Annotated in this window: 33 protein-coding genes and 3 pseudogenes (1 of these 36 cut by a window edge); 27 read left to right on the top strand and 9 right to left on the bottom strand. The window is 71.2% G+C overall.

Annotated elements, in window-relative coordinates; genetic code table 11:
* Positions 1-1,573 (top strand): sensor histidine kinase (locus A6A29_RS40910; protein WP_143197160.1); only part of this gene is annotated, 1,573 nt, incomplete at its 5' end.
* 179 nt (positions 1,574-1,752) lie between these two features.
* Here the strand turns inward: A6A29_RS40910 and A6A29_RS40905 are convergent.
* Positions 1,753-2,313 (bottom strand): hypothetical protein, encoded by a 561-nt coding sequence (locus A6A29_RS40905; RefSeq protein WP_073728859.1) that lies wholly within the window; start codon positions 2,311-2,313, stop codon positions 1,753-1,755.
* A gap of 245 nt (positions 2,314-2,558) precedes the next feature.
* Here A6A29_RS40905 and A6A29_RS40900 point away from each other — a divergent pair, with 245 nt between their 5' ends.
* Positions 2,559-4,556, top strand: coding sequence for an APC family permease (locus A6A29_RS40900; protein ID WP_107468418.1), 1,998 nt, complete (start codon positions 2,559-2,561; stop codon positions 4,554-4,556).
* 59 nt (positions 4,557-4,615) lie between these two features.
* Here A6A29_RS40900 and A6A29_RS40895 read toward each other — a convergent pair whose 3' ends face one another.
* Positions 4,616-5,263: a class I SAM-dependent methyltransferase gene (locus tag A6A29_RS40895; RefSeq protein ID WP_073728855.1), complete on the bottom strand. Its 648-nt coding sequence runs from the start codon at positions 5,261-5,263 to the stop codon at positions 4,616-4,618.
* 161 nt (positions 5,264-5,424) lie between these two features.
* Positions 5,425-6,048 (bottom strand): annotated as a pseudogene (locus A6A29_RS47410) (hypothetical protein); the annotation flags it as partial.
* Here A6A29_RS47410 and A6A29_RS40885 point away from each other — a divergent pair.
* Positions 6,047-6,727 (top strand): HNH endonuclease, encoded by a 681-nt coding sequence (locus tag A6A29_RS40885; protein ID WP_073728851.1) that lies wholly within the window; start codon positions 6,047-6,049, stop codon positions 6,725-6,727. The pseudogene A6A29_RS47410 and the gene A6A29_RS40885 sit on opposite strands and share 2 nt — an antisense overlap.
* 117 nt (positions 6,728-6,844) lie before the next feature.
* Positions 6,845-7,096 (top strand): hypothetical protein, encoded by a 252-nt coding sequence (locus A6A29_RS40880; RefSeq protein ID WP_073728849.1) that lies wholly within the window; start codon positions 6,845-6,847, stop codon positions 7,094-7,096.
* 48 nt (positions 7,097-7,144) lie between these two features.
* Here A6A29_RS40880 and A6A29_RS40875 read toward each other — a convergent pair whose 3' ends face one another.
* A complete protein-coding gene (locus tag A6A29_RS40875; protein WP_073728847.1) occupies positions 7,145-8,782 on the bottom strand; it encodes a fatty acid--CoA ligase in 1,638 nt (545 codons plus the stop codon).
* Positions 8,783-8,831: 49 nt separating this feature from the next.
* The gene (locus A6A29_RS40870; protein ID WP_073728845.1) at positions 8,832-9,800 is read right to left on the bottom strand and encodes an esterase/lipase family protein; all 969 of its coding nucleotides are present in this window, start codon (positions 9,798-9,800) and stop codon (positions 8,832-8,834) included.
* A gap of 207 nt (positions 9,801-10,007) precedes the next feature.
* Here A6A29_RS40870 and A6A29_RS40865 point away from each other — a divergent pair, with 207 nt between their 5' ends.
* Entirely contained in the window at positions 10,008-11,231 is a 1,224-nt protein-coding gene (locus A6A29_RS40865; RefSeq protein WP_143197159.1) for a PucR family transcriptional regulator, read from the top strand.
* Between the two features lie 154 nt (positions 11,232-11,385).
* Entirely contained in the window at positions 11,386-12,297 is a 912-nt protein-coding gene (locus A6A29_RS40860; RefSeq protein ID WP_073728843.1) for an FkbM family methyltransferase, read from the top strand.
* A 73-nt stretch (positions 12,298-12,370) separates the two neighbouring features.
* Here the strand turns inward: A6A29_RS40860 and A6A29_RS40855 are convergent.
* Positions 12,371-14,259: pseudogene (locus tag A6A29_RS40855) on the bottom strand (ABC transporter ATP-binding protein).
* 459 nt (positions 14,260-14,718) lie between these two features.
* On the opposite strand from A6A29_RS40855, the gene A6A29_RS40850 reads away from it, so the two are divergent.
* Both A6A29_RS40850 and A6A29_RS40845 read left to right on the top strand, forming a co-directional pair.
* Positions 14,719-15,348, top strand: coding sequence for a DUF6629 family protein (locus A6A29_RS40850; RefSeq protein WP_073728841.1), 630 nt, complete (start codon positions 14,719-14,721; stop codon positions 15,346-15,348).
* A gap of 73 nt (positions 15,349-15,421) precedes the next feature.
* Positions 15,422-16,129 (top strand): ribonuclease H family protein, encoded by a 708-nt coding sequence (locus A6A29_RS40845; RefSeq protein ID WP_073728914.1) that lies wholly within the window; start codon positions 15,422-15,424, stop codon positions 16,127-16,129.
* A gap of 193 nt (positions 16,130-16,322) precedes the next feature.
* On the opposite strand, the gene A6A29_RS40840 is transcribed toward A6A29_RS40845, so the two are convergent.
* Positions 16,323-16,724, bottom strand: a complete 402-nt coding sequence (locus tag A6A29_RS40840; protein WP_241838838.1) for an ATP-binding protein — start codon at positions 16,722-16,724, stop codon at positions 16,323-16,325.
* A gap of 213 nt (positions 16,725-16,937) precedes the next feature.
* Between A6A29_RS40840 and A6A29_RS40835 the strand changes: the two genes are divergently transcribed.
* The 5 genes and pseudogenes from A6A29_RS40835 to A6A29_RS40815 all read left to right on the top strand — a co-directional run.
* On the top strand, positions 16,938-17,774 hold the full coding sequence (locus tag A6A29_RS40835) for a Scr1 family TA system antitoxin-like transcriptional regulator (protein ID WP_073728837.1): 837 nt from the start codon (positions 16,938-16,940) through the stop codon (positions 17,772-17,774).
* Between the two features lie 64 nt (positions 17,775-17,838).
* The gene (locus tag A6A29_RS40830; RefSeq protein WP_073728835.1) at positions 17,839-18,930 is read left to right on the top strand and encodes a PP2C family protein-serine/threonine phosphatase; all 1,092 of its coding nucleotides are present in this window, start codon (positions 17,839-17,841) and stop codon (positions 18,928-18,930) included.
* 223 nt (positions 18,931-19,153) lie between these two features.
* A complete protein-coding gene (locus A6A29_RS40825) occupies positions 19,154-19,408 on the top strand; it encodes a WhiB family transcriptional regulator (RefSeq protein WP_073728833.1) in 255 nt (84 codons plus the stop codon).
* Between the two features lie 68 nt (positions 19,409-19,476).
* A complete protein-coding gene (locus A6A29_RS40820) occupies positions 19,477-19,803 on the top strand; it encodes a YkvA family protein (protein ID WP_073728831.1) in 327 nt (108 codons plus the stop codon).
* 163 nt (positions 19,804-19,966) lie between these two features.
* Positions 19,967-20,930, top strand: a pseudogene (locus tag A6A29_RS40815) (rhamnogalacturonan lyase family protein); the annotation flags it as partial.
* Between the two features lie 235 nt (positions 20,931-21,165).
* On the opposite strand, the gene A6A29_RS40810 reads toward A6A29_RS40815, so the two are convergent.
* Positions 21,166-21,564, bottom strand: coding sequence for an ATP-binding protein (locus A6A29_RS40810; protein ID WP_073728829.1), 399 nt, complete (start codon positions 21,562-21,564; stop codon positions 21,166-21,168).
* Between the two features lie 483 nt (positions 21,565-22,047).
* Between A6A29_RS40810 and A6A29_RS44640 the strand changes: the two genes are divergently transcribed.
* The 9 genes from A6A29_RS44640 (at position 22,048) to A6A29_RS40765 (ending at position 36,032) form a co-directional block, all read left to right on the top strand.
* Complete coding sequence (locus tag A6A29_RS44640) at positions 22,048-22,488, top strand: hypothetical protein (protein WP_073728827.1); 441 nt, start codon at positions 22,048-22,050, stop codon at positions 22,486-22,488.
* Between the two features lie 298 nt (positions 22,489-22,786).
* Positions 22,787-26,140: a LamG-like jellyroll fold domain-containing protein gene (locus A6A29_RS40800; protein ID WP_073728825.1), complete on the top strand. Its 3,354-nt coding sequence runs from the start codon at positions 22,787-22,789 to the stop codon at positions 26,138-26,140.
* A 541-nt stretch (positions 26,141-26,681) separates the two neighbouring features.
* Positions 26,682-27,767, top strand: coding sequence for an ABC transporter substrate-binding protein (locus A6A29_RS40795; RefSeq protein ID WP_073728823.1), 1,086 nt, complete (start codon positions 26,682-26,684; stop codon positions 27,765-27,767).
* Positions 27,768-27,861: 94 nt separating this feature from the next.
* Complete coding sequence (locus A6A29_RS40790) at positions 27,862-29,568, top strand: sugar ABC transporter ATP-binding protein (RefSeq protein ID WP_241838837.1); 1,707 nt, start codon at positions 27,862-27,864, stop codon at positions 29,566-29,568.
* Entirely contained in the window at positions 29,565-30,548 is a 984-nt protein-coding gene (locus A6A29_RS40785) for an ABC transporter permease (RefSeq protein WP_073728819.1), read from the top strand. Before A6A29_RS40790 ends, A6A29_RS40785 begins: the two co-directional genes overlap by 4 nt.
* A complete protein-coding gene (locus tag A6A29_RS40780) occupies positions 30,545-31,606 on the top strand; it encodes an ABC transporter permease (RefSeq protein WP_073728817.1) in 1,062 nt (353 codons plus the stop codon). Before A6A29_RS40785 ends, A6A29_RS40780 begins: the two co-directional genes overlap by 4 nt.
* A gap of 44 nt (positions 31,607-31,650) precedes the next feature.
* Positions 31,651-32,685: a LacI family DNA-binding transcriptional regulator gene (locus A6A29_RS40775; RefSeq protein ID WP_073728815.1), complete on the top strand. Its 1,035-nt coding sequence runs from the start codon at positions 31,651-31,653 to the stop codon at positions 32,683-32,685.
* Positions 32,686-32,722: 37 nt separating this feature from the next.
* On the top strand, positions 32,723-33,883 hold the full coding sequence (locus A6A29_RS40770; RefSeq protein WP_073728813.1) for an aldose epimerase family protein: 1,161 nt from the start codon (positions 32,723-32,725) through the stop codon (positions 33,881-33,883).
* 130 nt (positions 33,884-34,013) lie between these two features.
* A complete protein-coding gene (locus A6A29_RS40765) occupies positions 34,014-36,032 on the top strand; it encodes an elongation factor G (protein WP_073728811.1) in 2,019 nt (672 codons plus the stop codon).
* A 101-nt stretch (positions 36,033-36,133) separates the two neighbouring features.
* On the opposite strand, the gene A6A29_RS40760 is transcribed toward A6A29_RS40765, so the two are convergent.
* Positions 36,134-39,337: an alpha-L-rhamnosidase gene (locus A6A29_RS40760; protein ID WP_073728809.1), complete on the bottom strand. Its 3,204-nt coding sequence runs from the start codon at positions 39,335-39,337 to the stop codon at positions 36,134-36,136.
* Positions 39,338-39,671: 334 nt separating this feature from the next.
* Here A6A29_RS40760 and A6A29_RS40755 point away from each other — a divergent pair, with 334 nt between their 5' ends.
* The 5 genes from A6A29_RS40755 to A6A29_RS40735 all read left to right on the top strand — a co-directional run.
* On the top strand, positions 39,672-40,892 hold the full coding sequence (locus tag A6A29_RS40755; protein WP_073728807.1) for a cytochrome P450: 1,221 nt from the start codon (positions 39,672-39,674) through the stop codon (positions 40,890-40,892).
* On the top strand, positions 40,864-42,045 hold the full coding sequence (locus tag A6A29_RS40750) for a type III polyketide synthase (protein ID WP_274535861.1): 1,182 nt from the start codon (positions 40,864-40,866) through the stop codon (positions 42,043-42,045). Before A6A29_RS40755 ends, A6A29_RS40750 begins: the two co-directional genes overlap by 29 nt.
* Positions 42,046-42,145: 100 nt before the next feature.
* Entirely contained in the window at positions 42,146-43,345 is a 1,200-nt protein-coding gene (locus A6A29_RS40745; RefSeq protein ID WP_073728805.1) for a S8 family peptidase, read from the top strand.
* Positions 43,346-43,454: 109 nt separating this feature from the next.
* Positions 43,455-43,772 carry a cupin gene (locus A6A29_RS40740; RefSeq protein ID WP_073728803.1) on the top strand — a complete coding sequence of 106 codons (318 nt, stop codon included), beginning with the start codon at positions 43,455-43,457 and terminating at the stop codon, positions 43,770-43,772.
* 233 nt (positions 43,773-44,005) lie between these two features.
* On the top strand, positions 44,006-44,668 hold the 5' portion of the coding sequence (locus tag A6A29_RS40735; protein ID WP_073728801.1) for a YihY/virulence factor BrkB family protein. The gene runs 246 nt beyond the window's last position; 663 of the gene's 909 nt are visible here — the first part of the coding sequence; the start codon lies at positions 44,006-44,008; its stop codon lies beyond the right edge, outside the window.

Below are 44,668 nucleotides of genomic sequence, written 5' to 3'. Positions count from 1 at the left end.
CCGGCGCAAGACCTGGCAGTACATCTACGGTCCCGGTGTCGGCTCGACCGTCGCGCGTGATTCCGGGCCCGACCTCGACGTCCACATCGTCACGCACGAGGAAGTCGCCAAGGGCCGCGGCCTGCCCATCGCCCGCGGCGCCCGCCTGGGCCGCGCCCGCATCATCTGGGGCTGGCTCGTCGGCGTCGCGGGACCCGCCCTCCTGACCACCCTGCTCACAAGCTTTCAGCCGGGCCCGGGTCTCGCCAACGATGTGCTGCTGTTCCTGTCGCTCACGGTGGCCGCGGCGCTCCTCGGCGGTGTGCGGCCCGCCCTCGCCTCCGCGGCGGTGGGCTCACTGCTGCTGAACTACTACTTCACTCCGCCCATCCATACGCTGACCGTCTCCGACCCGGAGAACATCGTCGCGATCGTGATCTTCTTCGCGGTCGCGGTGGCGGTCGCCTCCGTGGTGGATCTGGCGGCCCGCCGCACCCATCAGGCGGCCCGGCTGCGCGCCGAGTCGGAGATCCTCTCCTTCCTCGCGGGCAGCGTCCTGCGCGGCGAGACCAGTCTGGAGGCGTTGCTGGAACGAGTCCGGGAGACCTTCGCCATGGATTCCGCGGTGCTGCTGGAGCGGGGCAGCGACGTCGAACCGTGGACCTGTGCGGGCAGCGTGGGAAACGCCCACCGGGTCGAACAGCCCGAGGACGCCGACGTGGACGTACCGGTCGGTGACCACATGGCGCTCGCCCTGTCCGGCCGCGTCCTGCCCGCCGAGGACCGCAGGGTACTGGCCGCGTTCGCCGCGCAGGCCGTCGTCGTCCTGGACCGCCGGCGCCTGGTCGGCGAGGCCGAGGCAGCCCGCACCCTCGCCGAGAGCAACCGCATACGCACCGCGCTCCTCGCCGCCGTCAGCCATGATCTGCGCACCCCGCTGGCCGCCATCAAGGCCGCCGTGAGCTCGCTGCGCTCCGACGACGTCGCCTGGTCGGAGGAGGACGAGGCCGAACTCCTCGAAGGCATCGAGGACGGCGCCGACCGCCTCGACCATCTGATCGGCAACCTCCTGGACATGTCCCGCCTCCAGACCGGCACCGTCACCCCGCTGATCCGCGAGACGGACCTCGACGAAGTCATCCCGATGGCACTGGCCGGGGTGCCGGACGACAGTGTCGAACTGGACATCCCGGAGTCGCTGCCGATGGTCGCCGTCGATCGCGGCCTGCTGGAGCGGGCCGCGGCCAACGTCGTGGAGAACGCCGTCAAGTACAGCCCCGACGGAGAAGCGGTCCTGGTGTCGGCCAGTGCGCTCGGCACCCGGGTCGAGCTACGGGTCGTGGACCGGGGCCGGGGGGTTGCGGACGAGGGCAAGGAACGGATCTTCGAGCCCTTCCAGCGGTACGGCGACGCCCCGCGCGGCGCCGGAGTGGGCCTCGGCCTCGCCGTCGCCCGCGGCTTCGTGGAGGCCATGGGCGGCACACTCGACGCCGAGGACACCCCCGGCGGCGGCCTGACCATGGTGCTCACCCTCCGGGTCGCGGACGGGCGCCCACCCACGCGGCCCGACCTCCCTGCCCAGGTCACCTCGTGACGAACGGCTGATCACGGGACGCCGCGCGGCCCACCGTTCGGAGCGGGCCGCCCTCCTCGGCGAGCGGCGCCGAACCCGGCGGGTACGACGGGACAACCCACCGGGCGAGCCGCCCGCCGACCACCGGGGACGACGGGACAGCCGGGGACGACGGACCACCGGGGACGACAGAACGACCCCTACTCGTCGAAACGCGAGATCTTGAAGATCGTCAGGGCGGTCGCCCCGTCGATCTGCCGTGACAACTCCAGCAGCGCCGACTCCCCGTACCGCAGCCGCCCGCGCGCCTGCGAGACACGGGCCGCCGCGTCCACCTGCTGCCACAGCGCGGGATTGGAGGCCAGCACCCGCGGATCCAGCTCGGCCCGGCCCCCGTCCTCGTCGCAGATGACGAGCCGCCGCACCACCCCGCCGGACCATCGCGCCGAGACCAGCCGGTCGGTCCGTACCCGCTGCCCGCGCAGCGGTCCGCGCGACTCCAGCCAGTTCTCGCCCGCGGCCACCCGTGGGGGCAGCAGGATCACGAACAGCAGCAGCGCCAGCCCGGACCACAGAACCGCGCGGGGTGTCGTCAGTGTGCCGTCGCCCGCGTCGACGGTGACCAGCAGCCCGAGGAACAGCACCGCGCAACCGCACGCCGCGCGGAATTCCCCTGGCCAGTAACTGTCGTGGACCGTGCCGGGTGTCGCGGGATCTCCGGCGGGCGGCCGGGTACGCCCCGGTGTGATGCGTCGATGCATGAGGCGACATTAGGAACGCCACCCCTCGATCCGGAACGGTCTGACGTGACTTTGACGCGGTGGCCGCCCGTCTTGACGGAGGTCTGACACGGCGGGCTCCCAACGGTGCGGAAACACGCGCGCCCGGGAGTGCGCGCACTACGCCGAATGCTCCACCGCTTCCGGGGTCCCCACGCGCGGCGACTTACGCTCGCCCTGTGTTCAACGTGCCGGAACTCCTCAAACGCCTGGTGATCGGCCGGGCCATGCGCAGCGAGGAGCTGGGCGAGACGCTGCTCACCAAGCGGCTGGCCCTGCCGATCTTCGCCTCCGACCCGCTGTCCTCGGTGGCCTACGCCACCCAGGAGATCCTGCTCGTGCTCACGCTCGGGGGCCTGGCGTATCTCCACTTCACCCCGTGGATCGCGGCCTCCGTCGTGGCGCTGATGACGGTGGTGGTGCTCTCCTACCGTCAGGTCGTGCACGCCTACCCGAGCGGAGGTGGTTCGTACGAGGTGGCCTCGACGAACCTGGGACCGTCGGCCGGACTGGTGGTCGCCGCCTCGCTGATGGTCGACTACGTCATGACCGTGGCCGTGTCCGTGGCGTCCGGGGTGGACAACATCATCTCGGCGCTGCCCGCGCTGGTCGACTACCGGGTGCTGATGGCGCTGGTCTTCGTCGCGCTGCTGACCGCGATGAACCTGCGCGGTGTGCGCGAGTCGGGCCACATGTTCGCCGCTCCCACATATCTGTTCATCGGCGGCGTGCTGATCATGGTTGCCACCGGCCTGCTCCGCTATGTGCTCGGCGACGCGCCGGTGTCGGAGAGCGCGGCGTACGGCATCAGGCCGGAGGCCGGGGAATCCCACCTCATGGGTCTGGCCCTCGTGATGCTGGTCCTGCGCGCGTTCTCCAGCGGCTGTACGGCCCTGACGGGTGTGGAGGCGATCTCCAACGGCGTCCCCGCCTTTCGCCGCCCCAAGTCGAAGAACGCCGCGACCACCCTGGCCGCGATGGGCCTCATCGCGATCACCATGTTCGTCGGCGTCACCACACTCGCGCTGATCGCCAAGGTGCACATCACCGACAACGCCTGCCGGCTGACGGGCCTCGGCGGCGACTGCGAGGGCTACACCCAGCGCACCGTCATCGCTCAGGTCGCCGCCGCCGTCTTCGGCGGCGACAGCGTCGGTTTCTACTTCATCCAGGCGGCCACCGCCCTGGTCCTGATCCTGGCCGCGAACACCGCGTACAACGGCTTTCCGCTGCTCACCTCGATCCTCGCCCAGCACCGATACCTGCCGCACCAGTTGCACAACCGGGGCGACCGGCTGGCCTTCTCCAACGGCATCCTGGCGCTGGCCGTGGTCGCCGGGCTGCTGCTGTGGGGCTTCAAAGCGAATGTGACGAGCCTGATCCACCTCTACATCCTCGGTGTGTTCACCTCCTTCACGCTCTCCCAGTCCGGGATGGTCCGGCACTGGAACCGTGAACTGCGCACCGAGACCGACCTCGTCGTACGACGCCGGCACCACCTGGCCCGCACCATCAACGCCACCGGAGCGGTCGTCACGGGGCTGGTCCTGGTCATCGTGCTGGCCACCAAGTTCGCCCAGGGCGCCTGGCTCGCTGTGCTGGCCGCCGGGGTGCTGTGGCTGCTGATGCGGGCCGTCCGCCGCCACTACGACAGTGTCGCCGCCGAGCTGGAAGTCACCGACCCGCACAGCGAACTAGCCCCTCCTTCACGGGTGTTCGCGATCGTGCTGGTCTCCACGCCGCACAAGCCGACCCTGCGTGCCCTGGCCTACGCCCGCGCCTTCCGGCCGTACCAGCTGGAGGCCCTGACCGTCGCGGTCGACCCCGAGGCACTGGCGGACCTCCAGCACAAGTGGCAGGAGTACGACATCCAGGTGCCGCTGAAGGTCATCAGTTCCCCGTACCGCGAGATCACCAGGCCGGTCGTGTTGTACGTCCGCTCGATCCGGCGCGCCGGGCCGCGCGATGTCGTGGCGGTGTTCATCCCCGAGTACGTCGTCGGCCACTGGTGGGAGAACGCGCTGCACAACCAGTCGGCGCTGTGGCTGAAGAGCCGTCTGCTCTTCACACCGGGCGTGATGGTGATCAGCGTGCCGTGGCAGCTGCATTCCTCCCGCCACGCCAACCACCCGGCAGTACGTGCGCCGGGCGCCGTACGCCGCGGCGAACCCGCGCCGCCCGGCCAGTCGGCGGGGAAGCCGGTGGGCCACGACCGGCCGACGTGACCCCGCCCTGCCCCGCCTCCGGGAGGGAGGCGGGGCCGTGACCGGCCGGTGCCGGTATGTCAGAGGCGACGGCAGTGCAGGAACAGCTGCGGCTCGGGCTCTCCCGCCGGGTGGGCGGGGGTGAAGAGGCTGTCCTGCTGCCACTGGACCGAGAACCCGGCCCGCACCACCAGCGCGGTGAACTCCTCCGCGCCGAAACTGGTCACCCGCACGGGCCGGCCCATGAAGACGACGCCGACATCCTCCACGTCCAGCGGCACCGTCGCCACGACCAGCCGACCTCCCGGCCTCAGCGACCCGCCGAGCTTGCGCAGCAGCCGGGACTGGTCCTCGCGGGACATCTGCAGCAGTGAGAAGTACGCGCAGACGGCATCGAAACCCTCTTCCTCCGCGTCCGTCCCGGGCAGCGGCATCGTACGGATGTCGGCGCACCGGAAGGCCGCGCCGGGCACCTGCCGGGCCGCGATCTCCGTCATGACGGGCGACACATCGACACCGAGCACCTCATGGCCCGCGTCCGCGAGGGTCTGCGCGGTCGGCCGCCCCGTACCGCAGCCCACGTCCAGGACCCGGCTGCCGGGCGCGAGGTCCTCCAGCAGCCGGTGGAGCGAGGCATGGTGGGCGGCCGAGTGGGCGAAGGCCCGTTCGTAGTCGGCCCCCAGCGAGTCGAACGCCGCTGCGGCCGAGAGGTGGCGGTCCTCATCCATGGAGTCGGTCCTTCCCTTGCCCGGCGGTTCCCCGGGATCGTCGCATCATTCCCGGCGGCCATCAACGTCCACGGCCTCGGTCGCTCCCGCCCGGCTTCCGGCGTGAGCGCGGATCCGCCCATCTCCACGGTGAGTCCGCCGTCGCGGCCCGTCTCCGCGGCGTCCGTGAGCGCGTCCTTCGTGGCGTCCGTCAGCTCGCTGACCTTCGCCCTGTAGGTGACGGTGGCGTACGCCGTCGTACGGTCCTCGCTGATCGCCCGGGTTTCGAAGGGGCTGAGCGCACCGGCGACCTGCGAGCCGCCGCCCACCTCGTCGACGACCTTGTCGACGGCCGCCCTGTTCGCGCTCGCGGTGATCTTCTGGCCGTCCGGTGCGACGAAACCCCGTCGTCGGCGACCGCGGCGAAGACGGCGGCGGCGAGCAGCGCCACCCAGATCAGGGCGACGAGTCGCCGTTTGCGGAAGGACAGACGGCCTAGCCGATAGAGGAAGGTAGCCACGAAGGAGGCGCTCCGGACTGGATCGTGCGACGGGACGGTGCGGTGCTGCGTCCTCCGGGCCGGAGCCCGCGACGAGGCGGGGCGGATCCGGGACCGGGGGAGTACCGCAATCCTTCGTGACGGGGGGCGTCACGTCGTCGTGCACGTGCAGGCCGTTGTCCGTACTGCCCCTGCCGTACACGGGCGCGGGTGCATGACCCTCCGCGGTGAACTTCCGCCCCCGCGCCGGTGAGTCAGCGGATTCGGGACCCGTCCACGGTCCGGCACCCGCTATCCAGAGGGACATGATCACGAACTGGTGCCGCGGTGTCGGCGCCCTCACCCTCGTCGGCGCCCTGGCTCTCGCCCTCCCCGCCTTCGGCCCGCCCTCGCCCGCCCGTGCCGCGGAGGTCACCACGCTGGCGGACGCCGTGGGCAAGGTCCCCGTCGTCCCGGAACACAGCGGCGGCTTCACACCCGGTGCGTTCCCTCACTGGAACGCGGGCCAGGACCCCGAGGACGGCTGCGACACCCGGGGCGAGGTGCTGCTGGAGGAGGCGATCGAGGAGCCGAGGACCGGCGCCGGATGCGTGCTGTCGGGCGGCAGATGGCGGTCGAACTACGACGGCCAGGAGACCACCGAGCCCGGTGCCCTGGAAGTCGTCCACACCGTGCGGCTCGCCGAGGCATGGGAATCGGGGGCGTCGAAGTGGACCGCGGCCCGGCGTGAGGCGTACGCCAACGACCAGGGCGCGAGCACCTCGTTGACCGCGATCACAGCCCGTACCGCCAAGCAGCGCGGCGACCGCGACCCGGTCGACTGGCTGCCGCCGGTACCGGCGGAGCACTGCCGCTACATCGCCGAGTGGGTGGCGACCAAGCTGCGGTGGCGGCTCGACGCCGACACCGACGAGCACGAAGCGCTCAAGGTCTTCGCCGAGGGCCCCTGCGAGGACACCATCGTTCAGCACGTGACGGCGCCGTAGCGGTTGCGACGGGCAGCCGGCTTCCGGCTGCCCCGTTCGAGATCTGAGTAGGTGACAGCGTGGCGGCTGAGTATCTTCTCCGATTCGTCGCGGGCCGTCGGCTGGTGGGATGAGGGCATGAACAACGACTCCGAAGCGCCGCGGCACTCGCGCATCCAGCACGTCACCACCGCCGGAACCGCCCTGGCCGTGACGCTGCTCCCGCTCGTGGTCGGAGTCCTGCTGGCCAGGACGATGGCGGCGGACCCCATGACGTCGGTGAACGCGCTGGTCACCAACGGCGGCCATCGGGTCCGTGTGCCGCCGAACGAGTGGCGCCGCTGCGGCAGGCACGCGCTGCGGCGGTGGAGGACCGCCGAGCGCGTCTGACCGAACACCCGTCGCGGGCTGCGGACCCCGGCCGTGCGCGAGGCCCGGCTACACCGCCGCCGACGGCGACAGCCGCTCGACGGGAAGCTCGTCCTGTGCGTACCGGCGGCGCAGTTCCTTCTTGTCGAACTTGCCGACGCTGGTCCTGGGGATCTCCGGCAGGGCCGACCAGCGCTCCGGGAGCTGCCAGCGGGCGACCCGGTCACCGAGGTGGGTACGGAGCCCGGCGTAGTCGCCCGCCTCCCCGGCCCAGACCACCACGGCGAGCGGGCGCTCGTCCCACCGGTCGTCCGGGACGCCGATCACCGCCGCCTCCCGGACCTCGGGGTGGGCCATCAGATGGTTCTCCAGCTCGACCGACGAGATCCACTCACCGCCCGACTTGATGACGTCCTTCGCCCGGTCCGTCAGGCGCAGATAGCTGTCGGAGGTGAGGGTGCCGAGGTCGCCGGTACGCAGCCAGCCATCGTTGAACTTGTCGGACGGCGCCCCGGCGAGGTGGTACGAGCCGGTCACCCACGGGCCCCGGACCTCGACCTCTCCCACCGTCGCACCGTCGTTCGCGAGAACCGTGCCGTCCTCACCGGTGAGCCGGAGTTCGACCCCCGCCGGGGGCCGGCCGGCCGTGGAGCGGTAGAGCATGGCCCCTTCCGGGGAGCGGACATGATGCGGCGCCCTGGCGACCGTACCGAGCGGTGAGGTCTCGGTCATGCCCCAGGCGGCGACGACCCGTACGCCGTGCCGCTCCTCGAAGCCGGTCATCAGCGACGGCGGGCAGGCCGCGCCGCCGACCAGGACCTCACGCAGCGAGGACACGTCGCCGCCGTGCGTGTCGAGGTGGGCCAGCAGCGCCGCCCAGACGGTGGGCACGGCGGCGGCCGTGTGCGGCTTCTCGGCGGCGATGAACCCGGCCAGCGGTTCGGCCTGGAGATGGGGGCCGGGGAGGAGGAGGGAGGTGCCGGCCATGAAGGCGGCGTAGGGCAACCCCCAGGCCATGGCGTGGAACATCGGCACGACGGCGAGGGCGCGCTTCGTGTCGTCCAGGCAGAGGGCTTCCGGCATGCACACCTGCATGGAGTGCAGATAGATCGAACGGTGGGAGTAGACAACTCCCTTGGGATCGCCGGTGGTTCCGGAGGTGTAGCACATCGCGGCAGCCGCGTCCTCGTCGATCTCCGGCCAGTCGAAGTCCCTCGGCGCGCAGGCGAGCAGTTCCTCGTAGCGGTGCACCCGTACTCCGGGAAGGTGCGGCAGCGGTCCCTCGCCCACGACGACGAGGTGCTCGACAGCGGGCAGTCCGGGCAGCAGCGGGGCGATCAGCGGCACCAGGCTCGCGTCCGCCAGGACGACGCGGTCCTCGGCATGACGGGCGATGTGCCGCAACTGATCGGCGGGCAGCCGCAGATTGAGCGTGTGGAGCACGGCGCCCATGGAGGGGATGGCGAGATACGCCTCCAGGTGTTCCTGGTTGTTCCACATCAGGGTGGCCACCCGCTGGTCGCCGGTGACGCCGAGGCCGCGCAGTGCGGCCGCCAGCCTGGTCGCCCTGAGAGCGACTTCCGCGTAGGTGGCGCGCCGGGCCGCCCCGCCCGTCCAGGTGACCGCCTCGCTGCGGCCGTGCACGGTGGCGCCGTGACGCAGCAGGGTGGTCACGGTCAGGGGATGACGCTGCATGGTGCTGAGCACAGGGGTCTCCTGGTGAACGGGAGGGGCGGCTACGGGCGTAGGGACGGTGCTACGGGAGGATGCGGCAGCCCGTCCTGGTGGCGTTGGCCGGATCGAGGACGTTCATCACCTCGTGCAGCACCTCGGAGTCGACCTGCATCGTGGCGTGCTGGGCCAGGTCGTACCAGCACATGTCCTGGGTGTAGAGGTTGCGGACGTTCGGCCCCTGGAGGAACTGCGAAGCGACCGGTGTCACGATGTAGTCGAGCTTCGTGGAGATCACGGTGTACTCGACACCGGGCGCGGTGTCCCCGCCCGCGTTGACCTTCTGCAGGAACGCCGAACCAGGGGTCTGGTCCAGGCAGCCGGGGCACCAGCTCTCCAGCAGCGCCTCCGGTGCGCCCTTGATGCTCTGCAACAGGGTGGCGAGGCCGGACAGGGTGGTGCCGTGGCTGGTCGGAGCGAGCGCGATGTACCTTTCGGTCTTCTCCGCCCCGCCCAGGAACTTCTGGTAGTAGCGCGGCAGCAGCCCGCCCTGGGAGTGCCCGACCATGTCGATCTTCGAAGCGCCGGTCGCGGCGAGCACACCGTCGACGAAGGTCTTCAGCTCGGCGGCCGACCGCTCCATCGGGGCGATCGCGGCCAGCACCGGGATGTTGGGCATCCGGCCGTACGTCGGCGCGAACACGCAATAGCCCCTGGCCTTGAGCAGCGGGGCCAGTTCGATCCAGTTCAGGGTGCCGGTCACGAAGGTGCCGTGCACCAGGACGACCGGGCGCGGGTGTGCGGCGCTCGGCTTGCAGTTCCAGTCGTTCGCGCCGGGCAGCGCGACCGCCTGCAGCGCCTTGGCCGCGTCGATCGCACCTCCGGCGTCGGCGGTGGATGCGGTAGCGGTGGGGGTGGGGGTCGTGGGGGTGGGGGAAGCGGTGGGGGTGGCTGCCGCGGCGTGGGTGGCGCCGAGGCCGGCGGTGATGAGGATCCCGGCCGCGCACAGAGCTGCGGCGCGTCCCGTGCGCCGAAGCCGGATGCGGATGGACATGATGCCCTCCCGGATGTCGTCGACCCGGCGGCTCCGGGTCGGCGCACATGGCAACACCACCGGGTCCCGGACCGCGAGCCCGGAGGCGGGATTGGTTGCCGGGTGCCAAACCCGACGGTGCCGCGTTGTGCGCCGTGCACAGGGGCGGCAAGGAATTCCGGTCAGGGGTCTCCCGTTTCCGGCCGGGGCGTGCCACCCTCACCGGCCATGGAGCCGACGACGCTGTCACCCCGCACAGACGGTGCGCCGCCCGTCAGCGTGCCCCTGCTCATCGGGGAGGTACGGGACGAGCTGCGGAGCCGGTTCGCCCCGGCGGCCGACCGGATGGCCGCGCAGATTCTCGTCGAGGACCCCGCGTACGCCAGGCTGATCGGCCGCAAGGAGCTGGGCGACCGCATCCATCGCAATCTCTGCCAGGCGCTCACCGGTGTCGCCCAGGCAGCGCAGAACCTGCCGGTGGACCTCCAGGACGCCATGAGCACCGGGAGCCGCCGCGTCGAGCAGGGACTGCCGCTGGCCTCCCTGCTGCACAGCTACCGGCGGGGCGGCAGGCTGCTGTGGGAGATGATGTACGAGGTGATCGCCGAGCGTCACCCCACCGCCCTGCCCGTGCTGCTGCCCGCGGCCGCCGTCGTCTGGGACGTCCTGGAACAGATCACCGACGCCGTCGCCGAGTCCTACCGCCAGGCCGAGGCCGCCCGTGCGGCCCGCGACCAGGAGCGCCGCCACTCGCTGCTCGACGCCCTGCTCGACGGATCGGGTGTGGCCGCCGGGCTCGCGTCCGAGGCCGCCGCCCGCCTGGGGCTCCCCGAGCGCGGGCGCTACGCCGTCATCGTCCTGCGGCCGGTCCCCGGTGCCCTCCCGCCGTCGTCCGATCCCGGCGCCGAACTCTTCTCGGGTCTGCGCATCCTCTGGCGGATCAGGGCGGACGGCGAGACCGGGCTGGTGCCCCTGGGCAGCGGCAGCCCCGAGGACCTCCGCAAGCACCTGGCGGGTTACGACGTACGGGCCGGGGTCAGCCCGGTGGTGGGCTCCCTGGCCGACCTCGGGCGGGCGCGCTGGCTGGCCGAACTGGCCCTGCGGACCTGGCGGCCCGGCGGGGCGCCGACCGTGCTGCTCGACGAACGGCTGCCCGACGCCCTGGTCGCCGCCCAGTCGGACCTGGCCAGACGGCTGCGTACGGTGGTTCTGGGGCGGGTCCTCGCGCTCCCCGCGGAGGAGTGCGGCACGCTGCTGACCACGCTCGGCGTCTGGCTGCGGGCGGGCGGCTCCTCGGTCGTCGCGGCCGAGCGCCTGTACTGCCACCGCAACACCGTCTCCAACCGGCTGCGTCGCCTGGAGCAGCTCACCGGACGGACACTCACCGACCCGGCCGGCGCGGTCGAACTGTCCCTCGCCCTGGCCGCCGTGGAGCAGCTCGGGGCGCAGTGAGATCCACGGCCCGCCGTCCCGCCAACCGCCGGCCCCGGTGCTGAACGGGGGAGGTTTCGCACGGTGTTCACTCTGCCGACCCCCGGCGCACTCCCGCTGTCGGCAGCATCGACGTGCCCGGCCGCCCCTTCCTCATCCCTCCCCTGGAGCACGTGTGAAGATCCTCCGCAAGATCTCGTCGGACGGCGCGTCGCGCGGCACCCGGGTCCGTGATCTCGACGAGATGAACCGGCGGACCGTACGGCAGGCCGCGCGGACCCGGCCGGTCACGACCTCGGACATCCTCACGGGGCACCGGAAGGCGTTCCCGTACCACGGGTGGGTGGAGGTCGAGTCGGGCCTCTGCCCCGCGTTCGTCATGTTCTGCGTCAACGACGAGGCCGTCGCCCTCGACACCGTATGGAACGGCCGGTTCGGCTACGAACAGGGAAGCCTGTACCACTGGAGCCGGCTGGCCGCCACGAGCCGCACGGTGCTCGACGTCGGTGCGCACGTCGGCTACTACGCGATGATCGCGGCCCTCGCCGCCCCCGGGGCGACGGTGCACGCGTTCGAGCCGGTGCCCCCGATCCATGCCAGGCTGGCGGTCAACCACCGGGCGAACGGGATCAAGAACCTCGTGCTGCACCAGAACGGGGTCTCCGACCGGGCCGGGAGCGCGGATATCAACATCCGTTTCCCGCTGGCCAATCTGCTGTCCACCGGTTCCTCGCTGGAGGAGTTCGCCCGGCCGGTGGCCAGCGCGTTCACCACGCGCGTCCAGCTGTGCACCCTGGACGAGAAGCTGGGGGACACCCCGGTCGACCTGATCAAGATCGATGTCGAGGGGCACGAGCCCCGGGTGCTGGCCGGGGCCCGTCGCCTCATCGAGCGGGACCGCCCCGTCATCATTCTGGAGGCCCTGCAGTCCACCCAACTGGCGGCACTCACCGAGCCGTTCGACGATCTCGACTACACCTTCCGGTGGATCTCGGAGGCGGAGGGCCGGCTCGTCCCGGTCACCGAGGAGCGACCGGACAGGAGCCGGAACCTGATCTTCGCGCCGCGGGAGAAGGAGTACGCCTGACTCGTGAGGCCGGGGCGATGCGGCCGCCGGGCCGCCGGGCCGGTGGGGCGGGGCGTCCCCGGCGGCCGGTGGTTCAGTGGACGGGGTGCGCCTCGGGGGCCGACGGCCGCTCGAACTGGGTGCGGTGCAGCTCCTCGTACCGTCCCCGGGCGGCCAACAGCTCGGTGTGCGTACCGCGTTCCACGACCCGGCCCTCCTCGATGACCAGGATCAGATCGGCGGCGCGTACGGTCGAGAGCCGGTGGGCGATCACCACGGCCGTCCGGCCCTCCAGGGCTTCGGCCAGGGCCTCCTGAACGGCCGCCTCCGAGGTGGAGTCGAGGTGGGCCGTCGCCTCGTCGAGGATGACGACCCGCTGGCGGGCCAGCAGCAGCCGGGCGATGGTCAGCCGCTGCCGCTCGCCCCCGGAGAGCCGGTAGCCGCGCTCGCCCACCACCGTGTCCAGACCTTCGGGCAGGGACGCGATCAGTCCGTCGAGCCGTGACCGGCGCAGGGCGTCCCAGATGTCGTCCTCGGTGGCCCCGGGCCGGGCGAGGAGCAGGTTGGCGCGTACGGACTCGTGGAAGAGGTGTCCGTCCTGGGTGACCATGCCGAGCGTGTCCCGGATCGAGTCGGTGCTCAGATCGCGTACATCGACGCCGTTCAGCCGTACCGAACCGGAATCCGCGTCGTACAGCCGGGGCAGCAGCTGCGCGATCGTCGACTTGCCCGCGCCCGAGGAGCCGACCAGGGCGATCATCCGGCCGGGTTCGGCCCGGAAGGAGATGTCGTGCAGGACCTCGGTGCCACCGCGGCTGTCGAGCGTCGCGACCTCTTCGAGGGAGGCGAGGGAGACCTTGTCGGCGGACGGGTAGCCGAAGGAGACCCCGTCGAACTCCACGGACACCGGGCCGTCGGGAACCTGGCGGGCGTCCGGCTTCTCGGTGATCAGGGGTTTCAGATCGAGGATCTCGAAGACCCGCTCGAAGCTGACCAGGGCGCTCATCACCTCGACCCGGGCACCGGCCAGCGCGGTCAGCGGGGCGTACAGCCGGGTCAGCAGCAGGGCGAGGGCCACGACGGCGCCCGGTTCCAGGCTGCCGCGCAGGGCGTAGTAGCCGCCGAGCCCGTAGACCAGGGCGAGCGCCAGGGCGGAGACCAGGGTGAGGGCGGTGATGAACGTGGCCTGCGCCATGGCCGTACGGATGCCGATGTCCCGTACCCGGCCGGCCCTGGCGGCGAACTCGGCGGACTCGTCCGCGGGGCGCCCGAAGAGCTTGATCAGGGTCGCGCCGGGGGCGGAGAACCGCTCGGTCATCTGGGTGCCCATGGTGGCGTTGTGGTTGGCGGCCTCGCGCTGGAGGCCCGCCATCTTCGCTCCCGTCCGGCGGGCGGGCACGACGAACACCGGCAGCAGGACCAGGGCGAGCAGGGTGATCTGCCAGGAGATGGTGAGCATCACGGCGAGGGTCAGCAACAGGGTCACCAGGTTGGACACGACGCCGGACAGCGTATTGCTGAAGGCGCGCTGGGCGCCGATCACGTCGTTGTTCAGCCGGCTGACGAGCGCGCCGGTACGGGTCCTGGTGAAGAAGGCGACCGGCATCCGCTGCACATGGTCGAAGACCGCGGTACGCAGATCGAGGATCAGCCCCTCGCCGAGGGTGGAGGACAGCCATCGGGTGAGCAGGCCGAGCCCCGCCTCGGCGACCGCGATGAGGGCGATCAGCAGGGCGAGCCGGGTGACCGTGCCGGTGTCCCGGCCCTGCACGATCGCGTCGATGACGCGCCCCGCGAGTACCGGCGTGCGACCGCGAGCAGTGCGGTGACCACGCTGAGCAGCAGAAAGCGGTTCATTCGGCGGCGGTGCGGCCGGGCGAAGGCCACGATGCGGCCCAGGGTGGCCCGGGAGAAGGGCCGCCGGTCCTGCTGGGCGTTCATCGCACTGTGCAGCGATGACCACGCCGTGACTTCCATGTCCATGGGATGCTCCGGAATCTGATGGCCGACAAGCGGATCCCGTCGGCCGTGCGGCCTCCGGTACACAGCACGCTAGGACCTCAGGCAAGCTTGAGGTCAAGCGGGCGCGTGGAGGCGGGGGCTCCCGTACCCTATGGGCGCGCGAAGAGGGAACGCCGCATGTGTGTACGAGAGTTGGGTGTCGCGCTCGACGGCCGGCCGGGGCGGAGGAACGCGATCACCGATGCGTTGAGATGTCCGGTGGCTGCCGGGGCGACGGACGCCGCGTGGAGCGGGTGATGCGTGCGGCGGGCGCCGCGCGGGGTGGACGGTGCGTGGAGCGGGTGATGTGTGGGGCGGGCGCCGCGTGGGGTGGACGCCGCGTGGAGCGGACGACTCTTGGGGCGGCGTCCGGAACCGCGGAGCCGTAGCGTTGCCCCGGAAACGACCGTTGCGCGCGAGTCCGGGCCCGGGGGTGACGTCATGTGCTGGAGTGCGACCGCCGACCTGGCGGCGGGCACCGTCATCGTCGCGATCGGCGTGGCCGCCGTCGCGCGCACCCGCCGGGCCCGCGATCTTCCCCTGGCCGCGCTGCCCCTGCTGCTCGGGGCGCACCAGATCATCGAGTCGGTGGTCTGGCGCTCGGACGGCGGCACCGGCCCGGCCACCGTCGCCTGGGCGGTCATCGCGCTTCCGCTGCTGGCCCTGTGGGTGCCGCTCGGCGTGTTCTGCGCGGCTCCGCCCCGCGCCCGCGCCCGGCTGCTGGTGCCCCTCGCCGCCGGAGCGGTCACCGCCGTGTTCCTCGGGTACGCCCTCTCCGCCCGCCCGGTGACGGCCGAGGTCAGGGGGCACACCCTCGGGTACGTACTGAACCTGCCGCATCCGCAACTGCTCGTCGCGGGCTATCTCCTGGCCACCGTCGGCTCCCTGCTCCTGTCGGGCGACCGGCGCCTGTGGTTCCTCGGGGTGCTGGTCGCGGTCGGCGCCGCCGTCTGCGCGGCGCTGTGGCGGCTGGAGTTCATCTCCACCTGGTGCGCGTTCGCGGCGGTGTGCTCCGTCGTCCTGCTCGGCTGGGCCGGCCGAAGGCCCCCGGTGGCCGTCGCGTCGCCGTGAGCGAGGGTGACGCCGACCGGTAAGCCGGAGCGACGGAACCGATCGGTCATGCGGTGCTGGCATGATCAGGGGCATGGACGAGTGCATCATCGCCGCGTGTGACGGGGCGTCGAAGGGTAATCCCGGGCCGGCCGCCTGGGCGTGGGTCGTGGCCGACGCGCAGGGGCGCCCGGAGCGCTGGGAGGCGGGCCCGCTGGGCACCGCCACCAATAACGTCGCGGAGCTGACGGCTCTGCTGGAACTGCTGGATTCCACCGATCCCGCCGTGCCCGTCGAGGTGCGGATGGACTCGCAGTACGCGATGAACGCGGTGACGAAGTGGCTGCCGGGCTGGAAGCGCAACGGCTGGAAGACCTCGGGCGGCAAGCCGGTGGCCAACCGGGAGCTGGTCACACGGATCGACGACCGGCTGAGCGGTCGGAACGTGACCTTTCGCTATGTGCCCGCCCACCAGGTGAACGGGGACCCGCTGAACGCGCTGGCCGATCAGGCCGCCAGCGAGGCCGCGGTCACGCAGCGGGCGGCGGGCACGGCACACGGTTCCTCGGAACTGCCGACGCCCGCTCCTGCCCGGTCCACCAAGGTCGGCCGGTCGGAAGGTACGGATGGGACGGCCGGCAAGGCGGCGGGTGCCTCGCGCCCGGCGCGCTCCACCACCAGCACGATCCGGGCCAGATTCGCGGGCCGGTGCCACTGCGGAAAGCCGTACGCGGCCAAGGACATGATCGCGAAGAACCCGAACGGCTGGGGCCACCCGGAATGCCGGGCCGCTGCGGTCTGACGCGGTACTGGGCGGCGCGGGCGGGGGCGCTCGGCGCGGACGCCGTGCTCGGCCGTGCGGGCAGGGGGCGCCGAGCCCTGAAGCGGTGCTGGGGGCTCCGCGGCGGTGCCGGGGGCCCTGAGATGGTGCCCGGTGGTCCGTGGCGCCGTCCGGCGGCGTGATGGCCACGCTCGGCCCGGTGCCGGCGCTCGGATCAGATGTCGGCCCAGACCAGCCGGCCCGCCAGGGCGACGCGCGTCCCCCACCGTGCCGCCAGCGCGTCCACGAGCAGCAGGCCCCTGCCGTCCTCCGGCAGTGACATGTCCGCGTCCCGGACCGCGAGACCGTCGAGGCCGTCGAGTCCGTCGGGACAGTCGGAACCGTCCGGCGTCTCCGCGGCACCGGGCGCGGGCCCCGCCCGGTCTCCGGGTGGGGTCGGGGACGGAATGGCGGCCCGGCCGCGGTTCCATACGCAGATGCGTACCCCGTCGGCGGAGCGGAGCAATCGGCACCGGATCCGTCGGGTGCTGGTGTGCTGCACGGCGTTCGTGACCAGCTCGGTCACTATCAGGGCCGCGGCTTCGACGCGGTCCGCCGGTTCGCCCCACGCCCGCATCGCCTCCTGCACACGGTGACGGGCTTCCGGAACGCCTTTGGCGATGCGGGGAACCCACCAGCTGTGTGCCCGTGTGCTGCCAGCATCGGGAGCGCGTTTCGCGCAACTGACTATTTCCGACATGTATGTACTCTCGGTGCAAAGCGCATACTTTGCAAGCGACAGAGTGTGTGGATTGCTCCCCATTGAGGCCCCACCGAGGAAGGCACGTGCATGAGACCCCGATCCGGCCCCACCGTGGAGCACCGCGTTCTGGCGGCACGACTCCGGCTGCTGCGGGAGCGGGCAGGCGTCAGCCTGCAGGCCGCGGCCGAGGCGCTGGACGCCCACCCGGCCACCGTGCGGCGCATCGAACGGGCCGAGACCGGACTGGACGCCCGGCAGATCGGGGAACTGCTCGACTGCTACGCGGTCCCGGCCGCGATGGCCGAACCGATCATGGCCGGACTCGGCGCCGCGAACCTTCCCGGCTGGTGGCACGGGTGGCGGGACGCGATGGAGAGCTGGCAGCAGGACGTCATCGGCATGGAATCCTCGGCCGGCCTGGTGCGGACCTGGCACCCCGCGCTCGTACCGGAACTGCTGCGCACCCCCGCGTACGCCGATGCGCTGTACCGGGCGCAGTACCCCGAGGACACCCCCGCCCAGCGGGAGAGGCGCGTAGAGCTGCTGCGGGAGCGCCAGCGCCGCCTGCGCGACCGAGGCGCCGCGCTGTGGGCGCTGCTGCCCGCCGCCGCCCTGCACACCCTGGTCGGCAGCCACGACGTCATGGACGAACAGCGCAGGACACTGGCCGACGCCGCGCACCAAAAGCACCTCACCGTGCAGGTGGTTCCGCTCGACCATCCGCCGCACGCCATGACCGGCGTACCGCCGCTGCACCTGCTCCGGGTGCCCGCACCCGAGATCGGTGACCAGGCCATCCTGGAGACCCCGGGCGTCCGGGTGGACATCATCGACGACCCGGACATCGTGATGGGCCACCGCATCCGGCTCGACGCGGCGTGCGCGGCCGCACCGCACCCCGGCACGCCGCTGCCCGGCTGGTGAGCGGGGCCGCGCACCGGCGGTGACCGGGATGGCGGCGGGCGCCGGTGCCGGACAGTGTGGGGGAGTGGTGCAGCCGCGCAGAGCCCAGTGGATCCCCGTCGGGGTCATCGTCCTGGCCGTCGTGTTCGACCTGGTGACCCCGACCGATGTGACCTCCGCGCCGCTGCTCACGGTGGCGCCCGTCGCCGCCGCACCGCTGCTGGGGCTTCGGGGCATCATCGCGGTCGGCCTCGTCTCCATGGCCGTCCACGCGGTGCTCGCCCACGTGGACGGCACTTTCGGCTGGGAACGGGGTGTGGCCAACCAGATCACCCTGCTGGCCGTAACCGTCCTCGCCGTCTTCATCAACCGCACGCTGGAGGGCCAGCACGCCACGACCCGGCGCGCCCGCCAGGTCGCCGCGGTGGCCCAGCGCGCCGTGCTGCCCAGGCCCCCGTCGCGCCTGGGCGAGCTGCGGATCGCGGCGCTCTACATGCCCGCCGAGGACGAGGCCATGATCGGCGGCGACCTCTACGTCGTACAGGACACGCCGTTCGGCACACGCGTGATGGTCGGGGACGTACGGGGCAAGGGGCTCGGTGCCGTGAGCGCGGTCTCCGCGGACCTGGGGGCCTTCCGGTATGCCGCGGACCAGGCCGAGGACCTGCCCGGCCTGGTGCTCTCACTGGAGCAGGCGCTCCTGCGCGAGGGCGGGCGACGGGGTGGCCAGGAGCAGGAGGAAGGCTTCACCACCGCCCTGATCGCCGAGTTCGCCGCGGACCTCACCGCCGTACGCATCGTCAACCGCGGCCACCCGCCGCCCCTGCTGCTGGACGAACAGGGGGCCGCCACCGCGCTCGAACCGTCGGAGGAGGCGCCTCCGCTGGGGATGAGCGCGCTGGGAACCTGGACGTCCCCCGTCGACACCTTTCCCTTTCCGCCCGGCGCGACGCTGGTGTGTTTCACGGACGGCATCACCGAGGCCCGCGACGTCGACGGAACGTTCTACGACCCCGCCGTGCGCCTGCCGGAGCTGCTCCGGAACCGCGCGCTCGTCGGCGACCCGGCCACTCCGGCGCAGATCCTCCACGCCCTGATCGAGGACGTGGGACGCCACACCGGTGGCAGGGCCCAGGACGACCAGGCACTTCTCGCCCTGCACCGCCCCCTGCACTGACCCGGTCCCGGAGCCGCGAGCCTCGGGCGCCGGTTCTGTCCCGGGCCCGGAGCCGCACCGCCCCCCAGGACTGCCCCCGTGCAGCCCGACCGACCGCCGGGACCGGCCCGGTTCCGCCCCCGATGCGTACTGCCGCGCCGTTCGTGGTTTCAGGTGCCTGTTGGCGGTCAGGCGCACCGGTACGGACCGAACCAACCGACCCCGAACATCGGGAGTGAGTCACATGGAGAACTGGCGCATGCGCGCGGCCTGCCGCGAGGTGGACCCCGACCTGTTCTTCCCCATCGGGAGCACAGGCCCGGCACTCGTCCAGACCGAGGACGCCAAGGCGGTCTGCGCGACCTGCCCCGTGCGGGAGCAGTGCCTGCGGTGGGCCCTGGAGAACGGACAGGACTCCGGCGTCTGGGGCGGCCTGGGCGAGGACGAGCGGCGAGCACTGAAGCGCCGCACCCGCAGGCGCGTCAAGGAGACCCGCTGACCGCCGACGCGCCGATGCCCCACCACCCGCAGCCCCGCCTTCCGGACCGTTCCGGTGCACGATGAGTCATGGACACCACCGCTTGGCTCCTCATCGGCGCGGCCGCCGCGCTGCTCACCCTGGGCGTGGCGGCGATTCTCCTCGTCCGCGTGATCAAGGCCAGGAAGCTCCTGCTGGACGCGGGAATCCCGCTGCGTGACAAGGCACTGGTGTGGGCGGCGGTGATCTACACCGTGTCCCCGGTGGACCTGCTGCCGGACCCCGTCTACCTCGACGACATCGGGTTCCTGATGCTGGCCCTGCGCTCGCTCCACGCCGCAGCCGCAGGCGGGGCGAGAGGGGTCCGCCCGCGGGCGGCAACCTTTCGGCGGCCGGGAGCGACTGACGGTACGTAACCCACCCCTGGCCGGAAGGTGCGTACCGTGGAACACCCACAGCCCCCCACCCGCCGCCGTCGACGCCGGGCCTGCCCTGCCCGTGCGCTGCTCGGCGCCTTCGCCGCCGGTCTTCTCGCCGTGGCCGGGCTGGTCGCCGCGGGGCAGACCTCCGGGGCCGCGACGGTCCGACCGCTTCCTCGCCGGGACCGCGTACCTGGACAGCTCCAGGCCGTCCCTGATCATGACGCGCGGCTACTGCACCCGCAGCGTCATCGCCGCCTGGGACGGGCGCGACGGCGCGTTCACGCGACGGTGGACCTTCGACACCACCAGTTCGACCAATTCCGGCAAGGGGTACGACGGCCAGGGCAACCACCAGCTCTCCGTGGCCGACGTCGACGGTGACGGCAGGGACGAGATCGTCTACGGCGCGATGGCCGTCGACGACAACAGCAACGGCCTGTGGACCACGAGGAACGGCCACGGCGACGCCATGCACGTCGGTGATCTCGATCCCTCCCGGCCGGGCCCGGAAGAGTTCAAGGTGGACGAGGACAGCGCGAAGCCGTCGTCATGGACGGCCGACGCCAGAACCGGGCAGATCCTTTGGTCGACCCCGGCGAGCGGGGACAACGGTCGCGGAGTGTCCGGCGGCATCTGGTCCGGCAGCCCCGGCGCCGAGTCCTGGCCGTCGGCCGTGGACGGAGCGCGCAACCCGCAGGGCGCCGTCGTGAGCGGACGCAAGCCGTCCAGCACGAACTTCCTGATCCGGTGGGACGGCGACACCACCCGCGAACTCCTCGACGGAACCCGTATCGACAAGTACGGCACCTCGGGCGACACCCGACTGCTGACCGGTGCCTCGGTCCACTCCTCCAACGGCACCAAGGCCACGCCCGCACTGTCCGGAGACCTCTTCGGCGACTGGCGCGAGGAAGTCGTCCGGCCGACCACGGACAACACCGCCCTGCGGATCTCCTCCACGCCGTACGAGACCGGCACGAGGATGACCACGCTGCTCCTCGACACCCAGTACCGCACCGCTCCGGCCTCGCAAAATCCGCGTACACCAGCCACCGCACCCGAGTTTCGCGATCGGCTCCGGGGTACCGGTCGCCCCGCGGCCCGATCTGAGCACTCCGTAGCGGACGGGCCCGATACCCTCCCCGGTCGGCGGAGGGACCTGCCCCGGTCGTCGTGCGCTCCCGGTCGGCGGAGGGTCCTGCCCCGGTCGTCGTGCGCTCCCGGTCGTTGTACGCCCCCGGTCGTCGTACGCCCCCGCCGGGGCGTCCGCCGCCCCGGTCATCGGCCGCCGGGGAATTCTGCGGCGTCGCGGACATCGGCGGGCGGTCATCGGTGTCCGCCGGTGTCCCCCGGCGGTCAGTGCGGAACGCTGGCCGTGATGACCTTGCCGCCACCGGACCGGTCGCGCACGCTGACCCCGGGGGCCAGCCGCCGCACCATCAGCCATCCGAAGCCGCCGGTCCGCCCCGTCAGGTCGGGTGTCCGGGGCTGGGGATGGACGGAGCTCGGATCGGTGACGCTTATATGGACGCCGCTACGGTCCACCTTCAGCCACAGCGCGGTGACACCTCCGGCGTGCCGGAGCGCGTTGGTGACCAGCTCCGACACGAGCAGCAGCAGATTCTGGACCGTGTGAGCTGCCGGAGCGGGATGCAGCCGCAGCAGGAATGAGGCGACCGCCTCGCGCGCGTCGGCGGCCCGCTGAGGCCGGCAGACGAACTCGGTACGCGTCTCTCCTATGGGCGAAGGCGTCATCGGAATGTGGTCTTCGGTACTCATGCACACTCACCCCGTCGAGTTGGCACCTTGACAAGGGTTCGCCTACCCCCGCTCACGGATTGCATGGACCGTGTCCGGAGAATTCTGGCGGTCGTGATCGCGGCCGTCGCCCGCCCCCGCCCGTCCAGGGTCACGGCCCGTGAGGCAGTAAGCGGCGCCTGTCGGATCCCATATCACGATCCAGCGCGCGCCCCGACTGACGAACACGGCCCCGCACTCCTCGTGCCGGGCTCGGCTGACGTCAATGTCGGACACACCGGATCGGGATGACCCGCGGAGCACGTGGAACTCCGGGTACGAGCCGGTGCCTCGGCACCGTTCTTCCCGAGCGGAAGCCGAACCTCGTCATCTTCAGGCCACGGATGTCCCAAACATTTCTGTCGCCATACCCTTTCCTGGGCTTAATCTCACCTTTCGAGAAACAGCGCAAAAATCGACGCGAGGATGGTGTTCAGAGAAATGATCAAGAGGATTAAGGGCGCGTCGAAAATTCGGCGACTGGCCACTTATGGGGCGTCGCTGGGAATCGCGGTGGGATCACTGGTGGCCATGCCCGGTACCGCGACGGCCGCCTCGTCCGTGGCCTCGTACAACGGTGTCTGCGGCTCCGGTTACGCGCTGATCGACTCCGTTGGCCTGGGCGGTGAAGCGGTCGTCTACCTGACGTACAACAGTGGCAACGGGAAAAACTGCGCAGTGACCCTTCGTAACGCAGTGGGGGCGCCGGAGTTGATGGACGTGGTCCTGAGACGCTCAGGGGATGATGCGTCGACGGTGTGGGACAGCGGAAATTACACCTCCTATGCCGGCCCGGTTTATCTCTATGCGCAGGGGTCGTGCATAGACTGGGGAGGGCTGTTCCGTAAGAGGGTGACAATGGGTAATTCCCACTGCGGGTAACGCGGGGGCCGGACGGTCGGGACGCGTGGGCGTAACAGGCCGTGACTCCGGCCACGCTCGCGTCCGCGTCCGTGTGTGTCCCGCCGTGTGCGTCCCGCCGTGTTCGTCCGGCATCGGGCCGGTCGCCGGGCTGCGGGGTCGTGGGACCGCACCGGCGAAGGGTGGGCCGGCGGACGAGTTCTGCCTGCTCCGGGCCGTGTCCCCCGGCCGAGTGGTCGGGGGACACGGCCGCACCAAATTTCTATCGTTGGAAATTTTGCGTGCACGACCGTTGTGGTGCGTTTGGCGGTGTGGCTCAATGTTCGACCATGTGCTGTGCCTCACAGGTCCGAGGCACTTCGGTTCCTTCGACGAGGACGACGCCTTGAGACGACAACACCCCCGCCCCCGAGCCCTGTTCAGGGCGCTGGCCTGTGCCGCGGCCCTGCTGATACCCGTCGGTGCCACGCTGGTCCCGGCGGCTGCCGCCGCGCCTGCCACGCCCGCCGTCGCGCCCGCCGGAGCCGCGGCGACCGCCTTCGCCCACGACGACCCGGCCATCGAGGTGAACGGGCTGAAGGGCGAGTACTTCAGCATGTCCGCCCCCGGTGCCCGCGACTTCGCCGAGCTCGGTGCGACAGTCCTGGATCCCGAGATCAACTTCCCTGGACTCACCGGTGCGTTCGAGTCCGCGACCGGCAGGACCGAACACACGACGGCCCGCTGGACCGGCCTTCTGGAGGCGCCCGAGACGGGCGACTACACCTTCGCCGCCAGCGGCGACAACGGGTTCAGACTCTTCCTCGATAACAACGTTGTCATCGACCACTGGCAGCCGGACTGGGACAACGAACAGACCAGCGAGCCCGTCGCGTTGACCGCCGGGGAGCCGCACGAGTTCCGGCTGGAGATGTTCCAGGACACCGGCGGCGCCAACATGTTCCTGCGCTGGTCGAGCGAGAAGCTCAAGAAGCAGATCGTGCCCGAGTCCGCCTTCACCCCGCCCGCCGGCTTCGAGGTCTACCCGGTGGGCCTGGGCGTCGCCGAGGACGGCACCCGGATCCAGGCCACCTTCGAGGACCGGGTCAGCGACATCGCGGGCGTCAAGGACCATCTCAGGATCGAGACCGACACCTCCCCGATGCCGGTGAAGTCGGTCGTCAGGGCCTCGGACAACCCGAAGGCGCTCATTGTCACGCTCACCGGGCCCGTGCAGAAGGGCCAGCAGGTCCGGTTCGCGTACGACGGTGAGGGCGGTCTCCGGTCGGGCGACGAGATCGTCCCGGAGATCAGCCGCACGGCCAGGAACCTCTCCACGCACCGGCTGACCACCTCGTGGGGCGACAAGCTCGACCGGGACCACCCGCTGCCCGAGTACCCCCGGCCGCAGCAGGTGCGGGCCAAGTGGCAGAACCTCAACGGCCCCTGGGAGTTCGCCGGGGCCACCGAGGGTGAGCAGCCCGTCTTCGGCAAGAGGCTCGCCGAGCGCATCACCGTGCCGTTCCCCGTGGAGTCCCAGCTGTCGGGCCTCGAACGCCACGAGGACCACATGTTCTACCGCAGGCTCGTCACGGTGCCCAAGAACTGGTCCGTCGGCGGCAGCGGGCCCCAGCGGCTGAAGCTCAACTTCGACGCCGTCGACTACCGGGCCACGGTCTGGGTCAACGGGACGAAGGTCACCGAACACACCGGCGGCTACACCGGATTCAGCGCCGACATCACCGACGCGCTGAAGGGCCGCGGCCCGCAGGAGATCGTGGTGGCGGTCACCGATGTGACCGGACCCGACCAGCCCAAGGGCAAGCAGTCCACGAACCCCGGCGGCATCGTCTACACCCCCTCCTCCGGCATCTGGCAGACCGTGTGGATGGAACCGGTCGCCCCCGCCTCCGTGGACACACTGACGACCACCCCGGACATCGGCAGCGGCACGCTCGCGCTGACCGTCAACTCCGCCGACGCCTCGGCCGGGGCCCGCGTCAAGGCCGTCGCCCGCGACCGCAGGGGCAAGGTCGTCGGCACGGTCACCGGACCGGCCAACCGCGCGCTGACCCTGCCGGTGCGGAACCCGCACCTCTGGTCGCCGGACGACCCGTACCTGTACGACCTCGATGTGACCCTGACCGACGGCCGGTCCACGGACACCGTCGAGAGCTACTTCGGGATGCGTTCCCTGAAGATCGACAAGGTGGGCGGCTACCAGAAGCTCGTGCTCAACGGAAAGCCCTTCTTCTCCCTCGCCATGCTGGACCAGGGATTCTGGCCCGACGGCCTCTACACCCAGCCCAGCGACGCCGCGCTCACCTTCGACCTCAAGGCTCAGAAGGACCTCGGTTTCAACGCGGTGCGCAAGCACATCAAGGTGGAGTCGCCCCGGTGGTACTACCACGCCGACCGGCTCGGTCTACTGGTGTGGCAGGACTTTGTCTCCAGCGACATCAGCGGTGACCAGGGCAAGCGGGCCTTCCTCTCCCAGGGTCGGGAGATGATGAAGCAACTGCACAACTCGCCCTCGATCGGCGGCTGGATCGTCTTCAACGAGGGCTGGGGCGAGTGGGACCGCACCGAGACCGGAAAGATCGCCGAAGCGGTCGGGGCCGATGATCCGTCCCGTGTCGTCAATGCCCACAGCGGGGTCAACTGCTGTTCCTCGAAGGGTGATTCCGGCAAGGGCGACATCATCGACCACCACGACTACGTGAACAACGACGCACCGTTCCCCGACCACCGGGCCGCGATGGACGGTGAGCACGGCGGATTCACGCTCCGTACCCCCGGGCACATGTGGCCGGGCGCTCCCGCCGCCATCTACAGCGGGGTCGCGGACAAGGCCGCGCTCACCGCGAAGTACGTCGACAACACCCGTACGTACTACCTCGCGGCCGCCGGCGCCGAGCTGTCCGGCTCCGTGTACACCCAGGTCAGCGACCTGGAGAACGAACTCAACGGCCTCTGGACATACGACCGCAGGGAGATCAAGGTCGACCCCGTCAAGGTCCGCCGGATCAACCGGCAGGTCATCGCGGCGGGCGCGGCGGCCGGTGACCGCGACGGGCTGAAGGGCGGCGCCGCGTGGTCGCTGGACGAGGGCAGGGGTACGACTGCCGCCGACAGCGGCCCCAACAGGGCGCCCCTGGCACTCGTCGCGGGCGCCTCCTGGACGCCGGGCGTGAAGGGCTCCGCGCTCAGGTTCGACGGCGCCGGACAGTACGCCGAGACCCGCGGCCCGGTGGTCGACACCAGCGGGCCCTACTCGGTGTCGGCCTGGGCGTCACTGGACTCGCTCCCGGGCAACTACGCCACGGTGGTCAGTCAGGACGGCCGGCGCCAGGAGAATCCGTTCTATCTCCAGTACGGACAGGGCGCGTTCGCCTTCAGCACCCCGGGCGGCCACCGCGCGCGGCTGGAGATGGAGCCGCGGACGGGCACGTGGTACCACCTCGTCGGCGTACGCGACGGGGACGAGCTGAAGCTGTACGTCGACGGGAAGCCGGTGGTGACCGCCGCGGCGGGTCCGGCCGACGTCAGCACCGGGCCGCTCTCCGTGGGCCGCGCCAAGTGGGGTGGCAGCAAAGGTGACTTCTTCGACGGCTCCATCGACCAGGTGAAGGTGTACGACAGGGCGCTCACCGACGACGAGGTGAGCGCACTCCACGGCGGCGAACAGCCGTAGGCGTCCGCGGAGGGGCCGGGCGGGAGGCGACGCGGCGCTCATCGCCGCCCGGCCACCGGCCCTCGGTGCGGTGCGGTGCGGTGCGGTGCGGTCGGCCGACCGGCCCGACCGGCCCGATCGGTCCGGCAGGTCGCCCGCACCGCCGACCTCCGTACCGCCGACCTCCGTACCGCCGACCTCCGTACCGGCCCCCTCGTCGCGAGCCGGCCGAAGCTCCGGCACGGAATCAACGTACGCAAAGCCCTTATACCCGCGCGGAGTTGGCCACCCCTCGCGCTGCCGGCACCGGGCGTCGACACAGGGCGGAAACCCTCCGGACGCGCTCTTGCCGCTTGCACCTCACCGCATATATAACGTTGTAAACCGAGCCGCCGACAGGCCGCGCAAGCCCCCTCGGCCGCCGTTCACGCAGGACGGCACAGGGGTGTGAGCGATGCGGTCCCCTCGGCCGTCGAGCGTCCGCCACGTCATCCAGTCATCGTCCCTGTTCCGACCGCACGCCGATCGGCGTGCGGTCAATCCGCCAAGGAGCGTCCCGCGCATGATGATCCAGCGCCGATCCCGTACCCTCGCCGCGGCCTGCCTGCTCGCGGCCACCGCCACGCTGGCCGCCGCCGGCTGCGCCAAGTCGGAGACCACGAACAGCGCGGGTTCCGACAGCGGCCAGGGCGCCCAGGCGGCCGAGTCCCCCGAAAGCAGCTCCGGTTCGGGCTGTTCGCTGCAGACCTACGGCGCGCCGAAGCTGGACCTCAAGGACGCGGTGGTCGGCTTCTCGCAGTCGGAGAAGGAAGCCAACCCGTTCCGTATCGCCGAGACCCGGTCCATCAAGGACGAGGCCAAGAAGGTCGGCGTCAAGAAGCTGCTCACCACCAACGCGCAGTCGCAGCTCTCCAAGCAGATCAGTGACATCCAGGACATGCTGTCGCAGGGCGCCCAGTTCCTCATCGTCGCCCCGCTGAACTCGGACGGCCTGGAACCCGCCCTGAAGGCCGCCGCCGCCAAGAAGGTGCCCGTCCTCACCATCGACCGCAAGGTCAACTCCACAGCCTGCAAGGACTATGTGGCCTTCCTCGGTTCCGACTTCGTCGAGCAGGGCAAGCGCGCCGCCGACGCGATGATCAAGGCGACCGGCGGCAAGGGCAAGGTCGCCATCCTCCTCGGTGCCTCCGGCAACAACGTCACCACCGACCGGACCAAGGGCTTCGTCGACCGGATCAAGGCCGAGGCGCCGGGCATCGAGATCGTCGCCCAGCAGACCGGCGAGTTCGCCCGGGACAAGGGCCAGCAGGTCATGGAGCAGCTCATCCAGTCCAAGCCCGACATCACCGCCGTCTACGCGGAGAACGACGAGATGGGCCTCGGTGCCGTCACCGCGCTCAAGGCCGCCGGGAAGAAGCCCGGCAAGGACGTCAAGATCGTCTCGGTCGACGGCACCCGCAACGCGGTGCAGGCACTGGTCAACGGCGAATACAACGCCGTCATCGAGTCCAATCCGCGCTTCGGGCCGCTGGCCTTCGCGACCGCGCAGAAGTTCTACGGCGGCGAGGAGATCCCGGAGAACGTGATCATCACCGACCGCGCGTACGACGAGTCCAACGCCGAGGCGTCCCTCGGCGGCGCGTACTGACCCCCCTCCCTCCGGCTCATGGCCGTCGCGGCGCCGCCCGATGCCACGACGGCCGCCGGGCCCACATTCCCGTAACACCGGAAGGTCAGGTTCGATGGCGCCACCCGAAGCAGTACCCGAGCCGTCGCAGGCCCCCGCCGGGCCCGTAGCGACCGCCTCGGCCGAAGCCCCGGCAGCCGACGGAGCCCCCGGTGCCCCTACGGCCACCGAGGTCCCAACAGCCGTCGGAGCCACGGCACTTCCCGTCGGTGCCGTGCTGGAGGCCCGCTCGGTGAGCAAGCGGTTCCCGGGGGTCGTCGCCCTCGACGACGTCTCCCTCGCCCTGCGCGCCGGGGAGACCCATGCGCTGGTCGGTGAGAACGGCGCCGGGAAATCCACCCTCATCAAGGTGCTGACCGGGGTGTACCGGCCCGACGGGGGCGAACTGCGGATGGCCGGATCGCCGGTCCGCTTCGCCCGGCCGTCCGAGGCCCAGCAGGCCGGGATCTCCACCATCTATCAGGAGGTGAACCTCGTCCCGCTGATGAGCGTGGCGCGCAACATCTTCCTCGGCCGCGAGCCCAAGAACCGCCTCGGGCTCATCGACTTCGCCCGGATGCACCGCGAGACGACCGAGCTCCTCGACGGTTTCGGCGTCCGCCTCGACCCCCGAAGGCCCCTGCACACCCTGGGAATCGGCACCCAGCAGATGGTCGCGCTGGCCCGTGCCGTCTCCGTCCGCGCCCAGGTCGTCATCATGGACGAACCCACCTCCTCCCTCGAACCGCGTGAGGTGGAGACGCTCTTCCGGGTCATCGCGAACCTGCGCGGCCAGGGCATCGCGGTCCTCTACGTCAGCCATCGTATGGACGAGCTGTACCGCGTCTGCGACCGCGTCACCGTGCTCCGCGACGGCCGCCACATCCATACCGGCGACCTCGCGGACCTGGACCGGATGCAACTGGTGTCGATGATGCTCGGCCGCGACCTGGCCGAGGTGCGCCGCTCCGGGGTCACCGGCTTCGCCGCCGAGGGACACGACGCGGCCCGCACCCCCGCGCTCACCGCCACGGGACTCTCCAGCCGCCACCAACTCCACGACATATCTCTGTCGTTGTACGCCGGCGAGGTGCTCGGACTCGGCGGGCTCCTCGGCTCCGGCCGCAGCGAGACGGCCAAGGCCCTGTCCGGCGCCCTCGGCCTGGACGCCGGAGACGTGAGCGTCGACGGCCACCGGCTGAGCCGCCTCACCCCGGCGGCCGCGATCCGGGCGGGCATCAGCCGGCTGCCCGAGGACCGCAAGGCCGACGGGATCGTCCCCGGTCTCTCCGTCCGCGAGAACATCGTGCTGGCGGCCATGCCCCGCCTCTCCCGTGCCGGTGTCATCTCCCGGGCCAGGCAGGACCGCATCGTCGACATCTTCGTGAAGCGCCTGCGGATCAAGGCGTCCAGCCCCGAGCAGAAGGTCGGTGAGCTGTCCGGCGGCAACCAGCAGAAGGTGCTGCTGGCCCGCTGGCTCTGCCTGGAACCCAAGGTCCTGCTGCTGGACGAACCCACCCGGGGCATCGATGTCGGCGCCAAGGCCGAGGTCCAGAGCCTCATCGACGACCTGGCCCGCGAGGGCCTGGCGGTCCTGCTCATCTCCTCCGACATCGAGGAACTCATCGAGGGCGCCGACCGCGTCGTCGTCCTGCGCGGGGGCTCCGTCGCGGGCGAACTGGCGGGCGACGACGTGGCGGAGAGCCGCCTGCTCGCCGTGCTCGCCGACCACACACCGGAGCCCCGAGGGAAGGCCCCGGCCGCTCAGGAGGACCCCCGATGACCACCCCCGCCACGCTCTCCCCGCCCACGAAACCCGCGAACCCCCTGGCGCGGCTGCGCGACCCCGCCTGGTACCAGGAGTACGGCGTGTACGCCGCCGTCGTCGTGGTGCTGCTCTTCAACGCCCTGTTCACCGAACACTTCATGACCGCCGACAACCTGCGTACCCAGCTCGTCCAGGTCGCTCCCATCGTGATCGTCGCCCTGGGCATGGCCCTGGTCATCGGCACCGAGGGCATCGACCTGTCCGTCGGCTCCACCATGGCCCTGGCCACGGCGCTCCTGCCGCTCTACCTCGGATACGGGCTCGTGCCCGCGCTCGTCGTCGCGATGCTGGCGGGCGCGGTCGTCGGCGCGATCAACGGAACCCTGGTCTCCCTCGTCGGGCTCCAGCCCATCGTCGCCACACTCGCGCTGTTCGTCGGCGGCCGGGGCCTGGCCCTGGTCCTGGCCGACGGCCGGCTCAAGCAGATCGTCAACCCGGAGCTGCTCGCCCTGGGAACCGGTTCGTTCCTCGGTATCCCGCTGGTCGTGCTGATCGCGGGCGCGCTCGCCGTAGCCGTCGCGTTCCTGGTCCACCGCACCACCTTCGGCCGCCGGCTCGTCGCCATCGGCGGCAACCGCTCGGCGGCCACCCTGGCCGGACTGCCCGTCACCCGCGTACTCATCGGCGTGTACATGCTCTGCGGCGTGCTGGCCGCCCTGGCCGGCATCCTCGCCACCGCGAGGCTCACCGCCAGCGACCCGTCCTCGCTGGGCACCCTCATGGAACTGTCCGCCATCACCGCCGTCGTGGTCGGCGGCACACCGCTGGGCGGAGGCTCCATCCGGGTGCTCGGCACCGTGGCGGGCGCCCTGCTGATGCAGCTGTTGCGCGCCACGCTCGTCAAGCACGACCTGCCCGACTCCACCGCACAGATCGCCCAGGCGGCCATCATCATCGCCGCCGTCTACGTCGCCCGGGAGCGTCGGTCCCGATGAACGAAACCACCCCCGCCCCCGCGGCCCAGGCCCCGGCACCGCGGAAGACACCCACGGCCGGACACGGCGGCGCGCCCCGCCCCCTCGTTCGCCCCGAACCGGCACCCCGGCAGCGCATCGCCGAACTCGTCCAGCGGCAGGGCGTCCTCGCGGTCCTGCTGACCGTCGTGGTCATCGCCTCGTTCGTCTATCCGACGTTCGCCTCCCTGGACAACGCCCGCGGGGTGACCGTGCAGGCGTCGTTCCTCGCCGTCGTCGCCCTCGGCATGACCCCGGTCATCATCACCGGCGGCATCGACCTGTCGGTCGGCTCCGTCTTCGCCCTCGGCGGAGTCCTGGCCGCCTGGGCCTCGCAAGGGGGCCTCCTGCCCGCACTGCTGGTGCCCCTCGTGGCGTGCGGCGCGATCGGACTGCTCAACGGCTTCCTGATCGCGCGGGCGGGAATGGCGCCCTTCATCGTCACCCTCGCCACCCTGCTCGCGGCCCGGGGCATCCTCCTCGCCCTCACCGACGAGGGCGCCACCACGTATCTGGTGCCCAAGGGGTCCGCCTTCGCCGAACTGGGACAGGGCAGCGTCCAGGGCTTCGGGTACCCGATCCTGATCGCCCTGGTGCTGTTCGGGGCGGGCGGCCTGCTGCTCCAGCGCACCTCGTTCGGGCAGACCCTGTTCGCCGTCGGAGGCAGCGGCGACGCCGCCACCCTGATGGGCCTCCCCGTCGCCCGTACGAAGATCCTCGTCTACACGCTCAGCGGGCTGCTGGCCGGACTGGCCGGGGCACTCAACGCGGCCAGGCTGTCCTCCGGCGTGACCATCGTCGGCGTGGGCATGGAGCTGGACGCGATCTCCGCCGTCGTCATCGGCGGAACGCTGCTCGTCGGCGGTGCCGGTTCGGTCAGCGGCACACTCTGGGGTGTTCTGCTGCTCGCCGTCATCCAGAACCTCATCAACCAGATCGGCTCGCTCAACTCCTCGTACCAGTCGGTGGTCAGCGGGGGCTTCCTTATCGTTGTCGTCGTGGCCCAGCGCTATCTGGCGCGCAGTCGCAGAACCACCTGAACCGGTCGGGGCCGGGCAGAGCCGAATCCAAGTCAAGGAGTGCCGTGGGCGTCAGCCTCAAGGACGTTGCGCAACGGGCGGGCGTGTCCATCAAGACCGTGTCGAACGTGGTGAACAACTATCAGCACGTCACACCCAAGATGCGGGCCAAGGTGCAGCAGGCGATCGACGAGCTCGGCTACCGGCCGAACCTCACCGCCCGCCATCTGCGCAAGGGCCGCACCGGCATCATCGCCCTCGCGGTGCCCGAGTTCGGCAACCCGTACTTCGCGGAACTGGCCGGAGCCGTCGTCGACGCGGCCGCCCGGCACGACTACACCGTGCTGGTCGACCACACGGCGGGCCTCCGGGAGAAGGAACTGCTGGTCAGTCAGGGATTCCGGTCCCATGTGATCGACGGCCTCATCCTCAGCCCCATCCATCTGGAGACGGAGGACCTGATGGCGCGCACCGAGACGGCGCCCCTGGTCCTGCTGGGGGAGCGCGAGTACGAGGCCCCGTACGACCACATCGCCATCGACAACGTGGCCGCGTCCCGCGAGGCCGTACGCCACCTGATCGACAACGGGCACCGCCGGATCGCGTTCCTCGGCTCCCGCACCGGTCGCGAACGCCAGCCCGCCCACCTGCGGCTGCGGGGCTGGCGCGAGGAACTGGTGGCGGCGGGCATCGAGCCGGACGAGTCCCTGGTCGTGGTCACCGACGGCTACGGCCGCGAGGACGGGGCCGCGGCCATGGCCTCCCTCCTCGACCGGGGCGAGCGGCCCGACGCGGTGTTCGCCTACAACGACCTCATCGCGGTCGGGGCCATGCGCACGATCACGGAGCGCCGGCTCGCCGTCCCGGCCGACATCGCCGTCGTCGGCTTCGACGACATCGAGGAGAGCCGGTACGGCACGACCACCCTCACCACCATCGCCCCCGACAAGGAAGCCATCGCCCGGCTCGCCGTGGACAGCCTCGTGGAACGCCTCACGGGGGACCCGGTGTCCGAGCCCCGGCGGCCACGCCCCGGATACCGCCTCATCGTCCGCGAATCCACCGCGCCCCGAACCGGCCCCGACCCCCTCGGCTCGTAGGGGCCCGCCCGGCGGCGCGCTCCCACAAGGAACTCCGATGCCCCGCCCCACCGCGCACCGCACACCGTTCGGCTCCGCCCACGGGCATACGCAGGCCCACCTCTGGACCCTCGACTCCGGTACGGGAGTCCGGGCCGAAGTCCTCACGTACGGCGGTGTCCTGCACAGCCTCACCGTGCCGGACACCGCCGGGCACCCCGGTCACATCGTCCGGTCGCTCACCGGGATCGACGACTACACCGGCGAGAACCCCTACTTCGGTGCCGTCGTCGGACGCTACGCCAACCGCATCGCGCACGGCCGCTTCACCCTCGACGGCACCACGCACCACATCCCCGCCAACGACCGCGGCCACGCGCTGCACGGCGGCCCCGACGGCTTCCACACCAAGGTGTGGCGGGCCACCGCCCGGGTCAGCCACACCGCCGCGGCCCTCCGGCTCACCCTGCGCAGTCCCGACGGCGACATGGGCTTTCCCGGCACGCTGGACGCCGCCGTGACCTACACCCTCGACACCACCGGCACCCTCGCCCTCGACTACACCGCGACCACCGACCGTCCCACGGTCGTCAACCTCACCCACCACGCCTACCTCAACCTGGGCGGCGGTGACATCCTCGGCCACACGCTGGAGGTCGACGCCGACCACTACCTCCCGATCGACCCCGACGGCATCCCCGAGGGACCCGCGGCGCCCGTGCGGGGCACCCCGTTCGACCTCACGGCACCGCGCCGTGTGGGGGAGCGGATCGCCCTCCCCGACGAGCAACTACGCCTGGCGGGCGGCTTCGACCACTGCTGGATCCTCCGCGACCCGGACGCGGACCCGAACGTGGACCCGGCTGCCGATCCGGAGGTCGATCCGGACCCGGCCACCGCCCCCCGGCACCCCGGCGACCTGCGCCGCGCCGCACGGCTCACCGCCCCCGACGCGGCCCGGACGCTGGAGATTTGGACCACCGAACCGGGAATCCAGGTCTACACCGCCAACCAGCTCGACGGCACGTTCACCGATGCCCGGGGCCGCCGCCACGGGCGCCACGGCTCGGTCTGCCTGGAGACCCAGCACCTCCCCGACTCACCCAACCGCCCCGCCCACCCGAGCACCGTGCTGCGCCCCGGCGACACGATGCGCAGCCGTACGGAATGGCGCTTCCCCCACCTCACGGGCGCCCCGGGGAACGCCCGGACCGATTAACCGGTTGCGGGCCGCCGCGGCGCCCTGCTGTAATCCCGGCACACGCATTCGACCCAGGAGATGATTATGCGCGGAGCTTTTGTGTCCACCCAGACAGGAATTCACACCTATCTTGAGGGCATGAAGCTCAGTGCATACGTTGAATCTGGGAATTCTGGCGCACGTCGACGCCGGTAAGACGAGCCTGACCGAGCGGCTGCTCCACGCCGCCGGAGTCATCGACGACATCGGCAGCGTCGACGACGGCAGTACACAGACCGATTCGCTCGACCTGGAACGGCAGCGCGGCATCACGATCAAGTCCGCCGTCGTCTCCTTCGTCATCGGCGACATCGCGGTCAACCTGATCGACACCCCCGGCCACCCGGACTTCATCGCCGAGGTGGAACGGGTCCTCGGCGTGCTCGACGGCGCCGTGCTGGTGGTCTCCGCCGTGGAGGGCGTCCAGGCGCAGACTCGCGTCCTGATGCGGACGCTGCGCAGGCTGCGTATCCCGACCCTGATCTTCGTCAACAAGACCGACCGGGCCGGAGCACGGTACGAACAGATCCTCGCGAGCATCGCGGAACGGCTCTCCCCGGACGTCGTCGCGATGGGCTCGGCCCGGGGGCTGGGCACCCGCGACGCGTGCGGTACCCCGTTCACGGCGGCCGACGCCGCCTTCACCGCCGCGCTGACGGAGCTGCTCACCGCCCACGACGACGACCTGCTCGCCGCGTACGTCGACGATCCGACGGCTGTCCCGTACGAGCGGCTCCGCGGCGAACTGGCCGCGCAGACCGGGCGGGCGCTGGTGCATCCGGTGTTCTTCGGCTCCGCCGCCACGGGCGCGGGCGTCGCCGACCTGGTCGCCGGAATCACCGAACTGCTGCCCACCGCGGCGGGCGACGCCCACAGTCCGGCCTCCGGCACGGTGTTCAAGGTCGAACGCGGCCCGGCGGGGGAGAAGATCGCGTACATCCGGATGTTCACCGGGACGGTGCGTACACGCGAAGTGCTCCGGTTCCGCGGCGCGGACGGCACACAAAGCGAGGGCAAGGTCTCCGCGATCAGTGTCTTCGACCGGGGTGCGGAAGTGCGCGGCCATGGTGTCGGCGCGGGCCGGATCGCCAGGATCCGGGGGCTCGCGGACATCCGGATCGGTGACACGATCGGCGACGCGGCGGCCGGACCGGCGGTGCACCACTTCGCCCCGCCGACCCTGGAGACGGTCGTCGTCCCCCGCCGCCGGGCGGACCGGGGCACCCTGCACCTCGCCCTCGGCCGGCTCGCCGAACAGGACCCGCTGATCGCTCTGCGGCACGACGACATCCGGCAGGAGGTGTCCGTCTCCCTCTACGGCGAGGTGCAGAAGGAGGTCATCCAGGCGACGCTGGCGGACGAGTTCGGCGTCGAGGTCACGTTCCGCGAGACCACGACCATCTGCCTGGAGCGGCCCGTCGGCACGGGCGCCGCCTTCGAGATCATCGACAAGGACCCCAACCCCTTTCTCGCCACCGTCGGACTCCGGGTCGAACCCGCCGCGCCCGGCAGCGGAGTGGAATTCCGGCGGGAAGTGGAACTCGGCTCCATGCCCTATTCCTTCATGAGGGCGGTGGAGGAAACCGTACGGACCACACTGCACCAGGGAATTCACGGCTGGCAGGTCACCGACTGCGTGGTCACGATGACGCATTCGGGATACTGGCCCCGGCAGAGCCATTCCCATGCGACCTTCGACAAGACGATGTCGAGCACCGCCGGTGACTTCCGCCACCTGACGCCGCTGGTGCTGATGAGCGCCCTGCGAGAGGCCGGAACCAGGGTGTACGAGCCGATGCACCGCTTCCGGATCGAGCTGCCCTACGACACCTTCGGGCCGCTGGTGCCGGTGCTCGCCCGGCTGCGCGCCGTGCCGGGGACACCCGTGGTGCGGGGCTCGGTATGCACGCTGGAGGGAGATGTCCCGGCCGCCCGTGTGCATGAACTCCAGCAACTGCTTCCGGAGATGACGCGGGGGGAGGGCGTCCTGGAGTCCGCCTTCGCGCACCACCTGCCGGTCACCGGAACGCCCCCGGAGCGCTCGCGCACGGACCACGATCCGCTGCACCGCAAGGAGTATCTGCTGCGCACCCTGCGCCGGGTCGGCACGGGCGGCGACGGCAGCTGACCACGGAAGGGGTGGTGCGGTCCGGTTCACCGGCCCGCACCACCCCTGACTGCTGTCCGCCCTCCGGGACCGATGCGGCCCGCAAGGCACCCGCGACGGGCTCAGGTCGCGGTGAAGCGATGTGTTCCCGAACCCGCCGCGAACACCGCGCACCCCTCCTCCAGCCGGAGGAACCGCGCCGAGCCGCCCTCGGCCGAGGCGCTGCCGCCGCCCGGGACCCAGACCTCGGCCGTGGTGTTGGCGGGGAACGAGACCCGCAGCGAGAAGCCCTTCCGGCCCGTCGACCAGCGGGTGGTGACCGGTCCGTAGAGCGAGTCGAAGCGGCCTTGTGCCTCGGTCACCCCGCCGCCGGGGCGCGGCCGGACCACGATCTTCCGGAAGCCCGGGGCGCCCGGGGCGATGCCCGCGATGTTCGCGTACATCCATTCGCCGACCGAGCCGTACGCGTAGTGGTTGAACGAGTTCATCCCGGCGTCCTGGAAACTTCCGTCCGGCCTGATGGAGTCCCAGCGCTCCCACATCGTGGTCGCGCCCCGGTCGATCTGATAGCCCCAGCTGGGGAACGTCCGCTGTGTCAGCAGCCGGTAGGCGACGTCCGTATGACCGGTGGCGGTGAGCACCGGGAGCAGTCGCGGCGTACCGAGGAAGCCGGTCGACAGATGCCAGTCCTTCGCCTCGATCAGCGCGACCAGCCGGTCGGCGGCGGGCGCCCGGTCGGTCGCGGTGAGCAGATCCATGGACAGGGCCAGCACGTACGCCGTCTGTGTGTCCCCCTTCACGCGCCCGTCCGCCGAGACATAGGCGGCACGGAACGCGTCCCGGACCCGGCCGAACAGCGCCCGGTACGGCTCCGGGTCCTTGCCCAGCACCTCGGCGGTCCGGGCCACGAGATCGGCGCTGTGCGCGAAGTACGCCGTACCGATGACGTCCTTGGGCGTCTCGTCCTGGATGTTGAGCCAGTCGCCGTACCCCTCGTCGGGGCGCAGCAGGCCGGTGCTGTGCGTGGTGAGGTAGTCCAGCCACTTCACCATCGAGGCCCAGGACTGCTCCAGCACCCTCACGTCCCCGTACGCCCGGTACAGCGCCCAGGGCACGGTGACCCCGGCGTCGCCCCACCCCGCCACGCCCTTGCCGACCGGCCCGACGAGCGGCGCCACGTCCGGGAAGGCGCCGTCGGCGGCCTGGTCGTCGCGCAGGTCCTGGAGCCACTTGGTGAGGAAGCGGGCCGATTCCATCGTGTACGCGGCGGTGGGGGCGAACACATTGATGTCACCGGTCCAGCCGAGCCGTTCGTCCCGTGCCGGGGTGTCGGTCGGAATCGAGACGAAGTTCCCGCGCTGGCCCCAAGTGATGTTGCTGTGCAGCTGGTTGAGCAGGGGAACGTTCGTGGAGAAGTCCATGGTGAAGGGCGCCGCGGTGTGGATGACGCGCCCCACGACCGCGTCGCGCGACGGCCGGCCGGGAAATCCGGTGACCTCGACATAGCGGAAGCCGTGGAAGGTGAAGCGCGGCTCGTACGTCTCCGTCCCGCGCCCCTTGAGGATGTACGTGTCGGTGGCGCGGGCGGTGCGCAGATTGGCGGTGTAGATCGTGCCGTCCGGGTCGAGTACCTCGGCGTGCCGCATCCGCACGGTGGTTCCGGCCGGACCGCTGACGGTCAGCCGGGCCGTTCCCACCATGTTCTGGCCGAGGTCGAAGACGAACACGCCGGGCCGGGGCTCGGTCACCGCACGGGCCGTCAGCTCGTGTGCCACCCGGGAGGGCCCGCCCACCTCGGCGACCACCGCCGCCGTCACCCCGTCGACGGCGTCCGCCGCGGCCCAGGCGCTGTCGTCGAACCCGGTGCGCGTCCACCCGTCCGTCTCCAGGCGGGCGTCGTACACCTCGCCCGCCATCAGGTCGGCCTCGGTGACCGGCCCGGCAGCCGCGCGCCAGCCGGTGTCCGAGACCACCCGCTCGCTCGTCCCGTCGGTGTAGGTGATCTCCAACTGGGCCAGCACGGCGGGCTGTTCACCGTACTGGTGGGGGCCGAACCAGCCGATGCCGCCCGCGTACCAGCCCGCGGCCAGCGTCACCCCGAGCGCGTTGCCGCCGGGCCGGAGCAGGGCCGTCACGTCGTACGTCTGGTACTGGACGCGCTTGCGGTAGTCGGTCCAGCCCGGCGCGAGCCGGTCCTCGCCGACCCGCTCGCCGTTCAGATACGCCTCGTACAGGCCGAGCGCGGTGGAGTACAGGCGGGCCCGTGCCACGGTCCCGCGCCCCAGCCGGAACTCCTGGCGCAGCCGCCCGGCGGGGGAGTGCGCCACCGGGACCTTCCCCCAGGGGCCGGAGCCCCAGGGGGCGAGGACGGCGGCGGTGGACCAGGAGGTGTCGTCGTAACCGGCGGAGCGCCAGTCGCCCGCGGGCTCCCGGTCCGCGGTGCGCCAGTCGGCGCCGGTGGGAAGGGTGCGCACCCCGTCGGCGGTGGTGAGTTCCAGTACGCCCAGCAGTCCGGCCGGTCCGGTCTCGGCATTGGTGGCGGACACCGCGATCACGTTGGTGCCCGGCCGGAGGCGTGAGGTCACGTCCACCAGGACCGGGCGGCTCCAGTTCCGCGCGGGGCCGTCCGCCTTGGTGCGGGCCACCTCGACGCCGTTCACATGGGCGGTGAAGCCGTCGTCGGCGGTCAGCACCAGGCGGGCGCGGGTGACGTCCGGCGGGACGTCGGCCCGGCCGCGGAACCAACGTGTCGCCGCGGGTGCGCTGTTGGCCGGATCCCCTTCGGGGAACCAGATCCATGAGGCGTCGTCCAGTGCGGGCGCACCGGTCAGCGCGGCGGGCGCGCCGATCCACCGGGCGGACCAGTCGGCGGCCTCCAGGAGTCCGGTCTCCCACCAGGACGGCGCGCTCCATCCAGAGGCCGAGCCGTCGGCGTCCCAGACCCGCACCGACCAGAAGTAGCGCGTGCGGGACACCAGGGGCGGTCCCGCGTACGGCACCAGGACGGACCGGCCGGACGTGACCTTGCCGCTGTCCCAGACGTCCGGTTCGGCAAGCCGCCCGGGGTCCGTGGCGACCCGCAGCCGGTAGGCGCTCTGCCGGTGGCCGGGCCGGTCGGAGGTGAGCGGCCAACTCAGCCTGGGGCGCGGAGTGTCGAGGCCAAGCGGATGGTGTACGTATTCGACGCCCGGTCCGGCGACCCGGACCGCGTCGGCGGCGCCCCGCGCCCGCTCCGCGGCGCGGGCGGCGGGGACGGCGGTGCCGGAGAGGGCGGCTCCCAGAGCGGTGGCGGCGGTGGTGCTGAGCAGTCGTCTTCTGTTGATCACAACGCGGCTCCGTTACGACTCGATGATGAATCGTTTCACGGCAGTGAAGCTAGAGTTGTGGGTGTGCTACGTCAATAGGCATGTTGAGACTGAAACCTTTCATGACTGCTCGGGCGTGCAACGGCATGGCCCCGCGCGGCCCGTGGCGCCGGAGCGCGGAAATTCATCCGTGTGCGCGGCAAGCTCCCTCCATCAGCCCTGTCGCTCCGTCAGATCCCCCTCTGATCGGTTGACTACGGAGTGTGGGTGACATGTTCCGCTGCGTTATGGGGGAGATAGGGGAGGTCTGTTTCCGGGCCCGGAGCCGGCACGCCCTGAATTCCCCGAACCGGTCATTGGGAGAACCTCGGTGGAGAACACGGAATCCGTACGCAGCTGTCCGTTCGACTATGCCCAGCAACTGGAGTTCGACCCGCAGCTTCGGGAGCTGCTGACCGAAGCGCCGGTGTCCCGCATCCGTATGGCGTACGGAGAGGGCGAAGCCTGGCTCGTCACCCGCTACGAGGACGTCCGGACGGTCACCACCGACCGGCGCTTCAGCCGCAGCGCCGTCACGGGCCGCGACTTTCCGCGGATGACCCCGGAACCCATCGTCCAGGCGGAATCCATCAACCTGATGGACCCGCCCGACAGCAGCCGCCTGCGGAGCCTGGTGGCCAAGAGCTTCACCCCCCGCCGCGTGGAGCACATGCGCCACCGGACCCAGCGCATCGTGGACCAGCTGCTCCAGGACATGGAGGACAGCGGGTCCCCGGCCGACTTCGTGGCCCGGGTGTCCGCTCCGCTGCCGCTGATCACCATCTGCGAGGCGCTCGACATCCCCGAAGCGGACCGCCCCTGGCTCCGCGCCCACGCCCTGACCATGATGAACACCGGCGCCGCGGGCAAGGACGCCGCGGTACGCGCCAAGGCCGAACTGCGTGCCTACTTCAGCGAACTGACGGCCGACCGGCGCCGCTCGCCCGGCGAGGACCTCATCAGCACGCTCGCCACGGCCAGGGACGGCGCCGAACTGCTCGACGACAACGAACTGGCCGTCATGGCCATGGTGCTGCTCATCACGGGCCAGGACACCACGACGTACCAACTCGGCAATATCGCCTACACACTGCTCACCAAACCCGCGCTCCTGGAATCGCTGCGGGCGGCCCCCGAGCAACTGCCCCGGACCCTGGAGGAGCTGCTGCGGTACATCCCCTTCCGCAAGGGCGTCGGCATCCCGCGGATCGCCACCGAGGACGTGGAGCTCAGCGGCGTCGCCATCCGGGCCGGTGACGTGGTCCACGTCTCCTATCTCACGGCCAACCGGGACGCCAGGAAGTTCGAACGCCCCGACGAGCTGGACCCGGACCGGCCGTCCATCCCGCACATGACGTTCGGCTGGGGTGCGCACCACTGCCTGGGCGCGCCGCTCGCCACGATGGAACTGGAAGTGGCCTTCTCGTCGCTGCTGACCCGTTTCCCGGCCCTGAGCCTCGACGTACCGCCCGAGGACGTCCAATGGAACACGACCTCCATCTGGCGTTATCCGCTCGCCCTGCCCGTCACGTGGTGACGAGAGCCTCCGCTCCAGAGAACGAGGAGAACCCATGGCGACTCTGTGCCGACCGGCCATCGCTGTGCCCGAACACGTCATCACGATGCAGCAGACCCTGGACCTGGCCCGGGAGACACACGCCGACCACCCCCAGCGCGGCCTCGTCCTGCGGCTCATCCAGAACACCGGAGTGCAGACCCGGCACCTCGTCCAGCCGATCGAGGAGACCCTGAGGCACCCCGGGTTCGAGGTGCGCAACAAGCTGTACGAGGCGGAGGCGAAGGCCCGTGTCCCCGAAGTCGTCCGGCAGGCCCTGGCGAACGCCGAACTGGAGGCCGCGGAGGTCGACCTGATCGTCTATGTGTCCTGCACGGGCTTCATGATGCCCTCGCTGACCGCATGGCTGATCAACTCGATGGGCTTCCGCTCCGAGACCCGGCAGCTCCCCATCGCCCAGCTCGGCTGCGCCGCGGGCGGCGCGGCCATCAACCGGGCGCACGACTTCTGTCTCGCCTACCCGCGGGCCAATGTGCTCATCGTGTCCTGCGAGTTCTGCTCGCTCTGCTACCAGCCGACCGACATCGGGGTCGGCTCGCTGCTCTCCAACGGACTGTTCGGGGACGCGGTTTCGGCAGCCGTGGTCCGTGGGCAGGGCGGCACCGGCATGTACCTGGAACGCAACGGTTCCCATCTGGTGCCCGACACCGAGGACTGGATCTCCTACGCGGTACGCGACACGGGATTCCACTTCCTGCTCGACAAACGGGTGCCCGGCACCATGGAGATGCTCGCACCGGTACTCAAGGATCTGGTCGACCGGCATGGCTGGACGGTTCCGGCCATGGACTTCTTCATCGTGCACGCGGGCGGTCCGCGCATTCTCGATGACCTCTGCCACTACCTGAACCTGCCGCCGGAGATGTTCCGCTTCAGCAGGGCCACGCTCACCGAACGAGGCAATATCGCCAGCTCGGTCGTCTTCGACGCGCTCGCGAGGCTGTTCGAGGACGGTTGTCCGGCGGAATCCGCGCAGGGCCTGATCGCCGGATTCGGACCCGGCATCACGGCAGAGGTGGCGGTCGGCCGCTGGGCCGTCCACGGGGAACAGGTCCGGGAGCACGGCGACCGTACGGACCGGGAGCTCACCGAGAGCGTTGCGCTGTCCGGCTGATCCCGCTAAGGCATCCCCGGGGTGGGGACGAAGGAACTGGTGTTCGCACTTCGCGGATCTGCCTCTTCCCCGCACGATCCCCCCACCCCGAGGAGAACGTATGCGCCTGCGCGCCCGCTGGGCACCAGCCGCTCTGCTGCTGATCGTCCCCCTGATCGGCACCACCACCCAGGCCACGGCCGACACCGGATCGAGCGGTGTCGCGGTGCGGCAGTCCGCCCGCGCCGTCCCCGACCAGTACATCGTCACCCTTCGGCCCGAGGTGTCGCCGGACACCGTCCTGCGGCAGTTCGGGCTCCGCGCGATGTACACCTACGGACGCGTCGCGCGCGGCTTCGCCGCCACGCTCACTCCCACGCAGCTCGACCAGGTACGGGCCTTCCCCGGCGTCCGGTCCGTCGAGGAGAACGGCGAGGTCGCCGTCGTCCCCACGGCGTCGAAGAGGGAAACCACCGGCCCCCGGGCCGCGGCCGCGTCCTGGGGGCAGGACCGGATCGACCAGCGACAGCTGCCGCTGGACCAGTCCTTCATCACGACCGCCACGGGCAACGGCGTGACGGTGTACGTCGTCGACACCGGGATCGACGCCGGGCACAGCGAGTTCGGCGGGCGGGTGGTCAACGGATTCGACGCCATCGACGACGGCCGCGGCGGTCAGGACTGCAACGGCCACGGCACCCATGTGGCGGGCACGGTCGGCGGGGCGACATACGGCGTGGCCACGTCCGTCTCGCTCGTCAATGTGCGGGTGCTCGACTGCGAGGGCAGGGGCACCTGGGCCGGGATCCTCGCCGGATTCGACTGGGTGGTCGAGGACGCCAGGAACTCCGGCCGTCCCGCCGTGCTGAACTCCTCGCTCGGCGGGGCGAAGTCGCAGGCCGTCGACGACGGGATCAACGCCGTCGCGGAGGCGGGCGTGCTGCCCGTCGTCGCGGCCGGCAACGACAACATCGACGCGTGCGACATCTCCCCGGCGGGTGCCGAACGCGTGGTCACCGTGGGAGCGAGCGACAACCTCGACCGGCAGACCTCGTTCAGCAACTGGGGCGCATGCCTCTCGCTGTACGCCCCCGGCCAGGGCATCGTCTCCGCCAGGCTCGGCGGCGGCTCCGTCGCCCTCGACGGCACCTCCATGGCCAGCCCGCACGTGGCCGGTGTCGCCGCCCTGCACAGGGAGGCGGACCCGGCGGCGAGTCCCGCGACCCTCGCGAGCCGGCTGGCCGACGAGTCGACCCCGGACGCCCTGTCCTATCTGAGTCCCGGCTCGCCCGACCGGCTGCTGTACACCGGCGGACTCTGACGGTCCGGTCCGCGCCGCGGGTCCTGCGGCGGATGCCCGGGTCGGATCCCGACCCGGGCGGCGTACCGCAGGATCGCGGGGCAGCGGGGGCTGCGGCACAGTGGGGCGTATGGATGACCTCAACGCCCTCGCCGACGAGCACCTGGCCGCCGCCCGCGTCGCCGCGCACGGGCGCAGCGCCCACCTCCTGCTCCAGCAGCCTCCGCTGCGCCAGACGGTGATCGCCTTGACCTCGGGGACGGCGCTGGACGAGCACAACGCGCCGCCCGCCGCCTCCCTCCAGGTGCTGCGCGGCTCGGTCCGGCTGACGGCGGGCTCCGGCGACGTGGAGCTGACCACCGGGGCGCTGCACCCGATCCCGCAGGAGCGGCACGGCCTGCTGGCCCTGACGGACGCGGTGGTCCTGCTGACGGCGGTCAACGACTGACGGCGTCGGCGAGCGGCGGCCTCGGCGAGCTGCGGCGGTCGATGACCAGCCGCTGCCCACCGCCGGAAGCGGGGCCGCGGCTGACGGACCTCACCGACCGACGGAGGCCGGACCACGGGACCGGTGTGCATCGGCCCGGACGAGGCATGAGAGAAAGGTGCAGCCGGGGGCGTCCGAGGAACGGGCGAAGGATCCCGGCCCGCCGCACCTGCCCACGCCCCCGGAGTACGAGCTTGTCCAGCCGGACCGCCACACCCGCCGTCGAACGCACGCCCCGCACCACCGGGGTGCGGCGCCGCTGGTTCAGCGCCCTGCGCCGCACGCCCGTCGCACTGTGGAACGACGACATCTCCGACTGGGCGGCCGCCCTGACGTACTACGCCATCCTCGCCCTGCTCCCGGCCCTGCTCGTCACCGTCTCCGTGATCGGTCTGGCGAATCCCGGGGCCACGAACGCGCTGATCGCCGACATCACCGCCTTCGCGCCCGCGGAATCCGGGGCCGCGCTCCGCCAGCCACTGGAGGCGGCCACCCACGAGCGCACCGCCGTCTGGCTGCTCGTCGCGACCGGGACCGTCAGCGCCGTATGGTCCGCGTGCAGCTACCTGGCCGTCTTCCGCAGGGCGCTGCACGCCATGCACCACGTCCAGGACACCCGGCCGGCGCTGCGCAAGGCCCACATCATCGTCGCTTCGGCCGTCGGGCTTCTGGTGCTGCTGATGGCCAGCGCCTTCGCTCTCGTACTCACCGGGCCGCTGGCCCGCTGGCTCGGACACCGGATGGGGCTGGCCCATGCCGGCGAGACCCTGTGGGCGGTCCTCAAATGGCCCGTACTGCTCTGCCTCGTCGCCTGTCTGATCCTGGTCCTCTTCCGCACCGGTCCACCATCGGCCCGG

The sequence above is a fragment of the Streptomyces sp. TSRI0281 genome (genome assembly GCF_001905125.1).
Lineage (GTDB): Bacteria > Actinomycetota > Actinomycetes > Streptomycetales > Streptomycetaceae > Streptomyces.
The sequence above is the reverse complement of the archived record's forward strand: the minus strand, read 5'-3'. Positions and strand labels throughout refer to the sequence as shown.

Coding starts and splice junctions, on each gene's coding strand:
- A6A29_RS40905 (WP_073728859.1), bottom strand. CDS start 2,313: ATGCATCGACGCATCACACCGGGGCGTACCCGGCCGCCCGCCGGAGAT.
- A6A29_RS40900 (WP_107468418.1), top strand. CDS start 2,559: ATGCGCAGCGAGGAGCTGGGCGAGACGCTGCTCACCAAGCGGCTGGCC.
- A6A29_RS40895 (WP_073728855.1), bottom strand. CDS start 5,263: ATGGATGAGGACCGCCACCTCTCGGCCGCAGCGGCGTTCGACTCGCTG.
- A6A29_RS40885 (WP_073728851.1), top strand. CDS start 6,047: ATGATCACGAACTGGTGCCGCGGTGTCGGCGCCCTCACCCTCGTCGGC.
- A6A29_RS40880 (WP_073728849.1), top strand. CDS start 6,845: ATGAACAACGACTCCGAAGCGCCGCGGCACTCGCGCATCCAGCACGTC.
- A6A29_RS40870 (WP_073728845.1), bottom strand. CDS start 9,800: ATGTCCATCCGCATCCGGCTTCGGCGCACGGGACGCGCCGCAGCTCTG.
- A6A29_RS40865 (WP_143197159.1), top strand. CDS start 10,008: ATGGAGCCGACGACGCTGTCACCCCGCACAGACGGTGCGCCGCCCGTC.
- A6A29_RS40850 (WP_073728841.1), top strand. CDS start 14,719: ATGTGCTGGAGTGCGACCGCCGACCTGGCGGCGGGCACCGTCATCGTC.
- A6A29_RS40845 (WP_073728914.1), top strand. CDS start 15,422: ATGGACGAGTGCATCATCGCCGCGTGTGACGGGGCGTCGAAGGGTAAT.
- A6A29_RS40840 (WP_241838838.1), bottom strand. CDS start 16,724: ATGCGGGCGTGGGGCGAACCGGCGGACCGCGTCGAAGCCGCGGCCCTG.
- A6A29_RS40835 (WP_073728837.1), top strand. CDS start 16,938: ATGAGACCCCGATCCGGCCCCACCGTGGAGCACCGCGTTCTGGCGGCA.
- A6A29_RS40825 (WP_073728833.1), top strand. CDS start 19,154: ATGGAGAACTGGCGCATGCGCGCGGCCTGCCGCGAGGTGGACCCCGAC.
- A6A29_RS40820 (WP_073728831.1), top strand. CDS start 19,477: ATGGACACCACCGCTTGGCTCCTCATCGGCGCGGCCGCCGCGCTGCTC.
- A6A29_RS40810 (WP_073728829.1), bottom strand. CDS start 21,564: ATGACGCCTTCGCCCATAGGAGAGACGCGTACCGAGTTCGTCTGCCGG.
- A6A29_RS44640 (WP_073728827.1), top strand. CDS start 22,048: ATGATCAAGAGGATTAAGGGCGCGTCGAAAATTCGGCGACTGGCCACT.
- A6A29_RS40800 (WP_073728825.1), top strand. CDS start 22,787: ATGTTCGACCATGTGCTGTGCCTCACAGGTCCGAGGCACTTCGGTTCC.
- A6A29_RS40795 (WP_073728823.1), top strand. CDS start 26,682: ATGATGATCCAGCGCCGATCCCGTACCCTCGCCGCGGCCTGCCTGCTC.
- A6A29_RS40790 (WP_241838837.1), top strand. CDS start 27,862: ATGGCGCCACCCGAAGCAGTACCCGAGCCGTCGCAGGCCCCCGCCGGG.
- A6A29_RS40785 (WP_073728819.1), top strand. CDS start 29,565: ATGACCACCCCCGCCACGCTCTCCCCGCCCACGAAACCCGCGAACCCC.
- A6A29_RS40780 (WP_073728817.1), top strand. CDS start 30,545: ATGAACGAAACCACCCCCGCCCCCGCGGCCCAGGCCCCGGCACCGCGG.
- A6A29_RS40770 (WP_073728813.1), top strand. CDS start 32,723: ATGCCCCGCCCCACCGCGCACCGCACACCGTTCGGCTCCGCCCACGGG.
- A6A29_RS40745 (WP_073728805.1), top strand. CDS start 42,146: ATGCGCCTGCGCGCCCGCTGGGCACCAGCCGCTCTGCTGCTGATCGTC.
- A6A29_RS40740 (WP_073728803.1), top strand. CDS start 43,455: ATGGATGACCTCAACGCCCTCGCCGACGAGCACCTGGCCGCCGCCCGC.